Source organism: Bradyrhizobium sp. SZCCHNRI20481, from assembly GCF_032485055.1.
GTDB lineage: Bacteria > Pseudomonadota > Alphaproteobacteria > Rhizobiales > Xanthobacteraceae > Bradyrhizobium.
The window spans coordinates 168,852-211,540 of sequence record NZ_JAUEUE010000015.1 but is presented as its reverse complement, the minus strand read 5'-3'; the positions used below and the strand labels follow the sequence as shown (position 1 = coordinate 211,540).

The 42,689-nt window shown below is 66.3% G+C and carries 37 protein-coding genes, 1 tRNA gene and 1 pseudogene (1 of these 39 only partly in view); 23 read left to right on the top strand and 16 right to left on the bottom strand.

Going from position 1 to position 42,689, the window contains the following annotated elements:
- Nucleotides 1–250 (top strand): annotated as a pseudogene (locus QX132_RS24420) (GntR family transcriptional regulator); the annotation flags it as partial.
- Nucleotides 251–269: 19 nt separating this feature from the next.
- Here QX132_RS24420 and QX132_RS24415 read toward each other — a convergent pair.
- The 3 genes from QX132_RS24415 to QX132_RS24405 all read right to left on the bottom strand — a co-directional run bounded on the left by QX132_RS24415 (nt 270) and on the right by QX132_RS24405 (nt 4,412).
- On the bottom strand, nt 270–1,889 hold the full coding sequence (locus QX132_RS24415) for a hypothetical protein (protein WP_316163081.1): 1,620 nt from the start codon (nt 1,887–1,889) through the stop codon (nt 270–272).
- A 151-nt stretch (nt 1,890–2,040) separates the two neighbouring features.
- Nucleotides 2,041–3,549 (bottom strand): bifunctional class I SAM-dependent methyltransferase/glycosyltransferase family 2 protein, encoded by a 1,509-nt coding sequence (locus tag QX132_RS24410; protein WP_316163080.1) that lies wholly within the window; start codon nt 3,547–3,549, stop codon nt 2,041–2,043.
- Between the two features lie 365 nt (nt 3,550–3,914).
- Nucleotides 3,915–4,412, bottom strand: a complete 498-nt coding sequence (locus QX132_RS24405; RefSeq protein WP_315770675.1) for a YchJ family protein — start codon at nt 4,410–4,412, stop codon at nt 3,915–3,917.
- 502 nt (nt 4,413–4,914) lie between these two features.
- Here QX132_RS24405 and QX132_RS24400 point away from each other — a divergent pair.
- The gene (locus tag QX132_RS24400) at nt 4,915–5,949 is read left to right on the top strand and encodes a hypothetical protein (RefSeq protein ID WP_315777265.1); all 1,035 of its coding nucleotides are present in this window, start codon (nt 4,915–4,917) and stop codon (nt 5,947–5,949) included.
- A 40-nt stretch (nt 5,950–5,989) separates the two neighbouring features.
- Here the strand turns inward: QX132_RS24400 and QX132_RS24395 are convergent, their stop codons facing one another.
- Nucleotides 5,990–6,325, bottom strand: a complete 336-nt coding sequence (locus QX132_RS24395; RefSeq protein WP_316163079.1) for an MmcQ/YjbR family DNA-binding protein — start codon at nt 6,323–6,325, stop codon at nt 5,990–5,992.
- A 190-nt stretch (nt 6,326–6,515) separates the two neighbouring features.
- On the opposite strand from QX132_RS24395, the gene QX132_RS24390 reads away from it, so the two are divergent.
- Nucleotides 6,516–7,124 (top strand): hypothetical protein, encoded by a 609-nt coding sequence (locus QX132_RS24390; protein WP_315777267.1) that lies wholly within the window; start codon nt 6,516–6,518, stop codon nt 7,122–7,124.
- Nucleotides 7,125–7,238: 114 nt separating this feature from the next.
- Here QX132_RS24390 and QX132_RS24385 read toward each other — a convergent pair whose 3' ends face one another.
- The 4 genes from QX132_RS24385 to QX132_RS24370 form a co-directional block, all read right to left on the bottom strand.
- On the bottom strand, nt 7,239–7,997 hold the full coding sequence (locus QX132_RS24385) for a DUF2786 domain-containing protein (protein ID WP_316163078.1): 759 nt from the start codon (nt 7,995–7,997) through the stop codon (nt 7,239–7,241).
- Nucleotides 7,998–8,046: 49 nt separating this feature from the next.
- A tRNA-Ser gene (locus QX132_RS24380) sits at nt 8,047–8,136 on the bottom strand.
- Nucleotides 8,137–8,381: 245 nt separating this feature from the next.
- A complete protein-coding gene (locus QX132_RS24375; RefSeq protein WP_316163077.1) occupies nt 8,382–9,041 on the bottom strand; it encodes an outer membrane protein in 660 nt (219 codons plus the stop codon).
- A gap of 476 nt (nt 9,042–9,517) precedes the next feature.
- Nucleotides 9,518–10,657: an ROK family protein gene (locus tag QX132_RS24370; RefSeq protein WP_316163076.1), complete on the bottom strand. Its 1,140-nt coding sequence runs from the start codon at nt 10,655–10,657 to the stop codon at nt 9,518–9,520.
- A gap of 371 nt (nt 10,658–11,028) precedes the next feature.
- Between QX132_RS24370 and rplU the strand changes: the two genes are divergently transcribed.
- The 3 genes from rplU to QX132_RS24355 all read left to right on the top strand — a co-directional run bounded on the left by rplU (nt 11,029) and on the right by QX132_RS24355 (nt 12,545).
- The gene (rplU, locus tag QX132_RS24365; RefSeq protein WP_315757168.1) at nt 11,029–11,412 is read left to right on the top strand and encodes a 50S ribosomal protein L21; all 384 of its coding nucleotides are present in this window, start codon (nt 11,029–11,031) and stop codon (nt 11,410–11,412) included.
- 132 nt (nt 11,413–11,544) lie between these two features.
- On the top strand, nt 11,545–11,814 hold the full coding sequence (gene rpmA, locus QX132_RS24360; RefSeq protein ID WP_008961804.1) for a 50S ribosomal protein L27: 270 nt from the start codon (nt 11,545–11,547) through the stop codon (nt 11,812–11,814).
- A gap of 140 nt (nt 11,815–11,954) precedes the next feature.
- Nucleotides 11,955–12,545, top strand: coding sequence for a GNAT family N-acetyltransferase (locus tag QX132_RS24355; RefSeq protein WP_316163075.1), 591 nt, complete (start codon nt 11,955–11,957; stop codon nt 12,543–12,545).
- Between the two features lie 37 nt (nt 12,546–12,582).
- Here the strand turns inward: QX132_RS24355 and QX132_RS24350 are convergent, their stop codons facing one another.
- Nucleotides 12,583–13,500 (bottom strand): DMT family transporter, encoded by a 918-nt coding sequence (locus QX132_RS24350; RefSeq protein WP_315757166.1) that lies wholly within the window; start codon nt 13,498–13,500, stop codon nt 12,583–12,585.
- A gap of 495 nt (nt 13,501–13,995) precedes the next feature.
- On the opposite strand from QX132_RS24350, the gene QX132_RS24345 reads away from it, so the two are divergent.
- The 14 genes from QX132_RS24345 to QX132_RS24280 all read left to right on the top strand — a co-directional run bounded on the left by QX132_RS24345 (nt 13,996) and on the right by QX132_RS24280 (nt 30,487).
- Nucleotides 13,996–15,918, top strand: coding sequence for an adenylate/guanylate cyclase domain-containing protein (locus QX132_RS24345; RefSeq protein ID WP_315757165.1), 1,923 nt, complete (start codon nt 13,996–13,998; stop codon nt 15,916–15,918).
- A 117-nt stretch (nt 15,919–16,035) separates the two neighbouring features.
- Nucleotides 16,036–17,226: a phosphatase PAP2 family protein gene (locus QX132_RS24340; protein WP_315781602.1), complete on the top strand. Its 1,191-nt coding sequence runs from the start codon at nt 16,036–16,038 to the stop codon at nt 17,224–17,226.
- Nucleotides 17,227–17,245: 19 nt separating this feature from the next.
- The gene (locus QX132_RS24335; RefSeq protein ID WP_315797876.1) at nt 17,246–19,360 is read left to right on the top strand and encodes a hypothetical protein; all 2,115 of its coding nucleotides are present in this window, start codon (nt 17,246–17,248) and stop codon (nt 19,358–19,360) included.
- Nucleotides 19,361–19,487: 127 nt separating this feature from the next.
- The gene (gene obgE / locus QX132_RS24330) at nt 19,488–20,558 is read left to right on the top strand and encodes a GTPase ObgE (protein ID WP_315740732.1); all 1,071 of its coding nucleotides are present in this window, start codon (nt 19,488–19,490) and stop codon (nt 20,556–20,558) included.
- A 143-nt stretch (nt 20,559–20,701) separates the two neighbouring features.
- A complete protein-coding gene (gene proB, locus QX132_RS24325; RefSeq protein ID WP_315740731.1) occupies nt 20,702–21,838 on the top strand; it encodes a glutamate 5-kinase in 1,137 nt (378 codons plus the stop codon).
- A 74-nt stretch (nt 21,839–21,912) separates the two neighbouring features.
- Nucleotides 21,913–23,202 carry a glutamate-5-semialdehyde dehydrogenase gene (locus tag QX132_RS24320; RefSeq protein WP_315797877.1) on the top strand — a complete coding sequence of 430 codons (1,290 nt, stop codon included), beginning with the start codon at nt 21,913–21,915 and terminating at the stop codon, nt 23,200–23,202.
- A 66-nt stretch (nt 23,203–23,268) separates the two neighbouring features.
- The gene (locus tag QX132_RS24315) at nt 23,269–23,892 is read left to right on the top strand and encodes a nicotinate-nucleotide adenylyltransferase (protein ID WP_315757270.1); all 624 of its coding nucleotides are present in this window, start codon (nt 23,269–23,271) and stop codon (nt 23,890–23,892) included.
- Nucleotides 23,893–24,199: 307 nt separating this feature from the next.
- Nucleotides 24,200–24,556 (top strand): ribosome silencing factor, encoded by a 357-nt coding sequence (gene rsfS, locus QX132_RS24310; protein WP_315740729.1) that lies wholly within the window; start codon nt 24,200–24,202, stop codon nt 24,554–24,556.
- A gap of 56 nt (nt 24,557–24,612) precedes the next feature.
- Nucleotides 24,613–25,095 carry a 23S rRNA (pseudouridine(1915)-N(3))-methyltransferase RlmH gene (gene rlmH / locus QX132_RS24305; protein ID WP_315740728.1) on the top strand — a complete coding sequence of 161 codons (483 nt, stop codon included), beginning with the start codon at nt 24,613–24,615 and terminating at the stop codon, nt 25,093–25,095.
- A gap of 33 nt (nt 25,096–25,128) precedes the next feature.
- Nucleotides 25,129–26,499: a murein hydrolase activator EnvC family protein gene (locus tag QX132_RS24300; protein ID WP_315797878.1), complete on the top strand. Its 1,371-nt coding sequence runs from the start codon at nt 25,129–25,131 to the stop codon at nt 26,497–26,499.
- Nucleotides 26,496–27,848 carry a S41 family peptidase gene (locus tag QX132_RS24295; protein WP_315740726.1) on the top strand — a complete coding sequence of 451 codons (1,353 nt, stop codon included), beginning with the start codon at nt 26,496–26,498 and terminating at the stop codon, nt 27,846–27,848. Before QX132_RS24300 ends, QX132_RS24295 begins: the two co-directional genes overlap by 4 nt.
- Nucleotides 27,849–28,034: 186 nt before the next feature.
- On the top strand, nt 28,035–29,249 hold the full coding sequence (locus QX132_RS24290; RefSeq protein ID WP_315740725.1) for a divergent polysaccharide deacetylase family protein: 1,215 nt from the start codon (nt 28,035–28,037) through the stop codon (nt 29,247–29,249).
- An 87-nt stretch (nt 29,250–29,336) separates the two neighbouring features.
- Complete coding sequence (locus QX132_RS24285) at nt 29,337–29,843, top strand: RNA pyrophosphohydrolase (protein ID WP_316163074.1); 507 nt, start codon at nt 29,337–29,339, stop codon at nt 29,841–29,843.
- 137 nt (nt 29,844–29,980) lie between these two features.
- A complete protein-coding gene (locus tag QX132_RS24280) occupies nt 29,981–30,487 on the top strand; it encodes an RNA pyrophosphohydrolase (RefSeq protein ID WP_316163073.1) in 507 nt (168 codons plus the stop codon).
- Between the two features lie 85 nt (nt 30,488–30,572).
- On the opposite strand, the gene QX132_RS24275 is transcribed toward QX132_RS24280, so the two are convergent.
- The 6 genes from QX132_RS24275 to QX132_RS24250 all read right to left on the bottom strand — a co-directional run bounded on the left by QX132_RS24275 (nt 30,573) and on the right by QX132_RS24250 (nt 37,594).
- Complete coding sequence (locus tag QX132_RS24275; RefSeq protein WP_316163072.1) at nt 30,573–32,255, bottom strand: adenylate/guanylate cyclase domain-containing protein; 1,683 nt, start codon at nt 32,253–32,255, stop codon at nt 30,573–30,575.
- Between the two features lie 168 nt (nt 32,256–32,423).
- Nucleotides 32,424–32,831, bottom strand: a complete 408-nt coding sequence (locus QX132_RS24270; RefSeq protein ID WP_315740721.1) for a F0F1 ATP synthase subunit epsilon — start codon at nt 32,829–32,831, stop codon at nt 32,424–32,426.
- 96 nt (nt 32,832–32,927) lie between these two features.
- Nucleotides 32,928–34,370: a F0F1 ATP synthase subunit beta gene (gene atpD, locus QX132_RS24265; RefSeq protein ID WP_315740720.1), complete on the bottom strand. Its 1,443-nt coding sequence runs from the start codon at nt 34,368–34,370 to the stop codon at nt 32,928–32,930.
- A gap of 96 nt (nt 34,371–34,466) precedes the next feature.
- Nucleotides 34,467–35,345 (bottom strand): F0F1 ATP synthase subunit gamma, encoded by an 879-nt coding sequence (locus tag QX132_RS24260; RefSeq protein WP_315770540.1) that lies wholly within the window; start codon nt 35,343–35,345, stop codon nt 34,467–34,469.
- Nucleotides 35,346–35,501: 156 nt separating this feature from the next.
- Nucleotides 35,502–37,034 (bottom strand): F0F1 ATP synthase subunit alpha, encoded by a 1,533-nt coding sequence (gene atpA / locus QX132_RS24255; RefSeq protein ID WP_315715935.1) that lies wholly within the window; start codon nt 37,032–37,034, stop codon nt 35,502–35,504.
- Nucleotides 37,034–37,594, bottom strand: a complete 561-nt coding sequence (locus tag QX132_RS24250; RefSeq protein WP_315715934.1) for a F0F1 ATP synthase subunit delta — start codon at nt 37,592–37,594, stop codon at nt 37,034–37,036. Before QX132_RS24250 ends, atpA begins: the two co-directional genes overlap by 1 nt.
- Before the next feature lie 650 nt (nt 37,595–38,244).
- On the opposite strand from QX132_RS24250, the gene QX132_RS24245 reads away from it, so the two are divergent.
- Nucleotides 38,245–38,793 (top strand): septal ring lytic transglycosylase RlpA family protein, encoded by a 549-nt coding sequence (locus QX132_RS24245; RefSeq protein WP_315740717.1) that lies wholly within the window; start codon nt 38,245–38,247, stop codon nt 38,791–38,793.
- A gap of 110 nt (nt 38,794–38,903) precedes the next feature.
- On the opposite strand, the gene QX132_RS24240 is transcribed toward QX132_RS24245, so the two are convergent.
- Nucleotides 38,904–41,114, bottom strand: coding sequence for a primosomal protein N' (locus QX132_RS24240; protein ID WP_316163071.1), 2,211 nt, complete (start codon nt 41,112–41,114; stop codon nt 38,904–38,906).
- A 117-nt stretch (nt 41,115–41,231) separates the two neighbouring features.
- Between QX132_RS24240 and QX132_RS24235 the strand changes: the two genes are divergently transcribed.
- Both QX132_RS24235 and QX132_RS24230 read left to right on the top strand, forming a co-directional pair.
- Nucleotides 41,232–42,215 carry a tyrosine recombinase XerC gene (locus tag QX132_RS24235; RefSeq protein WP_316163085.1) on the top strand — a complete coding sequence of 328 codons (984 nt, stop codon included), beginning with the start codon at nt 41,232–41,234 and terminating at the stop codon, nt 42,213–42,215.
- Nucleotides 42,216–42,296: 81 nt separating this feature from the next.
- Nucleotides 42,297–42,689: the 5' portion of a DUF4337 domain-containing protein gene (locus tag QX132_RS24230; RefSeq protein WP_316163070.1), read on the top strand. It continues 198 nt past the right edge of the window; 393 of the gene's 591 nt are visible here — the first part of the coding sequence; the start codon lies at nt 42,297–42,299; the stop codon falls past the right edge of the window.

Here is a 42,689-nt window from a genome sequence, read left to right as displayed (position 1 = left end):
CTCCTCGGTGATGGTGTCGGTGTACGAGCCGGCGGCGCAGTCGATCTGCGCGGTCGACGAGCACGGCGCGATCGTCGCGGCGCTACGCGACCGCGACCTGATGCGCGCGATCGCGGTGTCGCGCGAGCACTTCCTGCATGTCGAGGGCCGGCTGCGGCTCGACGAGTGCCCGGCGCCCGACGGCGCGGATCTCGCGGCGATCTTTGCGCCGGTCAAGCCACGCCGCAGGGTGCGCTCAGGATTGTCTTGACGCTCCTGAGCGTCGGCCGTCACGTCCTCGGCGGGCTGTTCGGCGGCGCGCACCAGGGCAGCGCCATCCGTGGCATGTAGTGGCCGCTCCACGCGCAGACCTCCTCAGGCCCCCTGCGCTTGAGCGCCATCTTGACCGGCTCGGCCTGGCTGATGCCGACATGGAGCGCGAGCAGCGCCGCGCCGATCGGATAGGCGAAGCGGGAGAAGCGCAGGTCCGCCAGATGATCGAGCAGGACCATGCCGGCAATGATGATCAGGGGATCGGTGAAGACGAAGTACTCGACCTTCAGCCCGCGGCGGACACCGAGCGTATCGATGCCGATAGCAGCGAGCATCAGGAGAATGGCCTGGATAGCGGCCTGCCTCTCACCGCGGCGCCAGGCCATGACGATGCCGGGGATGATCAGCCAGGTCAGGAACACCGTGGGCCGCGCCGATGTTTGCAGCACGAAGGTGTAGCGCCTGATGACCCCGAACAGCCCGGACAACAACAGCCCGATCGCACCGCTCAGGCTACCGGCGGCATCTGGCGCGTCGACAAAGGTGATCATCTTCTCCAGCGGATTGAGCACGACGACGACATCGTTGACGTCGTAGCTCAGATCCAGCGCGAGCAGGCCGATGGCGGCGCCGGCGACCATCGCCAGTAGCGCCGCAACAGTTTCGGCCGCGCTCACGCGCCACAGCCACGCGAAGACGACCATGCAGGCCGCGATCAGGCCGAGCAGCGCGAGCTGATAGACGCCGAAGCGGCCCAACAGCATGGGTTTGAGGCCGGCAGCCGTTGCGTTGACAGGATCGAAGCCGGCGACGATCAGGGGCCAGGCAGCGCTCATGGCGAGCAGCGCAGCGATCCCGGCGACCAGCACGGCCGCCCAGGCGCGCGGCGATTGCCAGAACGCAACGCTTCGGCTCGTCGCCGTGCCGAACGGCAGCACCAGCACGGGGATCGCGGCGATCAACAGGATCGCATGGACCTTGTTCTCCAGACCGAGCGTGCAGAGCGTGGCGGCGAGCCCGATCGCAAGCGGACGCGCGAGGCTGGCGCGGCGCGCCGCCACGATCAGGATCATCAGCGCGAGAATGCAGAACGACGCCGCCATCATCTCGCTGCGCAGGATGCGCAGATGCATCTGCACGCCGCCGGAAAATACGAAGGCCGTGACGGCGAGCATGGCGATGCGCCAATCGGACACCAGCCGGCGCGCCAGCCAGGCAAAGGCCAGGATGAGGCCCGCCGCCGTCAGCAGCGCGGCGACGCGTCCGGCATGGACGGCGCCGGTCATCGCGACATCGAAGGCAGCGTGATCGGCGGGGATCGCCGACAATGTCCAGGCGTCGAGCAGGCCGAGCCGATGCAGCAACGCGAACCAGGTCTCGACCGACAGGATGGTGAGATAGGCCGGGTGATCGAAGAAGGCCTGCGCGCCGCCATCGTTGATCGCGAGCGCGTTGTAGATCACCATGAAGTCCATGTCGGCATTGCGCCAATAGACGGTGAAATAGCCGACGGCCAGGAACGACACGAGCGACAGCAGCAGCGCGACCGCGACGCCGCCGTGCCAGCCGAAGCGCGTCAGGCGATCGAAGGCGTCACGAGGCGGATTCGATGTTTTCGTAATCGTTTTCTTCGTCATGCGCGGGCTTGTCCCGCGCATCCACGTCGTCCTTCCTCGGCGAAAGAAGGCGTGGGAGGCCGGGTCAAGCCCGGCCTTGACGACGTAGGTCGATTGGCGAACGATCGGCGCAGCCTCCTCTGAGGCTGGACACCGCGAACTCCCGTCATCCTCAGATCGCCTTGATCTTGAAGAACGCGAACACGACCATCTTGAGCAGCATCCAGCCGTGGCGGAAGCGGGAGATCTGGGTCTCGCCATAGCTGCGCGCGGCGTAGCGGATCGGCAGGTCGATCGATTTCAGGTTCAGCTTGGAGGCGCCGAAGATCAGGTCGAAATCGCCGAACGGATCGAAATCGCCGAAATAGGCCTTACCGGCCTTGAGCCTGACATAGTCGCTGCGGCGGAGCACCTTGGTGCCGCAGAGCGTATCGGTGTAGCGCTGGTTCAAGAGCCACGAGAACAGATAGGAGAAGGTCTTGTTGGCGATGAGGTTGAGGAAGCGCATCGCGCCCTCGTCCATCGGATAGACCAGGCGCGAGCCGTTGATGAACTCGCCCTTGCCCGAGCGCAGCGCCTCGAAGAACTTCGGCAACTGCTCCGGCGGCATGGTGAGGTCGGCGTCCAGAATCATCAGCACGTCGCCGCGTGCCGCGTCGAAGGCCGTGAACACCGCGTCGGCCTTGCCCTTGCCGGGCTGCCGCATCAGCTTGATGTCGTGGTCCGGGAACGCCTGGCGCACCCGCTCCATCTCCTCATAGGTGCCGTCCCTGCTGTGGCCCTCGATGAAGATGATCTCGATGTCCGGGCAGAACGCGGCGATGCGCTGCACCGCGGGCTCGATGTTGCCGCGCTCGTTGCGCGCGGGGATCACGACGGTCGCCGAGCGGACGTCGTCGCTCACGCAGCGGAGCGAGCGCGACACCAGATAGTGCCGCAGCGACAAGGCGCGCAGAATCGGGAGCACGCTGAGGAAGCGGTTGGCGAAGCGGCCGAGGCCGTAGAGCCGCAGCGGCGACAGCACGCGCTGCTCGGATTTCACCGGATCGAAATCGGCAAGCTGCGCGAGATTGCGCAGGTCGGCCGGCGACAGCACGTTCTGCTCCGGCTGCGGCATCCGCAGGCCCAGTGCCTCCGCAGCCTTCAGCAGCGGATACCAGAGGTGCGAGAAGTAGCCGATGACGAGGCGCGTCTCGCGCGTGCACAAGGGGTGCAACTGCTCGATGAACTGCTGGCAGTCGTCGAGCGAACCGATGGTGTCGAGCACCAGAATGACGTCGAACGGGCCGGTGGCGGCGGCGAGCGTGGCCGGATCCTCCGCGTCGCCCAGAATGAAGGTCAGCTCAGGATGCCGGCTGCGGGCGATCTTGATCTGCTTTTCGCTGAAGTCGATGCCGACGCCGTAGGACGGCGCGAGCGATGCCAGGGTGTCGCCGAGGCCGCAGCCGATCTCGAGCACGCGACTGCCCGGCGGGATCAGGAAGCGCAGATAGCACGCGTCCTCGCTGTGAAAGAACGCCGCCTTGTCGCGCCAGCCGGCGCGCGCATCGGCGAAATCGTTGGCATGGTCGAGGATGGCCGCCTTGCGCGGTGACAGCGCCTTCGTTGCCGACGACAGGGTTGCGGCAACCTGCGACCGCTCGCGTTCGTCCTGCCGGACCTCTTCGTCCAACTCCGCCACCTGATACCACCCCTGTTAGGAACTACGTCCTTCTAGGCCAGCCCGGTTGGGCGGAGTCAAGGCGGCGGCAGAGAAGTCCTGCGCTCTGTTGGCATCGTGGCGCCCCCGCTCTGACGCGCGACGGAAACGAGCAGACATCGGCCAGCCACATTGAGGCCGCCGCGATCGTTCGCGCCGCATACCTCCGATCTTTGCATCTCATTCGCGCTCGCAACTAAGCGGGCGCGGGAAGACCGGTGACGCTGGACCGTCGTTGCCAGGTTGGCGCCGGCACCAACGGCTTGAGCGCCCGCGCGCCTGCCTTCGCGGGGCACGGAAGCACCTGACGAGCCCGCAGTCGCGCCCCCTCCTATCAACAGCTGCGCTCACCGTCCGCAGCAGAATTTGTATTTCTTGCCGCTACCGCACGGGCATGGATCATTGCGGCCGACCTTCGCGGTGGCGGCCGCCCGCTTCGGCTGAGTGACGACGGCTCGCGCGTCACCCTCGACGAAGCGCCAGGCGCCGTCGTCGTCGCGGCGAAACTGTGAGACCTCGTGGTGCTCGATGGTCTTGCCGGCCTCGCGATAGGTTGCGACGAAGCTGACGACGCCGTCGGCGTCGCCGGGCTGGCCGCGGACCGACGAGACGATACGCAGGCCGAGCCATGTCGCGCGCGTCGCCCAGGTTCTCGCCGCGGCGGCATCGAACGCGCTGCGACGGTCGGCGGCGAGCGTCGATTCGATGTAGCCGATGTCGCCGCGCGTATAGGCCGTATAGCGCGAGCGCATCAGAGCTTCGGCCGTCGGCGGGCGATCATCACCTTGGAGATAGCGACCGCAACAACGATCGTAGGGAAAGCCTGAGCCGCAGGGACATTGCATGAGACGACGACGGAGCTCCACATTCGAGGTCCTACCATAGCGCGCCGCGAGGCCGAGGCACCCGCGCGTTCGCCCATTGAACAAGAAGGGCGTCACTTGCGGTTGTGACCGCAAAGACGCAGTTCTCGGTTGGCGATCATCCGATATGTGAACGAGGACCTGGCACCGTTTCGAAACCGGCGAATCCGTGTTAACCATTGGTTAAGAACAAGGGTGTTGGGCGCACGGCTGACCGGCCCGGCCCCGCGCGGACCAGAACCTTCCGGGCGCCGCCTCATTACGTGGCGCTTGTGACCGCAAGCCCTCCGCATCATCGGCGGATCAGGGCGCGTGAGACGCCAACGATTTCTTCGCGCGACGCCAGCCCGGCCGCAACAACGAAAGCCCGCTTCGAGGCGGGCCGCTGCTCGATTCCCGATCAAACGTGCACCCGATGCCGGCGCGAGACGCGCTGCGTGCAAACGCAGCGTCGCGCCCATCACCACCGATTGGAGCAGCCCCGATGGCTGATGAGTCCGTAGTCGCATCCATCATTCCCTGGCAGCAGCCAAAGACGGCCAAGCCGCGTCCGAAGCGGGCAAAGGTGGTCAAGCCGCGTCCGCGTCCCCGAGCCGACAAGGCGGAGAAGGCCAAGACGGCGGCGCTGGACGACGAGATGCTGGCCTCCGAGACGCTGATCATGCCGGACTTCCTGGAGTTCGTGAACGAGCCGGCGAAGAGCCGGGCGGCGGCCGAGCCGGCACGGACGGAGGCCGCCGCGAGCGCGGCCGCCGCGGCGATCCCCGCAGCAACCGCGCCGACGACAATGACACCACGGGAAACGCCCGCGGTGATCGAGGGCGAGGTCGTTCCGGCCGCCGCGCCGGTCACTCCGGCCAAGGTCGCACGCGGACGCCTCACCGCCTCGTCGATCCTGCTGCAACTCGCCGCGCTGGCGCTCGCCGCGGTCGGCATGGCGATGAACGGCTGGTTCGCGCATTCGCTCGGCTCGAACAGCACGGCCGGCTGGATGTTTCTCGCGGTCGGGGTCACCGCCGACCTCGTCGCGCTGGTGATGCCGACCTGCGCCGCGCGGCTATGGCAGGGGCGCCATCGCGCCTCGGCCCTGACCGGCTGGACGGTGTGGCTGATGACCTTCGTGTTCGCGGTCACCGCCGGCATCGGCTTCGCCTCGACCAACATCAGCGACGTCACCTTGGCGCGCGCCTCCCGGGTCACGCCCGCGGTGCAGGCCGCACAGACGGCGCTTGCGGATGCAATGACTGCGCGCGACCGCGAGTGCAAGGGCGGCGTCGGCAAGTTCTGTCGGGAGCGCGAGGCCGCCGTCGCCGAGCGCCGGCTGGCGCTGGACGCGGCGATGTCCACGGTCAGCCAGACCGCCGATCCGCAAACCGAGGCCGCGATCAAGTTGGTGGCCTGGGTGTCGCGCGGCGTGGTCAAGCCCTCCGCCGAGGACTTCATCATGCTCCGCCTGATCCTGCTGGCGCTGCTGCCGCAGATCGGCGGCATCCTGCTGATGGTCGGGCGGAGGGTGTGAGAACCCTTTCGCCGCCTGCGAATTTCGTTGCGGGGGCGGCTCAGCGCCTGTTGCGGCCGCGTGACCCCTGCGCACGATGCGCGGCGCGCCACGCGCTCTCGAGCACGGGGCGCAGGCAAGCGGCGTCGACATCGGCCAGCGACACGGTGGTCCAGCCCTGATCACCCCATTTGTTCGGGACCCGGCGAAACACGCCGGGCTGCAGGACGGCATAGTGTTCCTGCTCGTCGGGCGTGAGCAGGACGTTGGCGGATGCGCCATCAGCGGCCAGGGTCGCAAATGTCCGGTGCAGCTTGAACGCAGTGCGATCGAAGTGAGGCGCCTCGGTCGTTCCGGCGAGCGACAAAGCGAGCGTACGAAATTCGTCACCGGTCATCTCGACGCGCCTCGTGCGATCATATTCGAACCATATGACTAGCACCGGCCATGGCGGTCCGCCATGCGGGGCGCACTGCCGCCCTGCACGCGAACGTGATGCCCGGCACCCCGGGGCCTTGATGCATGTCAAAACTATACGACGCCGTTTCTATATGGCTTGCCGCAGGATGGATCAGAGGAGAGCGGCCATGCCGGCACAGAGCACGATGCAGGTCTACCTGAACTGGGCCAGGGAGCGCCTCCACGAGATGGATGCCGCGCTGGCTTCGCTCGAAATCAAGGCGACCGAGGCCGAAGCGGCATCGAAGGCCAAGGCGCAGGAGATCATGGCGGACCTGAAGAAGCGCCGTGGCGATCTCGAGGCCCTGCTCAAGACGCAAGCCGAAGCCGGCGAAGCCGCGATGGCCAGCGCGAAGACCGAGCTGGACGCGCACTGGGCCGGATTCGAGGCGCAGATGAAGGCCTATTTCGACGCCGCCGGCAAGCAGGCCGCGCAGCAGCAGGCGACCTTCAAGGACATCGCCGCCGCGCAGGCAAAGGCGTGGCGGGAGTCGGCCGACAGGTTTCGCGAGGCGGCGGCCAAGGTGACGACGGTCGGCACCACCGATCTCGACGCCGTGCTGAAGCAGCTCAAATCCGACGCGGCGGAGGCCGGCGCCCATCTCGAGAAGCTGAAGCAGACCGGCAGCGAATCCTGGTCGGTGTTCAGCGCCGCCCTGAACGAATCCCGCAAGGCGTTCGACCAGGCCAACCAGGCGGCCTGGAATGCGTTGAAGGGGCCGGGCGCGAAGAGCTGAGGGCATGCGCTACCGACGATTGCTGCAGCCAACGCTGGTGGCCTGCTAATGCCATCAGCGGCCGATCGGGTCGGACATGCCAGCGATAACGGCAACGACCGTTAGGGACTGAGTTCAGTTCCCTTTCGGTCCATTACGTTGCGGCGCTCCGCTGACGCCCGGACTGATCGCGAGCGTGGTGCCCGCGGCACCTCCAGCTTCATAGGCCGTCGTCGACACCATCCGGCTCCTACTACGGGCCGAGCGCAGCTTCAGATCGAGCTTGTCGAATTCGGCATCGACCACCGAGGTCTTGAGCACGACCAGGCCGCGACCGCTGCTCTGGTTGACCTGGTCCCGGGCCGCCTTCATCGCCACCAGTCGGTCGGCGATCGACACCACCATGCCGAGCGCGAAGGAGGCGTTGGCGAGATGCCGGTCCTGGTGCCGGAACCGGCGGTACTCGGCCGAGGTCTTGAAGCGACCGAGTTCGGCGCGCACGGCGTTGTCGATCAATTCCGCCAGGTAGTGCGCAACCTCGACATCCGCGGGGAGACCGAAGAACACATAGCTCGCTTCGCCGGCCGGATTCTTCTCGCGCCAGACCCGGCAATCGCAGAAATGCGCGATCGCGCCGATGCAGTCGTCGAGCGGAATGCGCTTCTTGCGATGGGTCTCGTAGACCTTGCGCTCGCACGCCGACGCCCGCAGCTCGAGGTCCGACAGCGACAGGTCGTGGCGATCGAGCAGCTCGGCGACCTTGGCGGCCGCGGACAGCGCCTCGTCCTCGGTGCAGCCATTGGCGATTGTCTTCGCGCGCAAAGCCTGAATGCGGGATTTCAGCTTGTCGAGCGCAACAGGATCGGAGGCGGCAGGATCGAACGTCTGGCTCACCGATCACGGCTCATATGAAGCCCCGCTGGGAGGTGGCGGACGGGGGAACTGGCGGAGAGGGAGGGATTCGAACCCCCGATAGGCTTGCACCTATGCCGCATTTCGAGTGCGGTGCATTCAACCACTCTGCCACCTCTCCAGGCGCAAATCAGGGGCGAGCCCCCGGGTCGGGCGTCGTTCTAGGGCACGATGCAGGGGGTGACAAGGCAGCCGGCCGAATTTTTCCCCGGACCGTCGCGCGGCGCGCGCAGGCCGGTTGCGGTCCGCTCGGGGAAGCGAACCGCTCGCGCGGGTCGGTCGGCTATACCGCCCGACCCGCGCGTCCCAAAGGCCCGAGACTGACGCGTGGGCCCTTCGAACACCGTAGATGCTGGTGCGCTCCGGTCAGCGGAACAGGTCGAAATGGTAGTTCACGCCGGCCCGCACCGTGTGGATCTTGGCTGCCCGCCAGTCCGGCAGACCGTCGTGCTTGAGGTCGGTGTAGAGATATTCGAGCTTGGCCGACCATTTCGGCAGGAACGCCCATTCGGCACCGCCGCCCGCGGTCCATCCGATCTTCACCTTGTGGATCGGACCGTCCTTCAGCTCGCCGGCCGCGAGGCCCGCAGTGCCGTACAGAAACAGCCGTTGGTCGAGCAGCGTGACGCCGGCGCGGGCGCGGCCGGAGGTCAGCCAGGGCGCACTGATGGCGGGATTGACCAGGTCGCCCTTGCGCGACAGGCCGGTGAAGCCGAGGTCGTTCTCGATGCCGACCACGACGAGCGGCGAGAGCTGGTAGTTGTAGCCGGCCTGCAGACCGCCAATGACCCCGGACAGCTTGCCGTCATTGCCGCTCGCAGTATTGGCGAACCCATCATTGCCGGTGAAGGCACCGCCGACATTGGCGCCGGCATAGAAGCCGGTCCAGGAGAACGGCGCCGGCGCAGCCGCATAAGCCGGCGCCTTGTACGCGGTCGCCGGCAGATCCGCCGCCTGCGCCCCGCCGCAGGCCAGCGCGGTCACCGCCAGGGCGGCCAGCCAAGATCTCGCGCCTCTGATCGTCATCTGCTCATACTCCGTGGGGGCGCGAGCGCGCCGTCAAAATCCCACCCCATTTGGGATGCCCTCTTATAAACCGACTAGACGGTTTGTAAATACGGACTGGTATCATGCCGAGGATTTTTTGGTCGTTGCAGGCCACGATGGCTGGCGGAGGTCGGAAAGGACAAGCAAGAGGGTGGGACCGCCGTACGCTGACACATACCGGCGGTCCCGTGTCGCTACATCTTGGGGAAACCGACGGAAGAGACGGGGGTCAATCCGGCCGGCCTGAGCGACGCCGGCGACCCTGGGCCATCTGCGCGTGCATCGCAATGTGAACCGTTCCTTAACCTAACCAGTCAAGGTTACCGGGTTTCAGGCCATCCGATTGGTTGCACGGCGGTTTTCCGCACGTCTTGGACCGGGGAGGCACCCCGCTGCAACGCAGCATCGCTCCCTCCGGGCCGCCGAGAGACATGGTGGTGCGGCCGCGCCGACGCTCAATCCTTCTTCTTCTTGGCCGCCTTCTTGTCGTCGCCCTTCTCGTCCTTCGACTTGTCATCCTTGTCCTTGCGACCGTTCTCCTTGCGACGGTTGGTGAAGCGGGCATTACCCAGCCCGGTGCCGATGGTCAGCACGCCCCAGCGCTCGAACTCCTGCATGAACGGCACCTCGGACAGGCCCTGGACGACGCCGTCATTGTGCATCAGCACCGCGGTGTCGTGATCGCCGATCATCGGGATCGCCTCGACCAGGATGGCCGGAAGGTTGAACTTGCTGCTCTCCCAATTGCCCGGCAGGTTCTGCGCACCCTTCTCGATCGAGCCGTCCTCGCTGATCACGCCGGGACAGGCAATGCCGATGAACGGCGCGAGCCTGAGCCCCTCGGTATCGGCCTCCTCGATTAGGCCCTTCAGCATCTTGGTGAGCCGCTTGACGGCGCCTTCCCGCGTCGGCTCGTCGTCGGCATGGCGCCACAGATCGGACTTCCAGACCGACGCCTTGGACAGGTCCGGCGCCTTCTTCCGGGCGGTCTCGACGACGCCACAGCGGATGTTGGTGCCGCCGATGTCGACCGCGAGGATGCTGTCATGGGCCTCGAAGATCCACGACGGCGCCAGATGCAGCGCGCCGATCAGCCCGGCATCGTCGGGATGGTAGCGGATCGGCTCCAACTCGACGCCGAAGCCCTCGTCCTTGAGGATGATCGCGGTGCGCGCGATGGCGAGCTCGCCGAGCCGGGAATCCCGAAAGCCGCCGCCGACCACGATGCACTCGGTCTTGGCCCAGGCCTTGGTGCGCAGGAAGCGCCGGGTCACATAAGCGAGCTCCTGGGCGAACTCCTCGATCGCGGAGTGCACCACCGCCGAAGCCTCGGTGTCGTCGCCGACCAAGATTGCGTCCAGCGCCTTCTTGCTGATGGTGTCGCTGTCCTCGTCACCGAACGGGTCCTTGTCGGATTTGCGCAACGGCTTGCGCCAGCGCTCGAGGATCTTGCGGAACGCGCCCTTGGAGGCGCGATCGCCGAGGAAGCCATCCTCGTCCTTGAGTTCGATGTTGAAGCTGTCGATCTCGACCGACGGCAGCCGCGCCGCGCCGTGGCGGGCGATGCCCGTGGTGGTCATGATGTCGTCGGCCATCGGATCCCTGCCGTGCTGTGCGTTGGCCCGGACAACGGCGCAGGCGACAGTTTGGTTGCGGCGGGAGGGCGAATGGCAAATCGGGAGTAGCGAATAGGGGTCGAGGTTGGTCGCCACCTGCGTTCCCTACTCGCTACTCCCTATTCGCCCCTTTCCCTTGACTCGTCAGCCGACCCGGCTATAAGCACCCGATCGACCGGCGCGGGTGTTCTCGCGCCGTTTGTCGTTGCGCGTATCCGGCGGGTGTTGAGCCCAAGGGCGCGACGCCGGTCCCGATCGGGCCGGACTTCATGAACCATAACGACTGAACAAGAAGCCGACCCGGGGCCATGGTGCTTCGAGGCCGGGATCGAACACGAAGGATGAGAACGATGTTCGCAGTCATCAAGACCGGCGGCAAGCAATACCGCGTCGCCCCGGATGATGTGCTCGAGATTGGCAAGATCGACGGTGAGCCCGGTACGATCGTGCAGCTGAACGAAGTGCTGGTGGTCGGTGGCGACACCCCGGTGCTGGGCGTGCCCGCCGTGGCCGGTGCGTCCGTGGCCGTCGAGGTGCTCGACCACAAGCGCGGCCCCAAGGTCATCGCGTTCAAGAAGCGCCGCCGCAAGAATTCGCGCCGCAAGCGCGGCTACCGGGACGAGCTGACGCTGATCCGCGTCAGCGAAATCCTGACCGGCAACGCCAAGCCGACCAAGGGCCCGCGGCCGAAGAAGGCCAAGGCGGAAGCCCCGGCGGCCGACGCCGCCGAGTAAGCATGCCGGCGCGATTGCCGCGCCGCATTGGCTTGAACCCTCATCGCGCGGATTTTTCGTCCGCGCCCAGCAAATGTGAATGATCCCTTGGCGGAATCGCGCTAAAGGTGATCGCGAGATCGGAGACGAGCGATGGCTCATAAAAAGGCAGGCGGTTCATCCCGCAACGGACGCGACTCCAAGGGCAAGCGCCTCGGCATCAAGGCGTTCGGCGGCGAGCGCGTGATTCCCGGCAACATCATTGCGCGTCAGCGCGGCACGACCTGGCACCCCGGCCTCAACGTCGGCATGGGCACGGACCACACCCTGTTCGCCAAGATCGAGGGCGTCGTCGAGTTCCATGACCGGGCCAACCGCACGTTCATTTCGGTGCGGCCGGTAGCCGCCCAGGCTGCCGAATAGAATAACGGTGGAACAACATGCGTCCGCCGGGTCCTGATGAACCGGCGGAGCGCCAGATGGCTCCAGGGGAGGCGGGACAACCGGCCTCCCCTTTTCTTTTTCGCTGATCAGTTGATCCCGAAGCGTCGATGGAGCCCGACATGCTGCAGGACATCACGACTCCCACCTTGCGCGAGGCGAGACCTTGCGTCCTCGAGACCCCCCGGCTGACGCTGCGTGCGCCGGTGCTCGCGGACGTGACTGCCATCGCCCGGCTCGCCGACGACCGTGTTATCGCCGAGAACACCCGCCGCCTGCCGCACCCGTATTCAGAGGTCGATGCCGCTCGCTTCGTTCGCGCGCTGGAACAGACGGGTGAGACCGTCTTCCTGATCGAGCATCTGGACACGCCGATCGGCATGGTCGGGATCAATCGACCAGCAACGGGCCGCGCCGAGCTCGGCTACTGGCTGGGCGTTGCGCATTGGGGCCGCGGCTTCGGCACCGAAGCCGCGCGCGCCGCAATCGACCATTTCTTCGAGACGAGCGAGGACAATTTGCTGATCGGGCACGCCCGCGTCAGCAACCCAGCCTCGCGCAACATCCTGGAAAAGTGCGGCTTCCAATGGACCGGCGTCGAGCTGCACCGCTTCGAGGTGCTCGGCTCCTCCGCCCCGGTCGACGCCTTCCGCCTCACCCGCGGCGTCTGGTCCTCGCTGAAGGCCTGGGCCAATGCGGGACGGCGGAACTAGGCCGGGCCACCCTCCCCCTCCAGGGGAGGGTGGCACCTCAGGCCGGCGGATTCACCGCACCCTGTCCCTGCCCCAGGCTTCGTTCCCGCAAGTAGATGTACAGCCCCGCGCCGATGATGATGGTGGCGCCGACGATCGTCGCGGGATGCGGCACGTCGCCGAACACGACGAAGCCGAACAGCACGGCCCAGACGATCATCGTGTACTGATAGGGCACGACCACTGAGGCCGGCGCGAGCTTCAGCGAGCGGTTGACGCAGAACAGCGCGGTCACCGAGATGATGCCGGCGGCCGCGAACATCACCAGGCTGCCGGGCGTCGGCGTCACCCAGCCGAACGAGGACATCGCCGCGCCGAGCAGGAAGGTCCCGACGAATTGCGACGACGCCATCACGATGTCCGGCGTTGCGCGCAGGCTGCGCGTGATCAGCATCAGCACCGCGAACGACAGACTGCCGCCGAGCGCGATCAGCGCCGGCAGGCTGAAGGTCTGCGCCGAGGGCCGCAGCGCGATCAGCACGCCGCAGAAGCCGATCAGGATCGCGGTCCAGCGTCGCCAGCCGACATGCTCGCGCAGCACCAGCGCAGACAGCGCGGTGACGAAGATGGGACCTGCGAGATAGTAGGTGATGACGTCGGCAAGCGGCAGATAGACGGTGGCGAGAAAGAACGCCGCGACCTCGAGCGTCGACAGGATCACGCGCACCAGCTGTAGCCAAGGACGCTCGAGCTGCAGAAAGGCGGCTCGGTTGCGCCAGATGAACGGCGCGAGCAGCAGCAGCGCCGCACAGGCGCGCAGCCACAGCAGTTGGCCGACGGCATAGGTCGACACCAGGAACTTGCCCAAGGCATCGCCGAACGAGAACATCGAAATCGACAGCAGCATCAGGCCGATGCCGGCCAGCCGCGCCGATCGTACATCGTTTTGGACGGAGATCCGGGAGAGGAGGGTCATTGCGCAATGGGCTGGTTGTTCTGGCTGAAGCCCGGGTGCGATATGGTCGCGGTATCCCGGCCTTCACTTCTTCATCGGCTCGTTTAGGAGTCGTGAGCGCGCGCGACAAGCCCTTGGCGGGAAGATGCGCAAACACAGGCGCCGATCACAAGATCACGATTAAGCGAGCCGGGGTTCCGGCGCACCACACTCGCCCGGGCCTCATACTGCAGCTTCTTTTCGATCCGGTTCTTCAACCTGCGATTTTGCTGAACCATTCGGGCGCTCGGCAAAACCCATCATATGCAGTTGCATTTGGGACGAGGCGCTCCGAATCTGACGCGCGATGGCGGCTCTAGAAGCGGTTCGAGTATCTGGTCATGCCAACGCAGCATATCCCCATACCCACATTCGTCGGCAGCAGGGCAGCGCCGGCACCGCATCGCTTGCACCCGCGCGACATCTCGGCTGGCCGCCGCGTCATGAAACAGGGCGTGCGCCCGTTTCGAGTCCGATATGAGCAGTGATGCAGAGGGCAAGAACGAGCTGGATCTCCGGGCGGAACCGCCCGCGATGGGGAATGCTGCGGCAAGTCTGGTGCTGCAGCAGACCGTGGTGCTGTTGGTCGATGTGGTCGAATCCGTGCGCCTGATGAGCGCGCATGAGGCTGCTACCGTTCAGCGCTGGACCGAACTCATCCGCCTGATCGCGTCGGAAATATTGCCCCGGCATCAGGGCACTCTTGTGAAAAGCCTTGGCGACGGCTTGCTTGCTCGTTTCGAGACCGTCAGGGATGCCGTGAATGCCGTTGCCGAGATGCATCGAGCGGCGGCTGCGCAGAACGCCGGGCTCCCGGAGGATCGACATCTTCACTTGCGTGCGGGCATCAACGCCGCAATGGCTTGGAGCGATGGCGTCGACATCTACGGGACCGGCGTCAACCTTGCGGCACGGCTGGCAACTCTGGCCGGACCCGGCGAGACGATCGCAAGCGCATCGGCGCAGGAGGAGCTGGCTGCCGCTCTGGCTAGCCTCGCCAGCCCAGGCGAGACGATCGGGAGCGCCGCCGCGCGTGACGAATTGACGCACGGCGTCGACGCGGTCTGCGAAGATCTCGGCAACTGCGTTTTGAAGCACTTTGACAGGCCGGTTCGAGCATACCGCGTCGGTCCGCCGGGGCCGCAGCCGACCATCGCCGGGAGGCGCGACTACGGAGCGGCGATGCAGCCGAGCATTGCCGTGATTCCATTCGCAGCCCGAACCGAGGCGCCTGGGCTCGTGGACGTCGGCAACCTGATCGCCGACGGCGTGATCTGGCGCCTGTCGAAGTCTGCGAATCTCAAGGTGATCTCGCGGCTTTCGACCGCCGTGTTCCGCGGTCGGACCAGCGACCTTGGCCAGGTCTCGGCGCATCTGGGTGCGGCCTACGTCCTCAGTGGAGCCTATGTGGCCAACGGCAGCCAGATCATGGTGACTGCTGAGCTCTCCGCCGCCCGCGACGATCAGGTGATCTGGACGGATCGGCTCAGCGGATCCGTCGAGGATTTGCTTCGGCCCGAAAGCGAGATGGCCGATCGCATCGCACGAGCCGTACACTTCGCCGTGTTCGACGCCGAGGTCGACCATATCCTGACCCAGCCGCTGCCGACGCTCGAGAGCTACTCGCTCCTGCTCGGCGCAATCAAGCTCATGCACAGGTCCACCAGGGAAGAGTTTCTCCAGACACGCAATATCCTCGAGGAGCTGATCAACCGGCACGGCCGTATTGCGGCCCCGCGCGCCTGGCTCGGCCACTGGTACATCCTGCGACTGACACGAGGCTGGTCCGAGGACCGCACCCGCGACGCAGCCGAGGCCCTGGCGACGACCCATGCCGCGCTTGATCGCGACCCGTCCGACGCGCTCGCGCTCGCAGCCGAGGGGTTCGTCTACTGTCATCTGTTCAAGGACCTCGACATGGCGCGCAGGCGTTGCGAGGCGGCCGTCCTCGCAAACCCCAGCCACGCGCTCGGCTGGCTGTTCCTTGGGACGGTCGACGCATTCAAGGGTGACGGTGCCGCTGCAGTGCACGAGACCCAGCGCGCCATGGAGCTCTCGCCGCTTGATCCGATGCGCTATTACTTCGAGTCGCTCAGCGCGACGGCTGCACTTTCCGCTCATGACTATGCCACCGCTGAAAGACTTGCGCGCTCATCGCTGGCACTCAACCGCATGCACCCCTCGACGTGGCGAGCCTTGACCATTGCGCTCGTGCTGCAGGGCCGAATGGAGGAGGCCCGATCGACACTAGCGAAGGTGCGGGAGGTCGACCCGACGCTGACGGTCGAAACCTATCTTGCCCGCATGCCGAACGCTCAGCTCGAAACCGGTCGGGAATGGGCGCGCTGTCTGGCGTTAGCCGGCCTGCCATCCGGTAACGGCAACTCCAAGCGGCATTGAGGACGAAAAGGATCCGGGCGTGTGAACTGGTCGACAGCTGAGTGAGTATCGCCCGGCGAACTGCAACTGAAAGGACGACCCTACCATTGTGAGCTGACTCAATCATAGGAGGCGGACATGGGCCAACTGGGCGGCGCAGGTGGTGCCGGCGGAGCGGGCGGAGCAGGCGGCGCGGGTGGTGCTGGAGGCGCCGGCGGAGCAGGCGGCGCGGGTGGCGTCGGCGGCGCTGGCGGTGCCGTACTCGGCACGCTTGGCGATGTCTATGCCAATCCGGTGATGGTCGATGCATTGATCCATGTGCGCGAGGGCAGCATCGTCACCGAAAAACCGCTCGTGCTTTATGAGCCGGCGCTCCCGGTCATCGATGACCCCGCCCAAATGGAGCGCTGGGAAGCGTGGGTTCGCGCCTATGTTGCTATCGGAGAGATGCTGCAAGGCATCACCTTCCAGGGCATCACGGCAAACTCTCAACCGTCAAGCTCTGACGCCTTCCAGATATGGTCGTCCGTATCCGGACAGAGATCGCTGATCGCCGAAATTCAGCGGCCGGCACAAACCACTTTCGAACAGCAGATCCCCCTGGTCCTCAGTTGGGCCGAACTGCGCAACGAGCGCGCCACGGAAATCCTGGCGCAGATCGATCCGCAGTTCGCTTTCTGGGCATCGATCGTCTACCTCCATGCCGAGCGGACGCGGCGCACATTCGAACTCATCAACATGGTGCTGCAATTTTGCGTCTACGTGGAGATGCGCGTCAAGCACGCGCTGGGCTGCTACCGTCCGGTCGAATACAACGCCGAGGTCCAGCCGATGATCACGACCCCGGGGCATGGAAGCTTCCCGATGGGGCACGCGACGCAGACCTATGCGGTCACCTACGTGTTGAAGCAGTTGCTGAAGCTTGATCCGACGCGGCACAAATGGGTCATCGATCAGCTCGATCGCGTGTGTGCCCGGATCACGACCAACCGCGTCATCGCCGGCGTCCACTTTCCGGCTGACAGCATGGCGGGACGCATGCTGGGCGTCGCCCTGGGCGAGTACTTTGTCGGGCGTTGCAATGGGAACGAGACGAGCCAGCCCTTCATGAAGCGGACCTTCCTTGCGGCAGGAATCGACCAATACCCGACGACGGATTTCAATCCGTTCAACACCACGATCGTCCCGGCCCAGGATCTCGACCAGGGTCCGTTCTACTTCTCGCAATCTGCCGGCGTGAACGTCACCCAGTCCCCTCTGATGCATCACGTCTGGTGTGAGGCTCAAGCGGAGTGGAAGGGCAGATTTGGCGTTCCGAGCTACCCATAATTCATGCGGAGAGCGAGCCATGGCCGAGCCCGGGGCGCCCAAGAACTATCCGAGATGCTTCGATCCCTATCTCCGATACGCGATCTCGACGGAATTCAAGAACTTCGAGGAAAACCTCCAGGAAAAATGGGATCGTTTCGACGATGACAAATACAGGCTCCTGCTCCTGATCGAGCTGAAAGAGGCTGGAACGGCCGCAGATTTCGCGAAAGTGGCGGGCCAGCTGGAACCAACCCAGCCCGAGTTCGCCACGACAAAGTACGGCATCGAACTCGCGCCTTATGCGGCAGACTCGCGGTACCTGACGATGCGCTGCCGCGCGAGTGCGGTGCTGGATAGCGCATTGCACGAGTCCGTCTGGGGCAATTATGTCAACCGGGTCGCGTTATCCTTGCCGGTCAAACCGTCATCTCCCAAGTCATTCCAAAAGAGTGCGCCCATCCGCCACCGCTTCAAGGAAGGTAAGGAGGCGCCAGGACCGCTTCTGATCGGCATGCTGGACGATGGCTGCCCGTTTTCTGCGGCGCGCTTCCTAAGAACCAGCGGCCCACTGAGCACGCGGGTCCGAGCCATCTGGGATCAGAACCAGAATAAGCAGCCGGTCGCGATCGGAACGCGCAAGTTCGGAATGGAGCTCACCGACTTTGCCTACGGTCTCGAGTACCGACGCGATTTCGCCGCCGGCATAGAGCCGCAGCAGATCGGACTCGACGATTGGATCTCGCTGCACGCGACAGCTACCGATGGCGTCGACGAGGATGGCTGTTACGCAGCCGCCGGGTTCACGACCCTCGCACGCCGGGACTCGCATGGGGGCCATGTCATGGACGTCCTGGCGGGGCCTGTTCCGATTTCCTCTCGTATCGGCCCGTCGAAACCAGGCAAGGACCGCCGCGATCCGCCGAGTTGGACACCTGGTCGCCCCTCGACTGATCCTGCGTGCGACGCTGACGTCGTGTTCGTGCAATTCTCCGATGAATGTATCCGGGATGCGACTGGCGTGTGGCTGAAGACCTATGTCGTCCAGGGCATCCAGTACATTCTGTCGTTTGCAGACCCGGTCAAGACCAGGAACGTGATCATCAGCCTCAGCTACGGTCCGACCACCGGACCGCATGACGGCACGGCAGAACTCGAGAGCGCCTTGTCGGCTCTGGTTGCTGAATACAACGGCAAGAACAACAAGCCGAAGCTCGACATCGTGCTCTCCGCCGGCAACGCCTATCTCAGCGACGGTCACGTCGTCTTCACCAGCGACAGCGAGCAGCCCGAGCACGTCGAATGGATCTGGCGTTTGCCGCCGGACAATACCGTGCTGGTCTTTGCAGAGATCTGGATGGAGGACGATGAGGCCCAGGGAGTCACCGTCACCTTGACGTCGCCGAGCGGCAAAGTTCAGCTGACATCAGGCTGTGCTGTCATCGGAACAACGCTTCCGAAGCCGGGCGGCACCACCCCTCAGCTGATCGGCCCGATCGTCTGGGGCAAAGACAGGATGTGGCTGCTCGAAGTCGGCCCGACCGTGGTGAGGCCAGAAGATCAGGCCAGCAACGAGCACGGCGACTGGACCATCAAGGTCGACGGCATTCCCGAAAACGCCGAAATGCACGCCTATGTGGCGCGCACCGATCCGAACATGGGCGCGCGCACGGGGGCCAAGCGCTCGCATTTTGTCGATTCCAACTGGGAGCAAACCCGGTCGGCTGGGGCCAGTTGCACGCGCATCGACGGGGAGTTCGATCGGACCGGATCGCTGTTGGATCGGTTTGGGACGCTGAACGGGATCGCAACCGGCAAGAAGCACCGGGTCCATGTTGCAGGCGGGTACGTGGTGGCGGATGGCCGCAAGACGCCTTATTCATCGGCGGGCCGGCCCCGCGGCGGCCACCGCATCGGTCCGGATTACGTGCTGCCCTGTGACGAAGACAACGCCCTCACCGGAATCCGTGCCGGGGGTAACCGGAGCGGCGCCGTCCTGCGCCTGATCGGGACGAGCACCGCGGCTCCGCAACTCGCGCGCCAATTTGCGAGATTGCGCGGCGGCTTGGCTTTGCCTCAGCCCACCGCCGTCCCGTCCCCGAACGACATCGCGGAGATCGCAAAGAGGGGCGGCGGCGATCTCGAGCCGCCGTAGCGGCAGGTCGTCGCGGTGCTGCGCGAGCGGCCTTCGGCCCTGACCGGGGCGGGAATCTTGCGCTTTTCCGCGCGATCCGCGGCGGTTTGAGTTGCCCCGGAGGCCCGCCTCGCCTACCTAGAGCCCTATGAAATTCCTCGATGAAGCCAAGGTCTATGTGCGCTCCGGCGACGGCGGCAACGGTTGCGTTGCGTTCCGGCGCGAGAAGTTCATCGAGTTCGGCGGCCCGAACGGCGGCAATGGCGGCCGCGGCGGCGACGTCGTCATCGAGGCCGTCGACGGCCTCAACACCCTGATCGACTACCGCTACCAGCAGCATTTCAAGGCCCAGAGGGGCGGAAACGGGTCCGGCAAGGACTGTCATGGCGCCGGCGGCAAGTCGGTGGTGCTCAAGGTTCCAGTCGGCACCCAGATCTTCGACGAGGACCGGGAGACGCTGATCCACGACTTTACCGCGGTCGGCGAGCGCTTCGTGCTGGCCCAGGGCGGCAATGGCGGCTTTGGCAACGCGCATTTCAAGTCGCCGACCAACCGGGCGCCGCGCAACGCCAATCCCGGCCAGCCCGGCGAGGAGCGCTGGATCTGGCTGCGCATGAAGCTGATCGCCGATGCCGGCCTGGTCGGCCTGCCCAATGCCGGCAAGTCGACCTTCCTGTCCAAGGTCTCGGCCGCCAAGCCGAAGATCGCCGACTATCCGTTCACCACGCTCCATCCACAGCTCGGCGTCGTGAACGCCGACGGCCGCGAGTTCGTGCTGGCCGACATTCCTGGCCTGATCGAGGGCGCGCATGAGGGCGCCGGCCTCGGCGACCGTTTCCTCGGCCATGTCGAGCGCTGCCGTGTGCTGCTGCACCTGGTCGACGCCACCTGCGAGCATGCCGGCAAGGCCTACAAGACGGTGCGGCACGAGCTGGAAGCCTATGGCGGCGAGCTGACCGACAAGGTGGAGATCGTCGCGCTGAACAAGATCGATGCGGTCGACCCGGACGAGCTGAAGAAGCAGAGGGACCGGCTGAAGCGCGCCGCCAAGAAGACGCCGCTGTTGATCTCCGGCGCCACCGGCGAGGGCGTCAAGGAAGCGCTGCGCAAGCTCGCCGACGTGGTCGGCGAACAGCCGGTGTCCCTCAAGGCCAAGAGCACGACCGAGAGCGCGGCGACCGAGGAGCCATGGGCGGCCCCAACGTCACCGCAGGGCTGAACTGAAGCCAACCTTGCCTCGCAGGCCCTCGCTTGCGACACTCGCCGCCATCCATCAACACTTGAGCCCCGTCCCGTGGGACCGCGTGTCAGCCACGCACCTCTCATCACGATGCGAGGGCTCGAACCGACCCTGTTCACGCCATGGCACCCCGTCTCGAAAATTTCCGCCGCATCGTCGTCAAGGTCGGCTCGTCGCTGCTGGTCGATTCCGAGGCCGGCGAGGTGCGCGCCTCCTGGCTCACAGCGCTGGCCGCCGACATCGCCAGGCTGCACAGCCGCGGCTGCGAGCTGCTGGTCGTGTCCTCAGGCTCGATCGCGCTCGGCCGCAGCCGGTTGAAACTGCCGCGCGGACCGCTGAAGCTGGAGGAGAGCCAGGCGGCCGCCGCGGTCGGCCAGATCGCGCTGGCGCGGACCTGGTCGGAGGTGCTCGGTGCTCATGGCGTCAGTGCCGGCCAGATCCTGGTGACGCTGCAGGACACCGAGGAGCGCCGGCGCTATCTCAACGCCCGTTCGACCATCGCCAAGCTCCTGGAATGGCGCGCAGTGCCGGTCATCAATGAGAACGACACGGTCGCGACCGCCGAGATCCGCTATGGCGACAATGACCGCCTCGCCGCTCGCGTGGCCACCATGGCGAGCGCCGATCTGCTGGTGCTGCTGTCGGATATCGACGGCCTCTACACCGCGCCGCCCGCGCAGGATCCGAACGCACGGCTGATCCCCGTGGTCGAGAGCATCACTGCCGACATCGAGGCGATGGCCGGCAGCGCCGCCTCGGAGTTCTCACGCGGCGGCATGCGCACCAAGATCGAGGCCGCCAAGATCGCCACCACCGGCGGCACCCACATGCTGATTGCGTCCGGCAAGATCGAGCACCCGCTGCGGGCGATCGCCGATGGCGGCCGCTGCACCTGGTTCCTGACGCCAGCGAACCCGGTCACCGCGCGAAAACGCTGGATCGCGGGCTCGCTGGAGCCGAAGGGCACGCTGACGATCGATGCCGGCGCAGTGACCGCACTGCGCGCCGGAAAGAGCCTGCTGCCGGCCGGCGTCATCCGTGTCGACGGCCAGTTCGCCCGCGGCGATGCCGTCGTGGTGCGCGGCCCCGACACCCATGAGATCGGCCGCGGCCTCGTCGCCTACGACGCCGATGATGCCGAGCGGATCAAGGGTCGCTCGTCGCCGGACGTGGCCATCATCCTCGGCGTCTCCGGCCGCGCCGAGATGATTCATCGCGACGACCTGGTGATCGGCCCGGCGGGCGCCGGCCCAGCCTGAGGCCAAGGCACCGGCGTTCGCAAACGGCCTCGTTCCGTGCTACTGGAGAGCCTTAATTCAAGGTTGAAAAGCCCATGACCGCGCCTTTGAAAGCCATCGACGGCAGCGCCGATCTGCCCGCCCTGATGAACGACCTCGCCAAGCGCGCCCGTGCGGCCGCCCGCGTGCTGTCGCTGGCGCCGGCCGAGCAGAAGAACCGCGCGCTGGAGGCGATGGAGCGGCGGATCCGCGCCCGCACTGAAGCGATCATCGCCGCCAATGCCGAGGACGTTGCCGAGGCCAAGGCGGCCGGCATGACCTCGTCCTTCCTCGATCGCCTCACCCTGACCCCGGCCCGCGTCGCCGCGATGGCCGACGGCATCGCCGTGGTACGCGGCGTCGCCGATCCGGTTGGCGTCGTGACCGAGAGCTGGCAGCGGCCGAATGGGATGACCATCGAGCGCGTACGGGTGCCGCTCGGCGTCATTGCCGTGATCTTCGAAAGTCGTCCCAATGTGGCGGCCGATGCCGGCGTGCTGTGCCTGAAGTCCGGCAATGCGGTGATCCTGCGCGGCGGCTCGGACTCATTCCGCTCCTGCCGCGCCATCCATGAATGTATGGTCGAAGGCCTGCGCGAGGCGGGCCTGCCGGAGGCTGCGATCACGCTGGTGCCGACGCGCGATCGCGCCGCAGTCGGCCTGCTGCTGTCCGGCCTGAACGGCGGCGTTGACGTCATCGTGCCGCGCGGCGGCAAGAGCCTCGTCGCCCGCGTCGAGGCCGAGGCGCGCGTGCCGGTGTTCGCGCATCTCGAAGGCGTCAACCACGTCTATGTCGACGGCGCCGCCGATCTCGAGATGGCCAAGTCGATCGTGCTGAACGCGAAGATGCGACGCACCGGCGTCTGCGGCGCCGCAGAGACGCTGCTGGTCGATCGCGCGAGCGCCGACAAGATCAAGCCGCTGGTCGACATGCTGATTGGCGCCGGCTGCGAGGTGCGGGGCGACGATGCGGTGCGGGCGGCCGATGCGCGGGTGAAGCCGGCCAGCAACGAGGATTGGGACACCGAATATCTCGACGCGATCATCGCCGCCAAGGTCGTCGACGGCGTGGAGGGCGCGATCGCCCACATCCACGCGCACGGCTCGCACCACACCGACGCGATCGTCACCGACGACAACGCCGCGGCCGACAAGTTCCTCAACGAGGTCGACTCGGCCATCGTCTTGCACAATGCCTCGACCCAGTTCGCCGACGGCGGCGAGTTCGGTTTTGGCGCCGAGATCGGCATCGCCACGGGCAAGTTCCATGCGCGCGGGCCGGTCGGGGTCGAGCAGCTGACGAGCTTCAAATACCGCATTCACGGCAGTGGTCAGACGCGGCCATGACCGCCGCATCCTGTGGTTGAGTTACACGAGCAGCAGGCGGGGGCCGCCGTGACCGACGCCACAGCCATGCGGCCTGCGATCCGCCAGGCGCTGCCGCCCTACAGCGACGGCATGCGCATCGGCCTGCTCGGCGGCTCGTTCAACCCGCCGCACCAGGCGCATCGCGCGATCAGCCTGTTCGCGCTGAAGCGGCTGCAGCTCGACCGTGTCTGGTGGCTGGTGACGCCGGGCAATCCGCTCAAGAACAATGGCGGGCTGCATGCGCTGGCCGAGCGCGCCGAGGCGGCGCGCAAAGTCGCCGCCGATCCGCGCATCGAGATCAGCTGTCTCGAATCCGTCATTGGCACCCGCTACACTGCCGACACGATCGATTATCTGCGCCGGCGCGCCTCCCGCTTGCGCTTCGTGTGGATCATGGGCGCCGACAATCTCGCGCAGTTCCATCGCTGGCAAAAGTGGCAGCACATCGCGGCCCAGGTTCCGATGGCCGTGGTCGATCGTCCGCCCCGCAGCTTCCGCGCCCTGAACGCGCCCGCCGCACGCGCCCTGGCGCGGTATCGCATTCCCGAAGCGCAGGCCAGCCGTCTCGCCGACAGCGCCGCGCCAGCCTGGGTCTACCTCACCGGCCTCAAGCTCAGCCTGTCGTCGACGGGCCTGAGGAACCCGGACGGCAGTTGGAAGTCGTTCTGAACGGCCGCGCTCGCTGTCGCGCGGCATCGGATGTGCATGGAACTTGCCGTCCCGTTACGGTCCGAAGCGGGGCGGCCGGTCGAGAATGTCGGGCCGGGCAGTCGGGGCACTGGATTGTTGAAACCGTTAACCCCACATGCCTAGTATGGTCAGCAGGCCGGGTTGGATTCGGCCTGCGATACAGTGAAAGGAATGGTCCCTGACCACATCTGTATTGTCCCAGTCGGCCTTACCCAAGACGAAGGCAACGACGACCAAGTCGGCCACTGCCAAGTCAGCGCGTAAGACGTCGACCCGAGATGCGGCCTTGCAGGCGCAACCCGACGCCGACAAGACCCTGCGCACCATCCTCTCCCGCCTCGAAGACATGAAGGCGGAGGAGACGGTCACGATCAATCTTCACGGCAAATCGGCGTATTCCGATTACATGGTCATCACCACGGGCCGCTCGAACCGGCACGTCGGGTCGATCGCGGAAAACGTCGCCAAGGGCCTGAAGGAAGCCGGCACCAAGAAACTCCACATCGAGGGCCTGCCCAATTGCGATTGGGTGCTGATCGATTCCGGCGACGTGATCGTGCACGTGTTCAGACCCGAGGTTCGCGAGTTCTACAATCTCGAGCGATTGTGGACTCAAGGGCCGAACCCGGCGAAGACGGTCTAGGCGGCCCCACGCCGCGCCGGATGCGAATCGTGCGGCGCACGTGCTAGTCCGTGCGCATGCGCCTGATCGTGGTCGCCATCGGCCGGTTGAAGCAGGGTCCCGAGCGGGAGCTCGCGGAGCGCTACCGCGGGCGTTTTGATGACATCGGCCGCAAGCTCGGCTTTCGCGGCCTCGACATTCATGAGATTCCGGAAAGCCGCGCCCGCGACGCGGCAACGCGCATCGCCGAGGAGGCCGCCGCGATGTCGGCGGCAATCCCGGACAAGTCCGTACTCGTGTGTCTCGACGAGCGTGGCCAGAACGTCGACAGTACAACCTTTGCGGGTTATCTTGGACGCTGGCGGGACGAAGGCATTCCGGCAGCCGTCTTCGCAATCGGCGGCGCCGACGGACTTTCGCCCGAATTACGGCGCAGAGCCAAGCTTGGGGTTGCGTTCGGCGCTGCGACCTGGCCGCACCAGATCGTCCGCGTCCTGCTGCTCGAGCAGATTTACCGTACTGCTACGATCCTGGCCGGTCACCCCTATCACCGCGCTTGAATAGGGGACGATGGGAGCACAATAAGGACCTCGATGTTCGCTGCGCGGCCCCTCTCCCGTTCCTCAAGAACCGTCCGCAGCGGCCGGTCGTGCCGCGCGTCGCTGGTCGCGCTGCTAATCGTCGTTCCCGGTCTGCCGGCGACGGCGCAGACCGGACTTCGGCCTTCCCTCGCCGGTACCGCCTCACCGACACCGGCGACACCCGAGCAGTTGAAGCAGCGCGAGCAGGAGCTCGAGGCCGCCCGCGCGGCCCAGAAGGCCGCCGCCGAGGCCCAGGAGCGCCTGAAGGCCGACATCGCCGCGCTCGGCGAGGATCGCGGCAAGCTCAATCAGCAGCTGATCGACGTCGCCGCGCAGGTGCGCAGCGTCGAGACGAGAGTCGGTGAGGCCGAAACGCGACTGCGCGGGCTCGACGGCCGCGAGCAGGATCTGCGCACCTCGCTGGAGGCGCGGCGCACCGAGATCATCGAGGTTCTGGCTGCGCTGCAGCGCGCCGGCCGCCGCACGCCGCCGGCCCTGCTCGTCCGTCCCGAGGATGCGCTGCAGTCGCTGCGGACCGCCATGCTGCTGGGCGCTGTGATCCCGGAGATGCGTGGCCGCGCCGAAAAGCTCTCGACCGATCTCGGCGAGCTCGTCGCCATCCGCAAGACGATCGCCAGCGAACGCGACAAGCTCGCCGGCGACCGCGACAGGCTGCGTACCGATCAGACCCGTCTCGCGGCCCTGGTGGAGGAACGCCAACGCAAGCAGAGCTCGGCCGAGAAGGACATGGAAGCCGAAAGCGCGCGCGCGGCTGTGCTGGCCCAGCAGATCGACTCGCTGCAAGGGCTGATCACGACGATGGAGCTCGATCTCAAGAGCGCCGCCAAGGCCGCGTCGACGGCAAGCCTGCAGGGCGTGCCGGTCAACAGCAAGCCGGACGCGAATGCGCTGCGCAACCCGGGCCGCAAGGCGCCCGCGATCGCGTTCGCCTCGACCAAGGGCATGCTGACGTTTCCCGTCAACGGCACCAAGATTCGCGAATTTGGCGCGTCGGACGGCGCCGGGGGCTCCGATAAAGGCATTTCTTTGGCAGCCCGGCCGGGCGCCCAGGTCACAACCCCGTGTGATGGCTGGGTTGTGTATGCGGGTCCCTTCCGCAGCTACGGACAACTCTTGATCCTCAACGCCGGTGGCGGGTATCATGTCCTGATCGCCGGGATGGAGCGCATTTCCGTCAACATCGGGCAGTTTGTTCAGACGGGAGAACCGGTCGCGACCATGGGTAACTCGTCCCAGGTCGCCTCCATTCTCGCTACCAACGCGAGTCAACCAGTGCTCTATGTCGAGTTCCGTAAGGACGGCACTCCAATCGATCCAGGCCCATGGTGGGCCGCAAATGAAGGCGAAAAGGTACGCGGATGATGCGTAAGACTTCGGTAATTCTCCTGAGCGCGGCCACCGGTGCGGCATTGACCCTGTTCGTCTCGCAACCGCGCGCGGTGTTGATGGGATCGACGGCGCGCGCCGCGACCGCCGATACCTATCGCCAGCTCAATCTGTTCGGCGACGTGTTCGAGCGCGTGCGCAGCGATTATGTCGAGAAGCCCGACGATTCGAAGCTGGTCGAGTCCGCGATCAGCGGCATGCTCTCGGGCCTTGATCCGCATTCGAGCTACATGGATGCGAAGAGCTTCCGCGACATGCAGGTGCAGACCCGCGGCGAGTTCGGCGGCCTCGGCATCGAAGTGACGATGGAAGACGGCCTGATCAAGGTGGTGTCGCCGATCGACGATACGCCGGCCTCGAAGGCGGGCATCCAGGCCAACGACATCATCACCAATCTCGACGACGAAGCCGTGCAGGGCCTGACCCTCAACCAGGCGGTCGAGAAGATGCGCGGCCCGGTCGGCACCAAGATCAAGCTGAAGGTCGTGCGCAAGGGTGCCGACAATCCGCTCGACGTGACGCTGACCCGCGACAACATCCGCGTCCGCTCGGTGCGCTCGCGCACCGAGAGCGACGACATCGCCTATGTCCGCATCACCACCTTCAACGAGCAGACCACCGAGGGCCTGAAGAAGAGCATCGCCGACCTGCAGAACCAGATCGGTGACAAGCTGAAGGGCTACATCATCGACCTGCGCAACAATCCGGGCGGCCTGCTCGAGGAGGCGGTCACCGTCTCCGACGCGTTCCTGGAGCGCGGCGAGATCGTCTCGACCCGCGGCCGCAATGCCGAGGAGACGCAGCGCCGTGCGGCACATGCCGGCGACCTCACCAAGGGCAAGCCGGTCATCGTGCTGATCAATGGCGGCTCGGCTTCGGCGTCGGAGATCGTGGCCGGCGCGCTGCAGGACCACAAGCGCGCGACCCTGGTCGGCACCCGCTCGTTCGGCAAGGGCTCGGTGCAGACCATCATCCCGCTCGGCGCCGGCAATGGCGCGCTGCGGCTGACCACCGCGCGCTACTACACGCCGTCGGGCAAGTCGATCCAGGCCAAGGGCATCGTGCCCGACATCGAGGTGCTGCAGGACGTGCCGGATGAGCTGAAGTCGCGCACCGACACCAAGGGCGAGGCTTCGCTGCGCGGCCATCTGAAGAACGACGGCGACGAGAAGACCGGCTCGCAATCCTACGTGCCGCCGGACGCCAAGGACGACAAGGCGCTCAAAATGGCCGCCGACCTCCTCCACGGCATCAAGAACAGCGCCAACACGCCGGCGCCGACCGAGAAGGCCGCGGCCGACAAGCCGGCCAAGGCTGCGAACTGAGAGGCTGCGAACTAGGCGGCAGCCGACAGACGCGCATCGGGTTTGAAGGGCGGCCTCCGGGCCGCCCTTTCCTTTTCTCTTTGGCTTCTTGCTTTCCCGCTCCGCCGATCTACGGGCTTTGGGAGACTGGCCCTGCGTCCGAATCCTCGCCGTGGTATCGTCGACCCGATTGATTCGGGAATTTCGATGACAGAGACGGCCGACGAGCTGAGCGCCCCGCTCGGACAGACGGAAACGCGTCGCAAGCGCCGCATTCGGCTTCCCTTCACGGCCCTGCAGGCCCTTGCGATGCTGCTCGGCCTGTTCCTGGTCGTCTTCGCCGGCTTTGCGATGTTCAACGACAATCCGCTCGGTGGCGAGCCGGTCGCCCGCGTCGCGATCAACGAAGGCGCAAGGCCTGCCGACGACAAGGCCGCCAAGCCGGATGGCAAGTCTGAGGCAAAGGTCGATCACGGCGCGGCCCCCGCGGCCAAGCAGGAGGGCGGCGAGCGCAAGACGGTCACCATCATCGACGGCTCCAGCGGCACCCGCCAGGAGGTCGCGATCGGTGCCGGTGGCGAGACGGCGGAGCCTGGATCGGCCGCTCCGGCGAGCCAGATGCCCGGCGTGGACCCGCGGCTGCTGGAGAAGTCGCGCTACGGCATGATCCCGGTGATGGCCGACGGGCTGAAACCGTTCACCGCCTATGCGGCCGAGGCTGACCGCGCCAAGGCGGCGCGCATGCCGGCCGTCGCGATCGTGATCGGTGGTCTCGGCGTCGGCGCCGCGAAGACGGTGGACGCGATCATGAAGCTGCCGCCGGCGGTCACGCTGGCCTTCACGCCCTATGGCTCCGATCCGACCAAACTCGCCGAGCGCGCCCGGGCGCAGCGCCACGAGATCCTGCTCCAGGTCCCGATGGAGCCCTACGACTATCCCGACAACGATCCGGGTCCGCAGACGCTGCTCGCTACACTCGCACCGGACCAGAACATCGACCGGTTGTTCTGGCACATGAGCCGGCTGCAGGGTTACGTCGGCATCGGCAACTTCATGGGCGCGCGCTTCGTCGCAACGGAAGCGGCGATGCAGCCGATCGTGAACGAGGCCGCCAAGCGCGGTCTGGCCTTGTTCGACGATGGCGCAGCCCCGCGCAGCGTGGCGGCCTCGCTGGCCACGGGACGCGCGATGCCGTTCGCGAAGGGCGACGTCGCCATCGACGCGGTGCCGACCCCGGTCGAGATCGACAATGCGCTCGCCAAGCTCGAAAGCCTGGCCAAGGAGCGTGGCGTCGCCGTCGGGACTGCGTCGGCGCTGCCGGTCTCGATCGACCGCATCGGCACCTGGATCAAGGGGCTCGACCGCAAGGGCATTCTGCTGGTGCCATTGACAACCGCGATGCTGAAATCAAAATCGAACTGAACGAACGTGCGCCGGCCCGACTGGCGACGTGACAGCGTGAGGCCTGCGCAGCGAGGCGCAGGGTCCCGCAGGAAGGCCGAGACCGGAATGACGCGCTACGAGGACCTGCCTTACCGCACCTGCGTCGGCATCATGCTGATCAATTCGGAGGGGCTGGTTTTCATCGGTCGCCGCGCCGGCGGGATCGAGCATGTCGACGACACCCATGTCTGGCAGATGCCGCAGGGCGGCGTTGATCCCGGCGAGGATGCCTGGGAGGCGGCCAAACGCGAGCTGTACGAAGAGACCAGCGTGCGCTCCGTCGAGAAGCTGGCCGAGGTCGGGGACTGGCTGACCTACGACATCCCGCGCACGGTCGCGGGTCGCGCCTGGAAGGGCCGCTATCGCGGCCAGCGCCAGAAATGGTTCGCGCTGCGTTTCACCGGGCCCGATGCCGAGATCAACGTCGAGCGGCCCGGCGGCGGCCACCACAAGGCGGAATTCGTCAGCTGGCGCTGGGAGCCGATGAAGAACCTGCCGGGGCTGATCGTGCCGTTCAAGCGGCCGGTCTATGAGCGGGTGGTGAGGGAATTCGCCACGCTGGCTGGTGGCTGACTCGCGATCGCGGGCCGACCGCGACGCGTGGCCGAAACCGTGTCATACGCTCGCACTGCAAAGAATCTCTGCAGATCCGTCGCGACAACGCCGTCACGATGCGTTGCCATGCGAGACGAAGCCCCACGGATATGAGCATGACCGAAACCAGACCCTACCGGCCGAATGTCGGCATCGCCCTGCTCAATGCCGAAGGCCTCGTCTTCCTCGGGCGCCGCTTCCGCGACGACGGGCCGGAGATCGTCCTGCCCGGGCTCGAATGGCAGATGCCGCAGGGCGGCGTCGACCCCGGCGAGGATCTGCAGGCGGCGGCGCGGCGCGAGCTGTGGGAGGAGACCGGCATTCGCGACGCCGACATCCTCGGCGAGACCGACTGGCTGACTTACGAATTTCCCCCATTCGAGGATCCGAACCACCGGCTCGCGCGCTTTCGCGGCCAGCGCCAGAAATGGTTCGCGATGCGTTTCACCGGACGCGAGGGCGACATCGATCCGGTGACGCCGCGCAACGACCAGCCGGCCGAGTTCGACGCCTGGCGCTGGGAGCGGCTCGCGCGCGTGCCGGATCTGGTGGTGCCGTTCCGCCGTGAGGTCTACCGCGCGGTGGCGCAGGCCTTTGCGCATCTCGCCAAAGCTGGCGACTGATCAACGTCGAAGAGTGAGGCTCACCGTCATTCCGGCCTCGCGCTCCGCGCGCCTCGGAAAGACGAGGTCGAGAGAGTTCGCCGGCTTAATTGTCCTCGACCGTGAACGGGCCGATCGCGATCACCCGGCAATCGCTGTCGCGCGTGGCGCAATCGGCCAGCGCGCCGCCGATCGCGGTCTCCTCGCGATCGCCGTTGAGGCCGAAGCCGGGACGGCCAGCCGTTCCGACCGCGATCGCGTTCCAGCCCGACGGCGCGGCCTCGAGGCGCCGCGCCACCTCCTCACGCGCCTCCGGGGCGATCGCCTGATGGCTGACCGCGCGGAAGAAGCCGGTGGCTTTCATCACCGTCGGCACCGGCACCACGAAGGCATCGTCGAGCGCAACGATGATGCAGGCGGTCCCCGCCTGGGCACCGCAGGCTTCGAGATTGCGGCGAACCACGTCGTCGACGAGGTCGCCGCCGACGCTATAGAAGAACTGCCCGCCGGGCCCGAGCGCGATGGCCTTGGTCCGTCGCGCCGTGCCGTAGTTCGCCTCGAGCCGGGCTCGGCCTGTATCGCGCACCAGCGGCATCTCTGCAGCGCTGAAGGCGCGCTCGGTCATCGGGTCGTGGCGCACCCAGGGCTGCGGCGGCAACGGTGGCTTGCTGTGCACGTAGACGACGCTGTCGCCGACGGCATAGAGCTCGCATTTGCGCGGTCCGTTCGCGTTTTCCGCGCGCTGCTGGCACTGCTCCAGCGCAGCCGATTTCGCGGCCTCATCGCTCGCCTGTCCGGTGACATAGGCGCTGACGCCGTTGATCGTTGTCGCGAACGCCTTGTGATCCGGTGCCAGCACGTAGTCGCGCGCCAGCGCAATGCGGGTCCGCTCGCTCACGAACGGCACGGCTTCAGGTGCGAACTTCTCGGCGGCGACAACGGACGAAGGTTGCGGTGACGGCTGCGGCGAGGCAGCGGGCTGCACGGCGACGGATGACTGCGTCGCCGCGGGGGACGGAGATGAAGACGGGGCCGAGGAAGGCGAAGCCGGCGTGGCCGACAGCCGGGCCAGCGCTTCCGCCGCCGCCTTGGCGGCATCGCGCTGCACAGGATGCGGATCGCGGTAGTCCAGATAGAGCTCAGTCCCGACCCCGACGGCTCCGAGCGCAACCAGGGCGGCCGCAATTCGCCAGATCAGGCGGAGCCCGCCGCCGCGGGCGACTTTCTTTTCTTCCGGCGGCGCGTAGGTGCCGTCCTCGCGGCGCATCGCGACCCGATAGGCGTGCACCGGGGTCGGGATGTTCTTGACCTCCCGCGCACCCATGTCGGCGAACTGCACCGACAGCTTATTGGCGACCTGCTCGTGCACCGCGCGCGAGATGCAGATGCCGCCGACATCGGCGAGCCCCTCCAGCCTGGCTGCGATGTTGACGCCGTCACCGAGCAGATCGCCGTCGCGCTCGACGACGTCGCCGATGGTGATGCCGATGCGGTAGCTCATCTGCCGGTTCGGCGGATAGGCCATGTTGCGCGTGCGCAGGCTCTCCTGAATGTCGATCGCGCAGCGCACCGCTTCGACCGCGCTGGGAAACTCCGCGAGCACGGCATCGCCCGCGGTGTTGAAGATGCGGCCACCGGCGCGCGCGATGAAGTCGTCGACCACTTCGCGATAGGCCGCCAGACGCCGCAGCGTCTCCTCTTCATCCTCGGCGACGAGGCGGGAATAGCCGGCAATATCGGCGGCAAAAATCGCCGCGATCTTGCGCTTCAACACGATCTGCCCTGCCATGTCACCACGCCCAGTCGAACGGCCGGGAGCATGCCGTCAGATCGGCGAGCACGCAACCGGCATCCCTTGCTAGTAGTCATCCGCCGGCCCCGGACGTTCGAGCCGGAAAACGAAAATGGCCGGGCAGAGCCCGGCCATGAACGTTCATTCATACGTCGTGCTGTTGGATCAATGCAGCGCGGTCGTGTTGAGCTGCTGCTGGATCGTCTTGAAGTGATCGAGCCGCTCGATCGCACGATCGAGCTCGTTGCCCTGCTTCTCGTTCAGCTTGGATTCCATGCCGGCGATCTCGGCCGCGAAAGCGGTCTGGTCGAGCTCCTTCAGCGACGTCGCGACGTCGGCCAGAACCGTCAGACCCTTGTCCGAGATCTCGGCGAGGCCGCCGAGCACGATGATCTTCTGCTGCGAGCCGCCAGCGGTCACCGTCAGGATACCCGGCCGCAGCGTCGCCACGAATGGCGCATGGCCGGCGAGCACGCCGAAATCACCCTCCTGGCCGGGAACGTCGACCTGGTCGACCTCGCCCGAGAAGGCGATCTTTTCCGGCGAGACGAGATCGAAATGGAAAGTTGCCATTGGGAACCTGCTGATAGCGAATAGCGAATGGCGAGTAGTGAAGGAGGAAGCAGCGAACAGTTCGTCTATTCGCTACTCCCTATTCGCTATTCGCCCTTAGGCCGCCTCGGCGGCCAGCTTCTTGCCCTTCTCGACCGCCTCGTCGATGTTGCCGACCATGTAGAAGGCGGCCTCCGGCAGGTGGTCGTACTTGCCTTCACACAGGCCCTTGAAGCCCTTGATGGTGTCGGCGAGGTCCACGAACTTGCCCGGCGATCCCGTGAAGATTTCGGCGACGTGGAAAGGCTGCGACAGGAAGCGCTCGATCTTGCGGGCGCGGGCCACGGTCAGCTTGTCCTCTTCCGACAGTTCGTCCATGCCCAGGATGGCGATGATGTCCTGCAGCGACTTGTAGCGCTGCAGGATCTGCTGGACCTGACGCGCGGTCTGATAGTGCTCCTCGCCGACGACCAGCGGGGAGAGCATGCGCGAGGTCGAGTCGAGCGGGTCCACGGCGGGGTAGATGCCCTTTTCCGAGATCGCGCGGTTGAGCACGGTGGTGGCGTCCAAGTGGGCGAACGAGGTCGCCGGCGCCGGGTCGGTCAAGTCGTCGGCCGGCACGTAGATCGCCTGCACCGAGGTGATCGAGCCCTTGTTGGTGGTGGTGATGCGCTCCTGCAGCGCGCCCATGTCGGTGGCCAGCGTCGGCTGATAACCCACCGCCGAGGGGATGCGGCCGAGCAGCGCCGACACTTCCGAGCCGGCCTGGGTGAAGCGGAAGATGTTGTCGACGAAGAACAGCACGTCCTGGCCCTGGTCACGGAAGTGCTCGGCGACGGTCAGGCCGGTCAGGCCGACGCGGGCGCGGGCGCCCGGCGGCTCGTTCATCTGGCCGAACACCAGCGCGCACTTCGACTTGACGCTCGGATCGGGATTGTGCGGATCGGCGTTGACCTTGGACTCGATGAACTCGTGATAGAGGTCGTTGCCTTCACGGGTACGCTCGCCGACGCCGGCGAACACCGAATAACCACCGTGCGCCTTGGCGACGTTGTTGATCAGCTCCTGGATCAGCACGGTCTTTCCGACGCCGGCGCCGCCGAACAGGCCGATCTTGCCGCCCTTGGCGTAGGGCGCCAAGAGGTCGACGACCTTGATGCCGGTGACGAGGATTTCCGCTTCGGTCGACTGATCGGTGTAGCTCGGCGCGTCCGCGTGGATCGGGCGCAGGCCCTCGGCCTCGACCGGGCCGGCCTCGTCGATCGGCTCGCCGATCACGTTCATGATGCGGCCGAGCGTGCCGACGCCGACCGGCACCCTGATCGGCGACCCGGTGTCGCTGACTTCCTGGCCGCGAACCAGGCCCTCGGTGGTGTCCATCGCGATGGTGCGCACGGTGGACTCGCCGAGATGCTGGGCGACCTCAAGCACGAGGCGGTTGCCGCCGTTCTTGGTTTCGAGCGAGTTGAGAATGGCCGGCAGGTGACCTTCGAACTGCACGTCGACGACGGCGCCGATGACCTGGGTGATGCGACCGATCTGGTTGGCTGCGGTAGCCATTGGATTTCTCTCCTTACGATCCGTATACGAAACCACGGTCGGCTCGACCGGGATATGTCCTTGGGTTGCGCTTCAACGGGGCGCGACGCGATCCGGTTAGACCGCCTCGGCGCCCGAAATGATTTCGATCAGTTCCTTGGTGATCATCGCCTGACGCGTGCGGTTGTAGATCAGCGTCTGCTTGCGGATCATCTCGCCGGCGTTGCGGGTGGCGTTGTCCATGGCCGACATCTGCGCCCCGTAGAACGAGGCGTTGTTTTCGAGCAGCGCGCGGAAGATCTGCACCGCGAGATTGCGCGGCAGCAGTCCGGCCAGGATCTCGTCCTCCTCCGGCTCATACTCGTAAGGCGCCAGCGGCGCCGCGTTGGCGGGCCGCGCCTCGACCACCAGCGGAATGATCTGCTGGGCGGTCGGGATCTGCGCGATCACCGAGCGGAAGCGCGAATAGAACAGCGTGCAGACGTCGAACTCGCCGGCATCGAAACGGGCGATGACCTTCTTGGCGATCTCGTCGGCATTGGCGAAGCCGATCTGGCGCACCGAGCGCAGGTCCATGTGCTCGACGATCTGCTTGTCGAACTGGCGGCGAAGCTGCTCATAACCTTTGCGGCCGACGCAGAAGAACTTCACCTCCTTGCCCTGGTTCATCAGGGCGAGCGCACGCTCGCGCGCCAGGCGGACGATCGAGGAGTTGAACGCGCCGGACAGGCCGCGCTCGCCGGTGCAGACCAGCAGCAGGTGCACCTGGTCGCGACCGGTACCCGCGAGCAGCTTCGGCCCGCCGGCGGAGGCGATGGTGGCGCTCGCGATGTTGGAGATCACAGCGTCCATCTTCTCGGCATAGGGACGCGCCGCCTCGGCCGCGAGCTGCGCACGGCGCAGCTTGGAGGCCGCGACCATCTGCATGGCCTTGGTGATCTTCTGCGTCGCCTTGGTCGAGGCGATGCGGACCCGCATGTCTTTCAGTGACGCCATTGTTCGTCGATCTCACCCCGGCGGCCGGATCCCCTTGGGACCTTGCCGTTCAACCCTCGAGATTGGTCATGCCCGGCCTGGTGCCGGACATGAGATGTCTTGTTGTCCCACGTCGACGACGTTGATGGCCGGGCGAAGTCCGGCCATCCTTTGCCGTCAGGCGAAGGTCTTGGCGAAGCCTTCGACCACCGCCTTCAGCTTGGCGGCGCTGTCGTCGGACAGATCCTTGCTGTCACGGATCGCGTTCAGCAGGTCGGCATTCTTGCCGCGCAGCAGCGACAGCAGGCCGTCCTCGAACGCGCGCACCTTGTTGAGCGGGAGCGGATCGAGATAGCCGTTGGTGCCGGCCCAGATCACGCAGACCTGCTCTTCCATCTTCAGCGGCGAGAACTGCGGCTGCTTCAGGAGCTCGGTCAGGCGCGCCCCGCGGTTGAGCAGGCGCTGCGTCGAGGCGTCCAAGTCGGAGCCGAACTGCGCGAACGCCGCCATTTCGCGGTACTGCGCCAGCTCGCCCTTGATCTTGCCGGCGACCTTCTTCATCGCCTTGGTCTGGGCCGAGGAGCCGACGCGCGACACCGACAGACCGACGTTCACGGCAGGACGGATGCCCTGGAAGAACAGATCGGTCTCCAGGAAGATCTGGCCGTCAGTGATCGAAATGACGTTGGTCGGGATGTAGGCCGACACGTCGTTGGCCTGGGTCTCGATGACGGGCAGCGCGGTGAGCGACCCCAGACCATGGTCCTTGCTGAGCTTGGCGGCCCGCTCGAGCAGGCGCGAATGCAGATAGAATACGTCGCCCGGATAGGCCTCGCGGCCCGGCGGACGGCGCAGCAGCAGCGACATCTGGCGATAGGCGACGGCCTGCTTCGACAGATCGTCATAGATGATGACGGCGTGCATGCCGTTGTCGCGGAAGTACTCGCCCATGGTGCAGCCGGTGAACGGCGCGAGATACTGCATCGGAGCCGGATCGGACGCGGTGGCGGCGATGACGATCGAGTATTCCAGCGCGCCCTGCTCTTCGAGCACCTTGACGAACTGAGCAACGGTGGAGCGCTTCTGGCCGATCGCGACGTAGACGCAATACAGCTTCTGGCTCTCGGGGGCGCCGGCAACGTTGAGCGGCTTCTGGTTCAGGATGGTGTCGAGCGCGATCGCGGTCTTGCCGGTCTGACGGTCACCAATGATCAGCTCGCGCTGGCCACGGCCGACCGGGATCAGGGCATCGATCGCCTTGAGGCCGGTCGACATCGGCTCGTTCACCGACTTGCGCGGAATGATGCCGGGGGCCTTGACGTCGACGCGCTTGCGCTCGGTCGCCTGGATCGGGCCCTTGCCGTCGATCGGATTGCCGAGCGCGTCGACGACGCGGCCGAGCAGACCCTTGCCGACCGGAGCGTCGACGATGGCGCGGGTGCGCTTGACGGTCTGGCCTTCCTTGATCTCGCGGTCGGCGCCGAAGATGACGACGCCGACATTGTCGGTCTCAAGGTTCAGCGCCATGCCGCGGGTGCCGTTCTCGAACTCGACCATCTCACCGGCCTGGACGTTGTCGAGACCGTAGACGCGGGCGATACCGTCACCGACGGACAGCACCTGTCCGACTTCGGTAACTTCGGCTTCCTGCCCGAAATTCTTGATCTGGTCCTTGAGGATCGCGGAAATTTCCGCGGCGCGGATGTCCATCAGCCTGCCTCTTTCATCGCGTGCTTGATCGAGTTGAGTTTGGTGCGAAGCGAACTATCGATCATGCGGCTGCCGAGCTTGACGACGAGCCCGCCGATAATCGCTGGATCGACTTTCACGTTGAGCGCGACGTCCTTGCCGGTCACCGTCTTCAGTGAGGCCTTCAAGGCGTCGAGATTCTTGTCGGAGAGCGGCTCGGCGACGACGACGTCGGCCGTGGCCTCTCCCTTGTATTTGGCGACCAGCGCGTTGAAGGCGCGGATCACGTCGGTCACCGCGAACAGGCGGCGGTTGGCGGTCAGCACGCGCAGCACGTTGGCGGCGACGCCGGCGATGCCGGCCTTGTCCAGCACCGCATTGAGCGCCTTGAGCTGCACATCCGCACCGAACACCGGACTGCGGACAAGGCGCTTGAGATCGGCGCTCTCATCGAGGAGGGCATTGAACCTGTCGAGATCGGCCTTGACCGCATCGACGGACTTTTCGTCACGGGCCAGTTCAAACAGGGCCGTCGCGTAACGACCGGACACACCGGATACGGAGGGATCTTCAGCAGCCACAGACGTGCTCTTTTTATATGTGCCCAACCCACAAGAGGGACACCGGCGCGCCGCTGCGGCGCAAACCAGTTAAGCCCTTGGAATTCAAGCAGGACTTTGATTTTCGATCGCCGCGGGAGCAGCTTGATCACGAAAAGCGGCGCTTTGCTAACATAGCGTACGCGCAGCCGCAACAAGCGGTGGCCCGCTATTCGGCACCTTGTTGCCGCGCCGCGGTCGGAGCGTAAGCGCCCGTCCAACGGACACGCTGATCGCGCCCAACACGCGACCCGACCCCAATACCAATCACTTCGGACAAGGTTCCAGCTGTTGCTGCATGGCCGCCATGCTGGTTTGGCCTTGACTCCCGTTGGCGGTGCCCGGCGGCCGCCGGCCGGCCCGCATCGACATTACTTGCTGACATCTTGACGTCCTAAGCGAGAACTTAACTCAACAGTATTTGAAAGTATTTGATCGCTAATGAAACGTTAAAGCAACGGATTACGGAATTTTCCGTGATGAGTAGACCGCGATGCAAGATGTTTCGATCAGAGCGAAACAATTTCTACTGCCCCATTCACGCCTCATTGCCCCACCAAACGGCGCCCGCCTCAACACCTGACGGGGGTTCACTGGCCGCAGAACGCGGCAATACTGTTCGAGGGACATAGATGCTGAAACTGAAGAACATCTCGGCTGGCAAGATCGCCGGCTCGCGCACCGCGCTCGCTGTTGCCGTGACGCTGATCGTCGGCGGCAGCGCCACCGAAGCCTCGGCCCGGTCCAGGCACCACCAGCACCACGCTCGCCACCACCATCACCACATGTCGCGCCATGCTGCTCAGCCCGCGGCCGACTCGTTCTCGAACGGATGGTCGTCCAACGGCTCCTCGTGGATGAACTCCAACGCAGCGGTCACGCCGTCGTCCGGCACCGGCCGCAGCTTTTCCGGCATGGCGTCGTACTACGGCAACGAGTCCGGCAGCCGCACTGCTTCCGGCCAGCGCATGAACGCCAACGCCATGACCTGCGCGCACCGCTCGCTGCCGTTCGGCACCAAGCTGCGCGTGACCCATGGCGGCAACAGCGTCATCGTCACCGTCAACGACCGCGGCCCGTTCATCCGTGGCCGTGTGCTCGACCTCTCGACCGGTGCCGCCCGCGCTATCGGCCTGACCCGCGCCGGCGTCGGCCGCGTCACCGCTGAGGTCGTGTCGTAAGGCAACCGATCCTTCCGCGTCATTGCGAGGAGCGAAGCGACGAAGCAATCCAGGGCCCCGACCCGGCCCTGGATTGCTTCGCTGCGCTCGCAATGACGGTGGAGAGAGCGCTATAGGAAGCTCTGCGGGTCGACGTCGACCTCGAGCTTGAGATTGCCCTTGGGCTTCTCGGCATGCGCCAGCCAGTGGCGCAGATAATCCGACAGGTCGAAATTGCGTGCCGACTTGAGCAGCAGCCGAAAGCGGTAGCGGCCCTTTATCACCGCAAGCGGCGCCTCGGCTGGGCCGAGCAGCAGCACACCCTCCTCGCGCGGCGCCGACGCGACCAGCCGGCGAGCGAAGCCCTCTGCGGTGGGCCGGTCTCCGGCCGAGATGATCAGGCTCGCGAGCCGCCCGAACGGCGGATAGCCGGTGCGCTCGCGGACGTCGATCTCGCTGGTGTAGAAGGCCTCGCGGTCGCAGGCGACCAGCGCCTTCATGACGGGATGCTCGGGCTGGTGGGTCTGCAGGTAGCCTCGGCCTCGCCCCTGCTCACGGCCGGCGCGGCCGATCACCTGGTTCAGGAGCTGCCAGGTGCGCTCGGCGGCGCGCGGATCGCCATTGCCGAGGCCGAGATCGGCATCGACCACACCGACGAGATTGAGCCGCGGAAAGTTATGCCCCTTGGCGACGAGCTGGGTGCCGATGATGAGATCGACGCGGCCTTCCGCGATCTCCGTCAGCTCGGCGCGCATGGTCTCGATCGAGGTGATCAGATCGCTCGACAGCACCATGCTGCGCGCCTCCGGAAACAGCACCGCCGCCTCCTCCTGCAACCGCTCCACACCGGGTCCCACCGCGACCAACGATTCCTCGGCCGCGCAGTGCGGACAGGTCGGCGGACGCGGCATCGAGAAGCCGCAATGGTGGCAGACCAGCCGCTGGCGAAAGCGGTGATCGACCAGCCAGGCGTCGCAGATGGTGCAGGCGAAGCGGTGACCGCAGGCGCGGCACAGGGTGAGCGGCGCATAGCCGCGGCGGTTCAGGAACAGCAGCGCCTGCTCGCCGCGCTCGATCGCGGTGCGGATCTCGCCGGCCAGCCGCGGCGAGATATAGCGGCCGCGCGGCGGCGGCTCGCGCCGGAGATCGATGGCCTCGATATGCGGCATGTGCTGGCCGCCGAAGCGCGACGGCAGCGCCACGCGCTGGTAGCGGCCCTTGCGGGCATTGACCTCGGTCTCCACCGAGGGCGTCGCTGACGCCAGCACCACCGGGATCTTGGCGATGTGGCCGCGCACCACGGCCATGTCGCGGGCGTGGTAATGGGCGCCCTCGTCCTGCTTGTAGGCCTGGTCGTGCTCCTCATCGACGATGATCAGGCCGAGATCGGCATAGGGCAGGAACAGCGCCGAGCGGGCGCCGACGACCACCGGCGCCTCGCCGGCGGCGATCGAAGCCCAGTTGCGCTGACGGTTGCGCGGGGTCAGCTCGGAATGCCATTCCAGCGGGCGGACGCCGAAGCGGCGCGAGAAGCGCTCCAGGAATTGGCCGGTCAGCGCGATCTCCGGCATCAGGATCAGCGACTGCCGGCCGCGGCGGACCGTTTCGGCCACCGCCTCGAAATAGACTTCCGTCTTGCCTGACCCAGTGACGCCGTCGAGCAGCGCAACCTGGAACGTGCCGCTCGCGGCCAGCGCCCGCATCGCCTCGACGCCGGCCTGCTGCGCGTCGAAGAACTCCGGCCGGGCGAAGTCGGGATCGGGCGCCGGCGGCGCCAGCGTCCGCGGCATCGCCTCCACCGTCAAGGTGCCCTCGTCGACCAGGCCGTCGATCACGCCCCCGGACACGCCGACCTCGCGCGCCAGATCCGACTTGCCGTGCAGCAGGCCGTCGGAAACGGCGTCGATGACGCGGCGGCGTGACGGCGTCAGCCGCTTCGGCGGCTCGCCGACCAGCCGGACGCCGAGGCGAACGCGCTCCGGGCCGAGATGCTCGCCCATGCGCAGGGACATCCGCAGCACCATGCCGCGGGGCGACAGCGTATAATTGGCGACCCAGTCGATCAGGGACCGCAGCTCCGGCTTGAGCGGCGGCACATCGAGCTTCTCGCTGACGTCCTTGAGCCGGTTGTGCAGGCGCGGATCGGGATTGGCATTCTCGGCCCACACCACCGCCAGCACCTCGCGCGGGCCCAGCGGCACGCCGACGACATCGCCAGGCTTCAGGTCCATGCCGCGCGGCACACGGTAGGAATAGGTGTGGTCCAGCGCGACCGGAACCAGCACGTCGACCACGCCGGTCGCGCTGGCTGCACCTGGAAAGAGATCGGTCGGGCGGTCCATGAGGCCGGAGATAGCCTTGCTCTGGCTGAAGCGAAAGCCGCCCGGCAAAGTTAGCGAACGATAAAGGACGACAGTGCGATATACATGACTCGACGAGACGAGATCGAGCTGTTCGCGATGGCTGCGACCACGACATCAGCGGCGGAGAAGCCCGAGCAAACCGACCTCCTCGGCGCCGACGAAGGCGTCATCCAGGTCATGATGCAGTGGCTGGCGCATCTGCGCAGCGAGCGCCGGCTGTCGCCGAAGACGGTCGAGGCCTATGCCCGTGACCTGCGGCAATGCCTGCAATTCCTCTGCACCCATTGGGGCGAGCCGGTGACGCTGGCGCGCTTCGCTGCGCTGGAGGCGGCCGATATCCGCGCTTTCATGGCGATGCGCCGCGCCGACGACATCGCCGGACGCTCCCTGATGCGAACCTTGGCGGGCCTGCGCTCGTTCGGCCGCTTCCTCGAGCGCGAGGGCAAGGGCAAGGTCGGCGCACTCTCCGGAATCCGCGCGCCAAAGATCGCCAAGAGCCTGCCCAAGCCGCTGCCGATGGATGCCGCCAAGCGGCTCGCCGATGCCGACGAGCGCGCCGGCGAGACCCGGGAGACCTGGGTGCTGGCGCGCGACGCCGCTGTGATGGCCCTGCTCTACGGCTCGGGCCTGCGCATCTCCGAAGCGCTCGGCCTCAAGCGCCGCGAGGTGCCACGGCCGGGCGAAGGCGACGTGCTGGTCGTGACCGGCAAGGGCAACAAGACCCGCATGGTGCCGGTGCTGCAGAACGTGCTGCAGCTGATCGACGACTACGCCAAGCTCTGTCCCTATCCGCTGCCCGCGGAGGGACCGATGTTCCTCGGCGCCAAGGGCGGCCCGCTGAGCCCACGAATCATTCAGCTCGCCATGGAGCGGCTGCGCGGCGCGCTCGGCCTGCCCGACAGCGCCACGCCGCACGCGCTGCGCCATTCCTTCGCGACGCACCTGCTGTCGCGCGGCGGCGATCTGCGCGCCATCCAGGAGCTGCTCGGCCACGCCTCGCTGTCGACCACCCAGGTCTATACCGGCATCGATTCGGAGCGGCTGCTGCAGGTCTACGCGTCGGCGCATCCGCGGCGGTGACACCGTTCCGTCACATCGTTTCCCTTGCGCGACCACCGAGCTTCCGGCAATCGTTCTCGCGCTTGATCCGGAGGGGAACAGATGAGCGCACATGAGAGCATGGAGCATGCGGAGCATGCCGAGCACGCGTCGGGCGAAAACAAGAAGATCGCGCTGCTGATCGCCGTCATCGCCCTGTTCCTGGCGCTGTCGGAAACGCTCGGCAAGGGCGCGCAGACCGAATCGATCAGCAAGAACGTCGAGGCCTCCAACCTCTGGGCCTTCTTCCAGGCCAAGACCGTGCGCCGCACCGTGGTGCAGACCGCCGCCGAGCAGGGCAAGCTGAACCTGCCGGCGCTGCCGGACGAGGCGGCCAAGGCGGCGTTGCAGAAGCAGATCGACGACTGGCAGAAGAATGCCGCCCGTTACCGCTCAGAGCCGGAGACCGGCGAAGGCAGCGAGCAGCTGGCCGAACGCGCCAAGCATGCCGAGCAC

What these genes read in the sequence shown, in the direction of transcription:
- QX132_RS24415 (WP_316163081.1), bottom strand. Translation starts at nt 1,889, where the DNA reads ATGACGAAGAAAACGATTACGAAAACATCGAATCCGCCTCGTGACGCC.
- QX132_RS24405 (WP_315770675.1), bottom strand. Translation starts at nt 4,412, where the DNA reads ATGCAATGTCCCTGCGGCTCAGGCTTTCCCTACGATCGTTGTTGCGGT.
- QX132_RS24400 (WP_315777265.1), top strand. Translation starts at nt 4,915, where the DNA reads ATGGCTGATGAGTCCGTAGTCGCATCCATCATTCCCTGGCAGCAGCCA.
- QX132_RS24395 (WP_316163079.1), bottom strand. Translation starts at nt 6,325, where the DNA reads ATGACCGGTGACGAATTTCGTACGCTCGCTTTGTCGCTCGCCGGAACG.
- QX132_RS24390 (WP_315777267.1), top strand. Translation starts at nt 6,516, where the DNA reads ATGCCGGCACAGAGCACGATGCAGGTCTACCTGAACTGGGCCAGGGAG.
- QX132_RS24375 (WP_316163077.1), bottom strand. Translation starts at nt 9,041, where the DNA reads ATGACGATCAGAGGCGCGAGATCTTGGCTGGCCGCCCTGGCGGTGACC.
- QX132_RS24370 (WP_316163076.1), bottom strand. Translation starts at nt 10,657, where the DNA reads ATGGCCGACGACATCATGACCACCACGGGCATCGCCCGCCACGGCGCG.
- rplU (WP_315757168.1), top strand. Translation starts at nt 11,029, where the DNA reads ATGTTCGCAGTCATCAAGACCGGCGGCAAGCAATACCGCGTCGCCCCG.
- rpmA (WP_008961804.1), top strand. Translation starts at nt 11,545, where the DNA reads ATGGCTCATAAAAAGGCAGGCGGTTCATCCCGCAACGGACGCGACTCC.
- QX132_RS24355 (WP_316163075.1), top strand. Translation starts at nt 11,955, where the DNA reads ATGCTGCAGGACATCACGACTCCCACCTTGCGCGAGGCGAGACCTTGC.
- QX132_RS24350 (WP_315757166.1), bottom strand. Translation starts at nt 13,500, where the DNA reads ATGACCCTCCTCTCCCGGATCTCCGTCCAAAACGATGTACGATCGGCG.
- QX132_RS24345 (WP_315757165.1), top strand. Translation starts at nt 13,996, where the DNA reads ATGAGCAGTGATGCAGAGGGCAAGAACGAGCTGGATCTCCGGGCGGAA.
- QX132_RS24340 (WP_315781602.1), top strand. Translation starts at nt 16,036, where the DNA reads ATGGGCCAACTGGGCGGCGCAGGTGGTGCCGGCGGAGCGGGCGGAGCA.
- QX132_RS24335 (WP_315797876.1), top strand. Translation starts at nt 17,246, where the DNA reads ATGGCCGAGCCCGGGGCGCCCAAGAACTATCCGAGATGCTTCGATCCC.
- obgE (WP_315740732.1), top strand. Translation starts at nt 19,488, where the DNA reads ATGAAATTCCTCGATGAAGCCAAGGTCTATGTGCGCTCCGGCGACGGC.
- proB (WP_315740731.1), top strand. Translation starts at nt 20,702, where the DNA reads ATGGCACCCCGTCTCGAAAATTTCCGCCGCATCGTCGTCAAGGTCGGC.
- QX132_RS24320 (WP_315797877.1), top strand. Translation starts at nt 21,913, where the DNA reads ATGACCGCGCCTTTGAAAGCCATCGACGGCAGCGCCGATCTGCCCGCC.
- QX132_RS24315 (WP_315757270.1), top strand. Translation starts at nt 23,269, where the DNA reads ATGCGGCCTGCGATCCGCCAGGCGCTGCCGCCCTACAGCGACGGCATG.
- rlmH (WP_315740728.1), top strand. Translation starts at nt 24,613, where the DNA reads ATGCGCCTGATCGTGGTCGCCATCGGCCGGTTGAAGCAGGGTCCCGAG.
- QX132_RS24300 (WP_315797878.1), top strand. Translation starts at nt 25,129, where the DNA reads ATGTTCGCTGCGCGGCCCCTCTCCCGTTCCTCAAGAACCGTCCGCAGC.
- QX132_RS24295 (WP_315740726.1), top strand. Translation starts at nt 26,496, where the DNA reads ATGATGCGTAAGACTTCGGTAATTCTCCTGAGCGCGGCCACCGGTGCG.
- QX132_RS24290 (WP_315740725.1), top strand. Translation starts at nt 28,035, where the DNA reads ATGACAGAGACGGCCGACGAGCTGAGCGCCCCGCTCGGACAGACGGAA.
- QX132_RS24285 (WP_316163074.1), top strand. Translation starts at nt 29,337, where the DNA reads ATGACGCGCTACGAGGACCTGCCTTACCGCACCTGCGTCGGCATCATG.
- QX132_RS24280 (WP_316163073.1), top strand. Translation starts at nt 29,981, where the DNA reads ATGACCGAAACCAGACCCTACCGGCCGAATGTCGGCATCGCCCTGCTC.
- QX132_RS24275 (WP_316163072.1), bottom strand. Translation starts at nt 32,255, where the DNA reads ATGGCAGGGCAGATCGTGTTGAAGCGCAAGATCGCGGCGATTTTTGCC.
- QX132_RS24270 (WP_315740721.1), bottom strand. Translation starts at nt 32,831, where the DNA reads ATGGCAACTTTCCATTTCGATCTCGTCTCGCCGGAAAAGATCGCCTTC.
- atpD (WP_315740720.1), bottom strand. Translation starts at nt 34,370, where the DNA reads ATGGCTACCGCAGCCAACCAGATCGGTCGCATCACCCAGGTCATCGGC.
- QX132_RS24260 (WP_315770540.1), bottom strand. Translation starts at nt 35,345, where the DNA reads ATGGCGTCACTGAAAGACATGCGGGTCCGCATCGCCTCGACCAAGGCG.
- atpA (WP_315715935.1), bottom strand. Translation starts at nt 37,034, where the DNA reads ATGGACATCCGCGCCGCGGAAATTTCCGCGATCCTCAAGGACCAGATC.
- QX132_RS24245 (WP_315740717.1), top strand. Translation starts at nt 38,245, where the DNA reads ATGCTGAAACTGAAGAACATCTCGGCTGGCAAGATCGCCGGCTCGCGC.
- QX132_RS24240 (WP_316163071.1), bottom strand. Translation starts at nt 41,114, where the DNA reads ATGGACCGCCCGACCGATCTCTTTCCAGGTGCAGCCAGCGCGACCGGC.
- QX132_RS24235 (WP_316163085.1), top strand. Translation starts at nt 41,232, where the DNA reads ATGGCTGCGACCACGACATCAGCGGCGGAGAAGCCCGAGCAAACCGAC.